Here is a 57,671-nt window from a genome sequence, read left to right on the forward strand (position 1 = left end):
AGGCGTGCGGCGTGCGGGCAGGCGCGCGGCGTGCGGGCGTGCGGGCGTGCGGGCGTGCGGGCGTGCGGGCGTGCGGGCGTGCGGGCGTGCGGGCGACCAGCTTGCCGGAGGGTGCCTACGCCCCGGTGATCGCCTCGCCGATCGATTAGCACCCGCCCGAACTCTGCCGTTTTACGTCGAGCACGGCGGCTGGTCGCGCCAAGCGGTCGCGTTGCCACGGTCAGCCACCACCGCAGTTCATGATGAATGCCGACGCACTACACGCCTGCGAACGGCCACGCCGGTGGCGGTCGGCACCCACCGGCACGTGCCCGGCGATCACCCGACCGCAGCGAGCCGGGCGCTCGTCAGTCGTAAAGCCCTTCGGCGCGCCATGATTCACCGCTGTAGACGAGGAGCAACACCCGGACGTCGCCCGCGTCGCCGCCCAACTGGACTTGGGCGCGCGCCGCGGCGGCGGAGTCCGGGACCCACCAGTGTTCGTCCACCGGCCATGGCCCGGCCCAGCCCGCCAGCGGCCAGCTGCGGCTGCCCCAGTGCAGCCGGGCCGGGTCGGCGGTGAACAGGCCGCGCTCGGTGACTCGCACCGGAGTTCCGTCGGCCGCTTCCACGCGCACCACTGGGCGGTTCATCAGCAGCACAGCGGGGGCAGGTTCCGGTAGCCGACCGGGCCAGGGCAATTCGGGGTCGGCGGCGGGGACCCGCTCGTCGCCGAGCACGACCATGGTGACGCGTTCGGCGGGACCGCGGCCGCCGCTGAGCACGCCCATCTGGACCGCCTCCCCGCCGAGCAATCCTTGGACCCGAACCAGCGCGCGCCGGGCTCGCTCGTCCTCCTCGCCGACGCCGCCCCACAGACCGAGTTGCAACGCGCCCGCCCGCACGACCTCCACTGGCTCCAGCCGCAACAGCGTGACCGGGGCGGTTGGTCGGTCGCGGCGGGTCAGCCAGCCGTCGAGTTGCCAGCGCACCCGATCGGCGGTGTCCTCGGGGGTGAGCGGCTCGGCGCACCGCCAGATCCGCGAGAGTTGTTCGCCCGCTTCGGTTTCGGCGAACACGGCGAGCCTGGTGCAGGCCAGCGCGGCGTCGGCGAGCTTGGCGTGCAGGCGGGTGGCGAGCATGCGTCCCGCGAAGGCGGCCGCGTCGACCCGGTCGATCGGCGGATCGCAGCGCTGTTCCACGGCGAGATCGGGCGGCGGCCTGCGCGCGGCGGGCGGGCGTTCCGGAACGGCGCGCGCGCTGCGGTGCGCGAGCACGGCGTCCGCGCCGAAGCGGGAGGCGACCTCGGCGGGACCGAGCGCCGCGAAATCTCCGATCCGGCGTAAACCCAAGCGGTGCAACAGATCCACCAGCTCGGCACGCTCCGGCGCGGCCAGGCTCGGCTCCAGCGCGAGCTCGGACACCGCGAGCGGCGCGAGGAATCCCGCACCCTCGCCCCGCGGCACGATCGCACCGCGCCGCGCCGCGATCACCGCCGTGGACAACTCGTCGGCGATGCCGATCTGCGCCTCCACCCCGACCGCCGCCACCGCGTCGACCAGTCGTTCGGCGGCCGCTTCCTCGGAGCCGAAGAACCGGGCGGCCCCGCGCGCACCCAGCACGAGCAACCCGGCCCGCAACACCTCCACACCAGGGACCGTGGCGTCGACGGCCGCGACCACCGGCTCGAACAATCGCGCGTCGCGATCCGGATCCGCCTGCGCAAGAAACAGTTCCGGGCACCGCGCCTGCGCCTCCCTGCGCCGAAGCCCGCGCCGCACCCCCTCCGCCCGCGCCACGGCCGAGCACGCCACCACCCGGTTGGCGGACAACACCGCCACCGGCCGCGTCGGCGGCAGCTCGGCCACGGCCGCCGCCGCGACCGCGGGCCAGTCCTGGCACCACACCGCGAGCACCCGCGCCCGACTCGGCCGAATCACGGTGCCGCCCCGCCACTCACGACGCCGCACCCCGCGCCATACACGCCGTGCCACACAACCGACTTCGCCGAATCACGGTGCCGCACGGCCATCGAACCAGCCCGAGGCATTCCAGTCGACGCGCACCGGCGGCTACCGCGCCGCACCGACGTGCACCGCACCGCACCGCAGCAAGCGACGACTGCGGAACCTCGACGCCACGCCACCATACGGAAGGCCGTGGCAAACGGGGCGCCCTCGTGGCCGCCCGCGCCACGCCGCATCGCACGGCACTTCGACCAACGTTCGCGGGCGCGGACCAGCCGAATACCGGACAGGCTCGACGCGGGATCGGACATTGCGCCCCACACCCGACTCCGCCGAATCACGGTGCCGCACGGCGTTTCCCGAAGCGAGGCTCGCCCACTCACGACGCCGCACCCCGCGCGATCGGCAATTCGGTAGGGGCAGGCGAGGTTTCCTGGGCGAACCACTCGACGCGCCCACCGCTGGGCCGCAGCTCGACACGTCCGCGCCGCGGCATGCCCGCACGGTGCCGGGCCTCGACTTCGAGGCTGAGCGAGCGGAGGCGGCCGTGGCCGGTGCCGAGACCGACGTATCCGGCGATGCGGGCGTCCAGGCGCAAGGTGGGGTTGGGCCAGTCGCCGTCGGTGACCACCAGGGTGGCGCCCTTGTTGCGGGCGCGGGCGGCGAGCACGCGGGTGCGGGCAGGCGGCACGGCGACGCCGTCGAGGCCGAGGACGACCAGGTCGAGACCGTCCAGCAGCACCGCGGCCACCTCGATCGGATCGGGTCCCGGATCGGCGATCACGGCCAGCCGCGCGAGTTCAGCGCCCATCTCCGCGGCGGCGAGCAGACCGAACCTCGGCACCCCGACGACCGCGGCGTGCCCGCCGTGCTCGGTCACCGCGGCGAGCAGACCGGCGAGCAGCGAGCGCGCACCGGAGTAGGCGACCACGGAACCCTTGCCCAAACCACCCTCCGGCAACAATTCCGCAAGGGCATCGGGCACCGGGAGCGGTTCGTGGCGCATGTCCTCGGCGAGCGGCGCCCGCGCGGCTGCCGACTCCCCGCGTCCAGGGATGGCGGCCATCCGACGGCGCAGTTCGGCCAGCTTCTGTTGTCTCTCCGTCTCCCCCACCCGCACGTCCGAACCCATCACAACCACCTACTTCCCACGATGGACTCCGAGGCGAAGCGAGCGGACCGACCCCACCTCCACACGGAGGAACGGAAGCCAGCACCGATCCAGCTATCGATCCCTTATCGAATATACGTTCGATACGCCTCCAGTAGAAACCCACCCCCGGAATCCCGTCAAGAGCACTCGCGGGCCACCACTTGTCGGCGCAAGAATCGCGGCGACGCAGGGATATTCGGATACCCTGCACACCATGATCGATCGCCCACGTCCCATCGTCGGCCCCGACTATTTGGTCGCAGGCCGCTACCGCCTCCAGTCCAAGCTGGGCGGCGGTGGTATGGGCGCGGTGTGGCTGGCCCACGACCGACTGCTCGACCGGGACGTCGCCATCAAGCAGGTCCTCTCCACCGCCGGGCTGCCCGAGGCCGAGGCCACCGAGGTGCGCAACCGGATCATGCACGAGGGCCGGGTCGCGGCGAAGCTCTCGCACGAGCACGCCATCGCCGTCTACGACGTGGTGCTGGAGGCGGGCGAGCCCTGGCTGGTGATGGAGCATCTACCCTCGCGCAACGTGGCGCGCGCGCTGGCGCTTGTCGAGACGCTGCCGGTGATCGAGGTCGCGCAGATCGGCGCCCAGGTCGCCGACGCGCTGGCCGCCGCGCACGCCGCGGGCATCATCCACCGCGACATCAAGCCGGGCAACATCCTCGTCGCCGATCGCGGCCCCGGCGTCGGCATGGCCAAGCTCAGCGACTTCGGCATCTCCCGCGGCGCGGGCGAGACCGACGAACCGGACGGGATCATCACCGGCACCCCCGCCTACCTCCCGCCGGAGGTGGCGCGCGGCATGCAGCCGACCGAGGCCAGCGACGTGTTCTCGCTCGGCGCCACGCTGTACACCGCGATCGAGGGGCAGCCGCCGTTCGGCCTGCACGAGGACAGCGACGTCCTGGTGGAGCGCGCCGCGATGGCCCAGATCATTCCGCCCTCGCGCAGCGGCATCCTCACCAACGCCCTGCTGCACATGATGGAGCCCGCCCCGCAGCGCAGGCCGACGATGGCCGAGGCGCGGGACGAAATCCTCACCGCCGCTTTCGGTCCCGGCACCGGCCCCTACATTCTCGGCGCCCCCGTGCGTACCGAGGACGGCACCATTCCGGCTTGGGCGGCCCGCAACTCGGCCTCCGGCCTGCGCAGCCCGCACTCGGCCCCGCTTCCGCGCCCGCACCGCAGCGCGCCCAGCGGGGGCGTTGCCGCGACGGCCATGCCGCAACGTGCGGCCAAGCCCCAGCCGAACAACGCCCCGTTGGCCATCGCCATCGGCCTGTTCATCGGCCTGCTCATCATCATCGGCATCATCGTCATCGCGATGTAAGGCGTACCTCTGCCCTTCGCTCCGACCACAGGCAGCGGATGGATGGACCGACTGCGTCCGGCGCGTCGATCCGGGCCTCGCGGCTTCACACGCCTCGCAGGGTAAGCAGCCGGTGTGCAGGGGGCGGAGGGTCTGTGCGGACTAATCGATGCGGCGGCGGTGGGCCCAGCGGGTGAGGGCGTTGCGGTTGGACTGCTGGGTCTTGCGCAGCACGTTGGAGGCGTGCGTCTCCACGGTCTTCACCGAGATGAAGAGGTTCTCGGCGATCTCGCGATAGGTGTAGCCGCGGGCGAGCAGGCGCAGCACTTCGAGTTCGCGGGGAGTCAGCGAGTCCAGTTCCGGGTCGAGCGGGGGTTCGGGAACCGGGGAACGGCCGGTGAACGAGTCGAGCACGAATCCGGCGAGCCGCGGGCTGAAGACGGCGTCACCGCCCGCGACCCTGCGGATGCCGTCGGCGAGCTCGGCGCCGGAGATGGTCTTGGTGACGTAGCCGCGCGCGCCCGCCCGGATCACCGCGATCACGTCCTCGGCGGCGTCGGACACGCTCAGCGCCAAGCACACCGGGCCGTCCTCGATACCGGACAGCACCGCGACGCCGCCGCCGTCGGGCATGTGCACGTCGAGCAGCACCACGTCCGGACGGGTGGACTTGATCCCCGCGATGGCCTCGGCAACGCCGCCCGCCTCGCCGACCACCTCCATATCGGCCTCCCGGCTCAGCTCCGCGCGCACACCCGAACGGAACACGGCGTGATCGTCGACGAGAAAGACCCGCACGCTCACCTGCTTCTCCTCACCTTTCGGTGGAACGACCCACCCTGACTGCGCCGACCGCCCGCGGGCCGTCCGCATCTCATCGGTACCACAAGCGGACCGGCGGCGACGTGTCCGCCGCGGAACTCCGTCCCCGACAGGGCTCACCGGCATCTAGCCGAGTGGATGGTGTGTCGATGCCGCCACGACTTGTCCGCTCGGCATCGTCGGTGTTCCCTGCATGCTCGCCGAGGCGCATCCGGTCGGCGCGGCGCTGGAAGTCGCGGCACGGCCGCATACCGGACTGCACCTGCGCGACCGCCACCGCGCGGCACGCACCGGTGCGGTGGTTACCGATTCCGCCGTCACGGCGGGTCGACTCGGCCGCCCGCCGAGCCCCAGCGCGTGTCACGGTTCCGCACTCCTCCGTCGGTTCGGCGAGATGCGCAGCGCGCTTGGGTGACCGCACCGGCAAACCTCGGACAGCACGAGGCATTCGCACCGCAAGAGCGCGCGAACCATTCCGCACCGCGTCTACTTCCCCGATCGCACCGATTGCCGGATGCGCTCGGTCGGCGGGTCACCGGCCGTACCTGCGTCGGAATCGGGGCTCTCGGGCGCACCGGAATCGCTGCGCGGCATGAAGATCCGCACCTCGGTACCGCGCCCCGGCGTGGACAGGATCTCCACTTGGCCGCCGCGGCGTTCGATCCGGCCGCGGATGGATTTGGCGAGACCCTGCCGGTCCTGCGGCACCGAGGCGATGTCGAATCCCGCGCCGCGGTCGCGCACGAAGACGCTCACCTGGTGCGGTTCCACCTCGGCGAACAGGTCGATGGTCGGTACGCCCGCGTGCTTGGCGGCGTTCACCATCGCCTCCCTGCTCGCCCCGAGCAGCGCGGTGAAATGTTCCTTGGGCAGACCGTTTCCCGAGTCGTCGAGATCCATCGAGACGTCGCCGACCGTCACGGGGGTCACCTTGACGCCGTGCTGGTCCTCCACCTCGCCCGCGATGGTGCGCAGCGCCGCGGCCAGGCTCGACTGCGCGGGACCGGAGTCCTCGAACAGCCACTTGCGCAGCTCCCGCTCCTGGCTGCGCGCCAGCCGCGCCACCTCCTGCGGGTCGTCCGCTTGGCGCTGGATGAGGGCCAGCGTCTGTAGGACGGAATCGTGCAGGTGCGAGGCGATCTCCTCGCGTTCCTCGTTGCGGATGCGGGCCGCGCGCTCGGTGTTCAGCGCGCGCATCATGCGCAACCACAGCGGGACGGTGAGCAGACCGGCGCCGACCAGGGTGACCGCGACCGCGATCAGCGCGGAACCGAGCGCGCTCAGATCGATCCTGGCCAGCACCACGACACCGAGACCAAGCACCACCATGGTGGCGCCCGCGACGACGCGCGCCCAGGTGACGACCGAGGGGTGCGCGGGCAGGCCGAGCAGCGAGCGCGGACCGTCGGTGTCGTACTCGCGCCAGACCAGCGCGGCGCCGACCGCGACGACGACGATCGGCACGATCACCTTCGCCGCGACGGTGCCGTTCATCAGCCAGGAGACCGCCACCGAGAGACCGAGCCCGAGCAGCGCGAGACCGATCGCCTGGCGCCGCTCGGTGCCGCTCGGCTTGGCCGAGTCGCCGCCGCTCGGAGTGAAGATCCACAGCAGGCCGTAGGCGATGATGCCCGCCCCCGCCAACGCGGAGAGCAGCACGAACGCCATCCGCACCTTGAACACGTCGAGGCCGAGGTGATCGGCGAGACCGCCCGCCACACCGCCGACGATCCGTCCCCCCGACCGGCGCACCAGCCGCAGCTGCGGATGCCTGCCGAGATCGAGCACCGGGACGGGACGCGCCCCGAAGCCGCGGGAGGCGTCGAACCCGGGCGCGGCCCCGAAGCCCGGTGCGGAGGCGCCGCGGGCAGCGTCGAACGCGGGACCGGTGGGGTGCATGCCTTCGATACTGGCACGCTCCCCCGACACCGGCCATCAGGAATCACCCTGATCTTGCCCTCATCCCCTGGGCCACCAGTTCCGGACCGACCATCCCGTTGATCTGCGCAAACACAGTCCCACCGATTCGCCCGCCCGCCGACCGATCCCGATTCGCGCGATCGCACCGCAACGAACCGGCCTTACCGGAGCACGATCCGGCAGGGCAATGCTGTCCGGTCCGGACAAAGAACCCCGCTGAGCTGCGCAGACGCACACGTCCGCCACGCCGTTCCGACAGTTCGGAAGCGGTAGGCGGTACCGGCCACCGCGCCGGACCGGAAAACCCGCCCCAACGCCGCGACCAGGGCTTTCCCGCCCACCACCAGCTCGCGGCGCTCGGCCAGGACATCCGCCGCCCCATACCTTTCCGTTGGGTCGCCAAAGACCCGGTCTCCACCGGAATCACCCGGTTCGATCCCCCGCATCGCCGCGGGAAAGCAATCTCTTGGGGAGGAACACATGAGGTACATATCGGTACTCGCGTCGCTGTTCTCGGCCGCCGTCCTGGTGGTCTGCATGGTCCTTACGGGGAGCCCGTTCGCCGGGGCGGCAGCGATGGCGCCGCACGAGAAGACGGTCGAGGGGCCGAACGGATTCCGGTTCACCGTCGGACACTCCGGTCAGGCCTTTCATCCGGTCGCTCCGCTGAACGGCATGCCGACCAATCGGGAGGTGTTCCTCGACGACACGTTCTACGGCCGGGTCGAAGCAGGCGGGACCGGCACCTTGAAGGCCGGTTACCTGGTCGCCTGCGCGGTCGACCTGACCGTCGGCATCGATCTCGGCGCCGCGATCGGCTTCGACGCGGGTTTCCGGGTCGGCGGCTCCAGCAGCGGTGATTCGGCCTCGTCGGGCGTGGACGCGGGCCTCGGCCCAGATCTGAGCATCGGCGCGAGCATCGATCTGTCGATCACGCCGGGGAAGGTCCAGCCCTTCGAAGTCGGTACCAAGGAGCTGCCGACCGGCAGCACCGGCTACTTCGTCAGCCGCGATTTCCACGTGTCGGTACAGGATTGCGGCGGTCCGCTGACCATCCGCTCGTACACGATCGTCGAGGCGCAATCGCCGGAGGTCAGCGGGCGCGAAGCGGTCTACGGGGACCCGATCTTCCTGTGAGAGCGAGGTGGAAGGCGGTGCGCGACGCGGCGCACCGCCACTGCCGTCGGCAAGATGAATCGCGGCCCGGCCGGGTAGATTGTTCCTATGTTTGTGCCGCCCAGACATTTCCGTGGGCACGCGTGACAGGGGACGTACCACGGGGGGAAATTAGTTCGCCACGAGCGGTTTTCGCCGAACGATTCGCCGACCTGTATGCCGCCGCGGGAAATCCGACACTACGCAGGGTCGCCGCCCAAGCGGAGAACCGCATGCGGGCCACCGGGGCGGCGAGCCCCGCGTCCGCCCAGCGGATCAGCGACTGGAAGGCGGGCCGAAATGTACCCGCCCGCTTCGAATCCCTGCTGCCGGTGGTGCTGACACTCATCGATCTCGCCAAGAAGCGCGGCACCACACTGCCCGCGAAGCTCGCGGACCCGCAGGAATGGAAGCGGCTGTGGACGGCGTCGAACTCATGGACGCCCGACGACGCCGACGACATCGCGTGCCCGTACCTCGGCCTACAGTCCTATCGAAACACCGACAGCGACATCTTCTTCGGACGCAAGCGGGCCACCGAGGAGCTCACCGAGCTGGTGAGACACACCGTGCGCGACGGTGGCGGGATCGTCACGCTCATCGGTGCGTCGGGAGCCGGTAAGTCTTCGTTGCTCGCGGCGGGGCTGACATCCGAACTCGCACACGGTAACTGGCACATCGTCACAGTGACGCCCGGCGCGAATCCCATGGCCGCCCTGATGAAGGCCCTTGGCGCGCAGATCAAGAACGCAGAGACCGATCCGGCGCAGCCCGCCGACGCGCAGAACGAAGACTCTGCGGACACCAAATCGACTCAGCCCACTGGCGCTCAGAGCAAGGACTCCCCCGATACCGACTCGGCGAAGACCTCTGGCGCTCAGGGCAAGAGCTCCTCCGAGGCCGACTCGGCGAAGACCTCTGGCGCTCAGGGCAAGAGCTCCTCCGATACCGACTCGGCGAAGACCTCTGGCGCACGGACCAAGGACTCCGCGAGCACCGATTCCGCGAAGCCCGCTGGCCCGCAGGAAAAGAGCCCAGCGGGCACCGAGGCGCCGACGACTCCAGGACCGCACGGCACCGAGGCGCCCTCGACGACTTCGCTAACCGACGGGCCGCGCCTCCTGATCATCGACCAATTCGAAGAGCTGTTCACCGTCTGCGCCGACGAAAAGGAGCGCGACGAGTTCTTGGCGCTCCTCGATCAGCACGCCAGGCAGACCGACCACGTCGCCGTGCTCGCCCTGCGCGCCGACTTCTACGCCCGCTGCCTCGACTACCCGGTCTTGCAGGAGTCCCTGGAAAAGCGCAGCTACCTGCTGGGCCCGATGCGCGTCGACGAGCTGACCGAGGCCATCACCGGCCCCGCCGAACGCGCCGGACTGAAACTCGAAGCAGGACTCGACGAACTCGTCATCACCGAACTCTGCGGCCTCGGCGACCACCGGACCCGCCAGAGCTACGACCCCGGAGCCCTGCCGCTGCTCTCCCACGTTATGGCCGCCACCTGGCAGCACCGTGAGGGTCGCAAACTGACCATCGCGGGCTACCGCGCGGCGGGCGGCGTTGTCGGCTCCGTCGCCGCCACCGCGGAACAGGCGTGGAGCGAACTGTCCGATCCGCAGCAGTCGGCGGCGAAAGACGTGCTGCTCGGACTCGTCACCGTCGCGCGCGACTCCCGCGACACCCGGCGCATCGCGGCGCGCCCCGCACTCCAGCAGCGCAGCGCCGACCCGCTCTCCGCCGCGGCCGCGCTGGAATTGCTCGTGCGCACCCGACTGGTGACTTTGGATGCCGACTCGGTGTTCCTCACCCACGAGATCGTGCTGGACGCCTGGCCCAGGTTGCGCGCCTGGATCGATGAGAACCGGGTCGGCTATCTGGTGCGGCAGCGGGTGGAAGCGGATGCGGTCGAATGGGATTCGATGAACCGGGATCCCGCGCTGTTATATCGGGGTTCCCGGCTCGAGGCCGCACTAGAGCACGCGGCGGCGACGGACGGGGTCGTGCGCGATTTCCTGAACGCCTCGCGCGCATCGCGCGGCCGGTCCCGTCGCCGCACCACACTCACCAGAATCGGCTTGGCGCTGGCGGGAGTGGTGCTGTTGGTGTTCGGCCTGACCGCTTACACCCAAACGCAATTCGGGCAGCGGCAGCGCGAGGAGAAGAATTTCGCGGCGGTCATGAGGGAGGCGGAGCGGCTGCGCAGTGTCGACCCTTCCCTTTCTGCCCAGCTCTACCTCGTCGCAGAGCGCATGCGGCCCGGCGACGAGACGGTGCGGACCCACCTGCTCGACACGCAGGATCAGTCGCTGGCGACCACCGTCCCGGCACACGGCAACGGCTACGTCGAGGCGTCTCAACAGCCAGGGGGTGCTCTGCTGGCATCCGCCGACGACGAGGGCATCGCGTACCTGTGGGACAACAGCGATGCTGGTAATCCCAGCAAGCTGGTGCAGCTCCCCGGCGGGGTCTCGAAGGCTGTCTTCAGCGCGAATCGCCGCGTCATGGCCACCAGCGGCAGCGGGGGTGCACGGTTGTGGGACATCGCCGAGCCCGACGCTCCGCGAGTGCTGGCCGAATTGCCGAGGGCCGGTACTGGAACGCACGTAGCCATGAGCTTCAGCGCGGACGGCACTATTCTCGCCACGTTGAACGCCGACACCGTCACGTTGTGGAATGTCGTCGATCCCGGCCGACCTCGAGCCGGCGCGAAGCTACCCGCTGGGCAAGACGTCAACGCCGAAGTGCGGTTCAGCCCCACCGACCCGGTGCTGGCCGTGCCGACGAACAATCAGGTGTTGAGCACACAGTCCCCGGCGCGGATTCAGCTGTGGAAAGTCGACGGTCCCGAGCGCGTCGCCCCCTTGGGACCGCCGATCGAGGCCACGACGGCGGTCCTGACCGATATGGATTTCAGCCCAGACGGCCGAATTCTGGCCGTTGGCGGCGGTGACGGGTCACTACGGAACGACGGGCAGGCGAACCGGGGGACGCTACAGCTGTGGCGAATCGATCGAGACAGCCCGCCCACGCCGCTCGGCGCACCGGTTGCGGTCAGCGAATCCGCCTTGTGGTCAGTGACTTTCAGTCCCGACGGCCTGATGCTCGCGGTCGCCACCTCCGAGGACGCCGCGCTGTGGAACATGGCGGATCCGGCCCGGCCCAAGCTCATCGACGAGCCGCTGACCAAGAGCCCTACGACCTGCAGGTTCTCGAAAGGCATCGCGATGCCTTGCCGGAGCGGCCCGACCAGCCTCGCCTTCGGTCCGGACGGACGAACCCTCACGGCGGGCGGGTGGGACGGCAACCTACGAGTCTGGAGTCTTCCGCCCGCCCTGGTGTCCGGCCCGTCGGAGAAGGCGTCGTTCCCCCGATTCGACGCGGCAGGACGCCGCGCGGTCGTGGCCTCGGGAGGGGACACCATCGAGATCTGGGACACCCGAGATCAACTGCGGTGGCGGCTGCTCGGCCGCTTCACTCATCGCGCCGGTGACTATCTGTACGAAGTGAGCCCGGATGGAGCGACCCTGGTGACCGCTTCGTACGAGCATCAGTTCACTGTGTACGACATAACCGATCCAGCGAACGTGCGTCTTCGAGGCGACTGGGCGAGCCTGAACGGCGCCGAGCACTTGGCCATCCGGCCGGACTGGCGGATCGCGGTGACGTCGCACGATGACTCGCTGCGGGTGTGGAGCCTCGAGGATCTCGGACATCCCGCGCCACTCGGCGACAAAATACCCCTGACAGATCCCATGGACACCGAATTCAGCAGCGATGGCGAAATCCTCGCGGTCCGCACATTCCTGTCGGATGGCGACATCGTCCGGCAACCCCTCACGTTGTGGAACTTCGCAGACCCCCTTCGTCCTGCCCCTCTCGGTGATCAACTGCCCGAGATAGCCGGCAGCATCAACACTGTCGAGTTCGCCCCCGATGGGCGCACCATGATCTTGGTCAACAACCCGATGATGCAGGTGTGGGACGTCGGTGACCGCGCCCGAATCCGACCGATCAGCGCGCCGATCGTCGCCGACAGCCTCTCCGTGGGCCGGATCTCCTTCTCGCCGGATTCCCGCCGGGCCGTCATTACCGGCGAGGATCGGCGGATCACGTTGTGGAACATGACGGATCGAGCGGTTCCACAACAGATCGGCGACCCACTGACACCGCCGCGCGAAAACGACGACTGGACCGCTCAGTTCCTCCCGTACGGCAACCACCTCGTCATCTCTGGCGGATCACCGCGAGTCTGGGACCTCGATGTCTCCCCCGCCATCGATCGAATCTGCGACACCACGGGAAACCTACTGACCGAGGACGTTTGGCAACGCCACCTCCCCCAACTCCCCTACCAACCCCCCTGCTCCTGAAACATACTCTCTTACAGGGACTTTCCAAGCATTCCTTCAGCACCCCTGACCATCCTGAATGCGACCACGGGGGCAGTCCGTGGTGCCTCCGGGTAGGGAGCCCGGGCGTGAACCGAGGGGGATACCCGAATGAATGGGAAGTCTGGGCTGGCCGCTGTCGCGATCGCTATGGGTTGTCTCGCGGGGTTCGCACCGCAGGCGGCGGCGGTCGATCTCGCACCGCACGAGAAGACGTACTCCGCCCCCGGCGGGCTGGAGTTCACGGTGGGCCACAGCGAACACGCGGCACGGCCGGTGGGGTCGCTGAACGGGATGCCGACCAATCGGGATGTGTTCCTGGACAACACCTTCTACGGGCAAGTCTCGGACGGCACAGGCCGTATGAAGACCGGGTACTTCGTGGCCTGCGCCGTCGACCTGAAGGCGAAACTCGACCTCGGCGCGGAGGTCGGCATCGACGCGGACGCGAGCGCGCACCTGGGTCTGTCGCCGGAGTCGCTGCTGCCCGGCGTGGACGTGAGCGTCGGGCCGTACCTGAGCGCGGGGATCGGCGTCGATCTTTCGATCACTCCCGGCAAGGTGGTCGACGTACCGGTCGGCGAGAAGGAGCTGCTGCCTGGCAGCACGGGGTACGTGTTCAGCCGGGACCGGCGCGTCCACGTCGAGGACTGCGCCGGCCCGCTGACGGTGCAGGCGTACGCGATCATCACCGCGGAGACGCCGGAGGTGACCGCGGAAGGCGCGGTATTCGGGGATCCGTTCACCATGTAACCGCAGGAAACACCGACCACAGGAGCACCATCCGACCGCCCGGTCCACCAGGATCAGGATGGTTTTTCAGGGTTCACCCCGATGCGCCGCGCCGCTGGTCAGCCGCACCATGGGAAGCATGACGAGAACAACCTTCGGCGATCAGCTGCAGCAGATGTGGCAGACGCGGCCCGTCCGGTTGCCGCGCCAGGGCCCGGTCGCGGGCGTCGCGGCCGGGTTCGGGCAGCGCTACAACGTCGACCCGGTGCTGGTGCGGGTCGCGTTCGTGGTGTCCACCCTGTTCGGCGGCGCGGGCATCGTGCTGTACCTGCTCGCCTGGCTGCTGCTGAACGAGTCCGGGGACCAGTCCTCGGCCGCCGAATCGCTGTTCGGCAAGGGGCACAGCTCCCAGTCGCACACGAAGACCGTGGTGCTGGTCGTTGCCCTGGCCATCGCGGTCACCACGGTCGGTCCGATCGGCGTCGGACTGGCCGGTTCCGGGATGATCAGCCTGGCACTGATGCTTGCGGGCTGGTGGATGCTGTTCATGCGCTGCCCGCAGCCGCCGCCGGGCACCAGCATGGTCGACGGTGGTTTCGCCGACGGCCTCTTCGCGACCGGCTATCCCGGGGCGGCCTTCCCCACCGGTCCGCTGCGTGCGCCCGGTTACCCGATTCCGGACGTCGGGCCGGTGTACAGCCCGTACACCAAGCTGCCGGACGCGTACGTTCCCGACACCCCGCGCGAACCGACGGCGGCAACTGTGCCGGACAAGGACATCGACCAGCCCACCGAGGTGATCGACGCGAAAACCGAAGTGCTCGAAGCGCGGACCTCGTCACCGCAGCCGGGCACCGAGGACGAGACACCGATCTCGCTCGAGAAAGCCGCCGCCGACCCGAACACCGTCGCCGAGCCGAAGTCCCTCGCCGAGCCGAAGCTCCTCACCGAGCCGAAGACCCCTGGCGAACCGAAGACCCTCGCCGAGCCAAAGACCCCCGGCGAACCGAAGACCCCCGGCGAACCAGCAACCCCGGGCGAACCGAAGCTCCCCGCCGGCTCGAAGACATCCGCCGATCTACCGACCCGCACACCGTCCCACCCAACCCCCGCCGCCTTCCCGGGCGTCACCCCGCCCTCCTGGGACCCGCTCGGCGTGGCGCCTCTGGCCTGGGACCTCCCCGAACCGACACCCGCCCGCGCTGTTGTCGCCCCGCCGCCGAAGCGTCCCCGATCCCGGCTCACCCCGGTCGTGCTCGGCCTGTCCATCCTGGCGGCAGCGGGCGCTGGCGCGATCGCCGCCGCGGGCGCCGAGTGGATGACGCCCGGCCGGATCGCCGCCGTCGCCCTCGCGGTGATCGGCCTCGGCTTGGTGCTCGGCGCGTTCCTGCGACGCGGCTACGGCCTGCTGGTGGTCACCGCTCCGCTCGCCGGTTTCGTCCTGCTCGCCTCGATGATCGGCCCGATCGAATTCGACAGGGGCGCCATGGGCGACCACGTCTGGACTCCGGCGACAATGGCCGACCTGCAACCGGACTACCGGATCTCGATGGGTGCCGGCACCCTCGACCTGCGGTCGCTGAACCTGACCGAGAACCGAGCCGTGAACGTCGACGTGCAGATGGGCGAGGTCCGCATCCTGGTTCCCGAGGGCATGACCCTCCGCACCGACTGCACCGTCAACATGGGCGACAACCGGTGCCCGGAGGGCGTCACCGGACCGAACACCCCGGGCGCCCCGGTGCTCGACCTGAACGTGGACATCCAGATGGGCAGCGTGGAGGTGCAACGTGGCTGAGCAGACCCAACCCAACGGCACGACCGAGGGACGCGGACCGTCGGCCTCCCTGCTGATCGTCGGCCTGCTCGCCCTGGCGGTGAGCGTCTGGGGCTTCATCGGCCCCGCCGCGACGGCCAGCGGCGCGATCTCCTTCGGGTGGATCGTCGTCATCGCCGCCATCGTCGTCGGCGTCCTGCTCGTGATCTCCCCACGCAAGCGCCGCTAGCGCGATGGCCCGACAGGAGAGCCCCATGGCGCGAGACCAATTCGAGAACGACGCGACCGATCCGGCGCCGCCGAATCAGGGCACGCCCGTCGCGCGGGTGGTGCCGATCTCCCCGGCCAGAAGTTACATCGGGGGTGGCTCGCTACTCGGCCACGTCGTCCTCGGCCACGGCTGGAGCCGCGCCGACACGGACTGAACCCCTGAAACGTCGACGGGCCCCGCACATCGTGTGCGGGGCCCGTCGACGTTTCGGGATCACTCCCATTCGATGGTGCCCGGCGGCTTGCTGGTGACGTCGAGGACGACGCGGTTGACCTCGGCGACCTCGTTGGTGATGCGGGTCGAGATGCGCTCCAGCACCTCGTAGGGCAGGCGGGTCCAGTCGGCCGTCATGGCGTCCTCGCTGGAGACCGGGCGCAGCACGATCGGGTGACCGTAGGTGCGGCCGTCGCCCTGCACGCCGACGCTGCGGACATCCGCGAGCAGCACCACCGGGCACTGCCAGATCTGGCGGTCCAGCCCGGCGGCGGTGAGCTCCTCGCGGGCGATGGCGTCGGCCTGCCGCAGGGTGTCGAGGCGATCGCCGGTGACCTCGCCGACGATGCGAATGGCGAGACCCGGACCCGGGAACGGTTGGCGGGCAACGATTTCCTCGGGCAGCCCGAGCTCGCGACCGACCGCGCGGACCTCGTCCTTGAACAGCAGCCGCAGCGGCTCGACCAGCTCGAACTCGAGGTCTTCCGGCAGGCCGCCGACGTTGTGGTGCGACTTGATGTTCGCCGTGCCGCTGCCGCCGCCCGACTCCACCACGTCGGGGTACAGGGTGCCCTGCACCAGGAACTCGACCTTGGGCGTCTGGCCGTCCTCCGCGCCGTGCTCGGCGACGACCTCGCTCACCGCGTCCTCGAAGGAGCGGATGAACTCGCGGCCGATGATCTTGCGCTTCTCCTCGGGGTCGGTGACGCCCTTCAGCTCGCCGAGGAACTTGTCCACCGCGTCGACGGTCACCAGCTTGGCGCCGGTCGCGGCGACGAAATCCTGCTGCACCTGCTCACGTTCGCCGGAGCGCAGCAGACCGTGATCGACGAACACACAGGTCAGCCGGTCGCCGATGGCGCGCTGCACGAGCGCGGCCGCGACCGCGCTGTCCACGCCGCCGGACAGACCGCAGATCGCGTGCCCGTCGCCGACCTGCTCGCGGACCTGCGCGATCAGCGCGTCGGCGATGTTGGCGGGCGTCCAAGCGGCCGGAATGCCCGCGAGTTCGTGCAGGAAGCGGCTGAGCACCTGCTGACCGTGCGGCGAGTGCAGCACCTCGGGGTGGTACTGCACGCCGGCAAGGCGGCGGACCCGGTCCTCGAACGCGGCGACCGGAGCGCCCGCGGTGGTGCCGGTGACCTCGAAGCCCTCCGGCGCGTCGGTGACCGCGTCACCGTGGCTCATCCACACCGGCTGGATGGTGGGCAGACCGCCGTGCAGCAGACCGCCGTCGATGTTCAGCTCGGTGCGGCCGTACTCTCGGGTGCCGGTGTGCGCGACCGTGCCGCCCAGCGCCTGGGCCATCGCCTGAAAGCCGTAGCAGATGCCGAAGACCGGCAGCTCCAGATCGAACAGCCGGGGATCCAGCTGCGGAGCGCCCTCGGCGTACACACTCGCCGGTCCGCCTGACAGAATCACCGCGAGCGGGTTCTTGTCCGCGATCTCCTCGACGGTGGTGGTATGCGGAATCACCTCGGAGTACACACTCGCCTCGCGCACCCGCCGGGCGATCAGCTGAGCGTATTGGGCGCCGAAGTCGACAACGAGGACCGGTCTCTGGGATTCTGCCACGGCCACAGTCTAGTGAGCCGGGTGCGCGCCCGAACCAACGGGCACGCCCCTGTGCAGGCACGTTATGTCCGCGGACACCGGGCGGTCTCGTCGTCCTCCAGCTGTCTCCGAGCGGGCGGCCCGAATCCCGCGTCGACCCCGCCGCGGCTCGTTATCCTCTTGCGGTGCCCTTCGCCCGTGCGATAGACGCCGACATCCACTACGAGGACAGCGGCGGGGACGGTCCGGTGGTGTTGCTAGCGCACGAATTCCTCATGGACCGAACCATGTTCGCTTCCCAGGTGGCCGCGCTCGCGCCGGAATTCCGGATCGTGTCCTGGGATGCCCGCGGTCACGGACGCACGAAAGATCAGGGCCTACCCTTCACGTACTGGACCGCGGCGCGCGACGCGCTGACCGTGCTCGACCAGATCGGCGCCGAACGGGCGGTGGTCGGCGGCACCGCGCAGGGCGGCTTCACCGCGCTGCGCGCCGCGCTGATCGCGCCCGAGCGGATCGCGGGACTCATCCTCATCAGCACCGAGGCGCACGGACCGACACCCGAGCAGTCCACGGCCACCCAGCGTTTCCTCGACGAGTGGTACGACGACGACAGCAGGGAGCACGCGGTCGATCGGCTCGCCACCTGGCTGATCGGCGACGACGACTGGTACCGGGCGATCTGGACCAAACGCTGGCTCGGCCGGGACCGGCACGACATCGAGGTCGCCGCGGGCTGCCTGCTCGCCAGGGAATCGGTCCTCGACCGCCTGCCCGAAATCACTTGTCCCGCATTGGTCATCCACGCCACCGACAGCGGCATCACACACGACCGCGCCAAACAGTTGGCCGAGGGTCTGGCGGCGGCGACCTTCGTGGAGATCGCGGGCGCCCGGCTCGCGGTCACGATGACGCACCCGGAACCGGTGAACCACACGATCCGCCAGTTCCTCCGCGATCAGGTCATGCCGACGGGCGTGTATTGACGCCGACATACAAAGGAAGAGCCCGCGCCCCTCGGTGCGGGCGCGGGCTCGAGGAACGAAACGTCAAGCGCGAACGCTGAGTCCGACCTTCTGGAACTCCTTGAGGTCGGAGTACCCGGCCTTCGCCATCGAGCGGCGCAGACCGCCGACCAGGTTCAGCGAGCCGAACGGGTCGTCGGACGGTCCGAACAGCACACGCTCCAGGCTCGGGCGCACCTGCTCGGTGGACTCGCCGCCCAGGTCCCACGGATCGTCCACGTGCAGCAGCGAACCGCGCGGCACCGACGGGTGCGCGGCGGCCGACGGCCAGTACCAGCCGCGACCGGGCGCCTCCGCGGCCAGCGCCAGCGGCACCCCGAGCATGGCGGCGTCGGCGCCGCAGGCGATCGCCTTGGCCAGCTGACCGGAGGTCGCGATGTCGCCGTCGGCGATGACGTGCACGTAGCGGCCGCCGGTCTCGTCCAGGTAGTCGCGGCGCGCGGCCGCGGCGTCGGCGATGGCGGTGGCCATCGGCACCCCGATGCCGAGCACCTCGCCGGTGGTGGTCGCGCCCGGGTAGGAGCCGTAGCCGACGATCACGCCCGCGGCGCCGGTGCGCATCAGGTGCAGGGCGGTGCGGTGGTCGCTGACACCGCCGGCGACCACGGGCACGTCCAGCTCGGCGATGAAGGTCTTCATGTTCAGCGGCTCGCCGTCACCGACGTGCTCGGCGGAAATGATGGTGCCGTGCACGACGAGCAGGTCGATGCCCGCCTGCAACAGGGCGGGCGTCAGCGTGCGTGCGTTCTGCGGGCTGACCCGCACGGCGACGGTCACGCCCGCCGCGCGCACCTCGGCCACCGCGGCCGCCAGCAGATCCGGCTGCATCGGCGCGGCGTGCAACTCCTGCAACATGGCGACAGCGCGCTCGTAGCCGCCCTTGCCGACCAGCTCCAGCAGCTGATCGATCTTCGCCTCGACATCGGCGTGCCTGGCCCACAGGCCCTCGCCGTTGATCACGCCGAGCCCGCCGAGACGGCCGAGCTCGATGGCGAACTTCGGCGACACCAGGGCGTCGGTCGGATGCGCGAGGAACGGAATCTCGAACCGGTAGGCGTCGAGCTGCCAAGCCAGCGACACCTGCTTCGACGAGCGGGTACGCCGCGAGGGAACGATGTCGACATCGTCCAGTTCGTAGGTACGCCGGGCCGTCCGGCCCATGCCGATCTCGACCATGTCGCGCACTTGTCTGTCCTTTCGGGGTTGTTGGCGCGCTGGCGCGCGCGTGTTCGCGGCCGTGTCTTCGGCGCGCTGGCGCGCGCGTGTTCGCGGCCTTTATGTCTCGCTTCCGAGCGGTCGAGACTCGCGACTTCGTCGCATGCGCTTCGACCGCTCGGAAGCGAGACGGCCGCGAACGGGCTCGTAAGACTCGCCCTCGGGGTGGTCGGGAGGGGTGCGCCCGGTCCAGGCGCTTCGACTCGCGAACAGGTTAATCATGCACGGTTCACCGGGGCCGGATGCAATCGCGTCCGGCGCTGCGCACGAAATCGGAGTCGGCACCGCGCTCGGCTGTCGGACCACCTGCGCCGCGCTCAGCTATCGGACCCCTGTGCCGCAGGAGGTTCTCCGGCCACGAGTCACCAGTGGCGGCCGGACCAACGCTTTGGATCCGGCCGCGCCCGGCTGCGTCAGCTGCGACCGGTGTAGTTCGGCGCCTCGACCGTCATCGTGATGTCGTGCGGATGGCTTTCCTTCAGGCCTGCCGCGGTGATCTGCACGAACTGCGCTTCCTGCAACTCGGCGATGGACTGCGCGCCGGTGTAGCCCATGCCCGCCCGCAGGCCGCCGACGAGCTGGTGGATCACCTGGTTGACCGGACCGCGGAAGGGCACGCGGCCCTCGATGCCCTCGGGCACCAGCTTGTCCTCGGCGAGCACGTCGTCCTGGAAGTAGCGGTCCTTGGAGAAGGACTTGGCCTGGCCGCGGCCCTGCATGGCGCCCAGCGAGCCCATGCCGCGGTAGCTCTTGAACTGCTTGCCGCCCACCAGGATCAGCTCACCGGGCGACTCGGCGGTGCCCGCGAGCAGCGAGCCGAGCATCACGGTGGACGCGCCCGCGGCGATGGCCTTGGCGATGTCGCCGGAGAACTGGATGCCACCGTCGGCGATGACCGGAACGCCGTGCGGCTTGCACGCGGCGACGGCCTCGAGGATCGCGGTGATCTGCGGCGCGCCGACACCGGCGACCACGCGGGTGGTGCAGATCGAGCCGGGCCCGACGCCCACCTTGACCGCGTCCGCGCCCGCCTCGACCAGCGCGGCCGCGCCTGCACGGGTGGCGACGTTGCCGCCCACCACCTGGATGCGGTCGCCGACCTCGGCCTTGACCTTGGCGACCATCTGCAGCACCTGCACCTGGTGGCCGTGCGCGGTGTCGACGACGAGCACGTCGACACCGGCGTCGGCCAGGGTCATGGCGCGCGACCAGGCGTCTTCGCCGACACCCACCGCGGCGCCGACGAGCAGGCGGCCGTCGCGGTCCTTGGTGGCGTTCGGGTACTGGTCGGTCTTGACGAAGTCCTTGACGGTGATCAGACCGCGCAGGCGGCCGTTGCCGTCCACGATCGGCAGCTTCTCCACCTTGTGGCGGCGCAGAAGGCCGAGCGCGGCCTCCGCGGTGACGCCCTCCTGGGCGGTGATCAGCGGGGCCTTGGTCATCACATCGGCGACGCGACGGTTCTGGTCGACCTCGAAACGCATGTCACGGTTGGTGATGATGCCGACGAGCGCGCCGGTCTCGTCCACCACAGGAAGACCGGAGATGCGGAAACGGGCGCACATCGCGTCGACCTCGGCCAGCGTGTCGGTCGGGCGACAGGTCACCGGATCGGTCACCATGCCCGCCTCGGAACGCTTGACCGTCTCCACTTGCGCGGCCTGATCGGCGGCCGAGAGATTGCGGTGCAGCACGCCCATGCCACCCGCGCGCGCCATCGCGATGGCCATCCGCGCCTCGGTGACGGTGTCCATGGCCGAGCTCACGAGCGGGGTGCGCAGCCGGATCTCCCTGGTGAGCTGACTCGAGGTCTCCACCGAGCTGGGGATCAGATCCGATGCGGCGGGCAGCAGCAGCACGTCGTCGAACGTGAGGCCGAGCATGGCGATCTTGTTCGGGTCGTCGCCACCCGTAGGGGGGCGGACCGCGAGCCGTTCGCCCGGTACGGGATTACTCATTCGGATCGACCCCTCCTGGACGTCGAAAGCGAGAGACGCCGGGTGGACCGGCGTCGCGCACAACTGATGGGATGGACGGTGGCGGCGAGGTCAGCGTGTCGAGAACTGCCCGGCGCCTGACACCCATGGTATCTGTCCCGCAAACTCGTCGATGAACTGCCCGATGGCGACGCCGAAGCAAGTGCGTCCACCGACCGCACGGCCGCGGGTACGCCGCGACGGCGAAACTGGCACCCTACATAGCTGGCGCAGACCACCCTGTTCTGCGTACCGTGGGTGTGTGCGTGACCATCTACCACCTGGCTTGCCGCCGGATCCGTTCGCCGGAGACCCCTCCGACCCGTCCGCCGCGCTCGACGCCATCGAGCCCGGCGAACCGCTGGATCCCCACGAGCGCCTTGCGGTCGAGGAGGATCTCGCCGACCTCGCGGTCTACGAAGCGCTACTGGCGCACCGCGGAATCCGCGGGCTGGTCGTCAGCTGCGAGGACTGCCGACAGGACCATTACCACGACTGGGACATGTTGCGCGCCAACCTGCTTCAGTTGCTGGTCGACGGCACGGTGCGGCCGCACGAGCCGGCCTACGATCCGACGCCGGAGGCGTACGTCACCTGGGATTACTGCCGGGGCTACGCGGACGCGTCGATGAACGAAGCCTTCCACGGCGACGGGTTCGACGGCTTCGACAGCTGATCCCGCGGTTCCCACACCCGAAAACGACGAAAGCCGACCCGCCGGTCGGCAATCGGTCGACGCGCGAATACTCGCGTGATACCAAACGCGACACGCCCGAACGTGTGCGGGATTCTTCCGGGGTGTCGTTCGACACCTAGATCACGGTGGGATGTCTACCAGCGATGCGGTCGGCCGCCGCTCGATGGTGAACTCGCTTACGCCCGAACTCAGTTGGTCGGGATCGAGCCGCCGGGCAGGCTCGGAACGATGACCGTGCCCGGCCCGTCCTCCACCACCGGCGACCGCGTCGCGGGCTGAGTCGGCGGTTCCGCGGAATCGGCGCTCGGCACGACCACCGTCGTCGGCAGCTGCGTCGTTGGCGGCGACTGCGTCGGCGGCTCCTCGACGGGCGCCGTGTTGTTCGGCACGGTGGTGACCGGCGGCTGCGTCGTCGGCCTTGTGGGTTGCGTCGGCGGCAGGCTCGGCTCCACGGCCACGGTGGTCGGCGGCGTCGTCGCCGACACCGGCGGCACCATCTGGTTCGTGTTGGTGGTCTCCTGCGCAGGCTGCGTCGTCGTCGGAGGAGTGGTACCGGTGGTGCCGCTCGGCCGTGGCTGAGTCGACGTGACCGCCTCCTCGAGCGCGGCCGCCGCCTCCGGAGAGATGCCGCGGAGCTGCGTCAGCAGCCGTTGCCACTCGGACTGCAGATCCTGCTTCTTGCCGGAGTCGCTGACCTGGTCGACGTTCACCGACGCCCGCTCAAGCAGTGCTTTCGCCTGCGCCGGGTTGTTCTGGGCCAGTGCGCGTTCGGCCTGGTCCAGCTCGTTGCCCGCGCGCTGCACCACGGTGGTCTGCGCCTGCTCGCTGAACACGACCTCCTTGACCCGCCAGAGCGGATCGCCGGGCTCGGCGCTGTAGGAGAACGCCGTCACACCGCCGAAGACGAGTGCCAATGCGGCCGCGGTACCCGCGATCGGACCGACAAGCCGAAGACGGCCTCGGTTGACTGCGCCGACTCGAACCTTGCGCGCGCCGATCTCCTGGTTGACCGCGGCTACGACCGCGTCCAGATCCGGATCTCCCGGTAGCGGCGGCGTAATCAGTTCCGCGCGCCAATCCGCGAGTAGGGCGGCGAGCTGAAACTCCTCCGCACTGTCGGTCTGTACCGGTCCATCGCTGGCGATGGCGTCGATCAGAGCATCGTCGCGGCGTACCGCTGCGATGTCCACCGGTCCGGTGTCACCAGTCCCCCCGGCGTAGGGACCGCTGTTTCGCGATCCACGTCGCGCCTTCCAGTCACCCCGACCGCGCTCGCCATCCCTAGCCATACATTTCACCTGCCCTCGCCACTTGTGACTTCAGTTTCGCGAGTGCCCTGTGTTGGGCCACCCGTATCGCGCCCGCCGTACTGCCCACGGCGACCGCGGTTTCTTCCGCTGACAAACCCATGACCAATCGCAGGATCAGGATCTCTCGATGCTTTTCGGGAAGCGTCGCAAGCAAACGGTTCATCTGCCTGCTGGTTTCCGATTCGAGAGCGCGCTGCTCCGGTCCTTGGTCGGTGGATATGACATCTGGTACTTCGGCCATCGCCTCCGCCTTGTTACGGGCGGCGTTGCGGTGTGCGTCGGCGACCTTGTGCGAAGCGATTCCGTATACGAAGGCCATGAAGGGCCTGCCCTGGTCTTGATACCTGGGCAAGGCTGTCATCACGGCCAGACATACCTCCTGCGCAACGTCGTCCGCGGAGAGCTGTCCACGCTCCGCCGCGCCGATACGCGCGCGGCAGTACCGGACAACCAGCGGGCGGATCAGCTCTAGTACCTGAGCTAAAGCGGATCTGTCGCCCTGCGCTGCGGCAGCGACGGCGAGGTCCAACTCTTCGCCCGTGTGCGTCATCGTCAGAGATATTCCTGGCGTTACAAGTGGCACTGGCCCGATGACCTGTGCTTCCGCCGAAGCGGCGGAACGGATCTAACAATAGCGATAGACAGCGCGGAACCGAGCAACATGGTCACTTGTCTCGCTGACGCGGCGTCGGCGGCTACGGCGTGCCCGGTGGCCGAAAACGCCCGCCACGACGGGCTATTCCGGCCGCGCACCGTTCGGCCTCGCCCGCGGCGTCCGGATCGGACAGCCCGGAACGCAGCATCGCGCACGCCCAGCGCAGCGGGAGCAGATCGTGCTCGCGACACTCGGCCGCGACCGTGTCGGCAAGCGCGCGGGAGTGTTCCAAGTCACCCGAAGCGGCCGTCGCGGCGGCGACGAGGAGGAGGGACTTGACGCGGTGCCGCACCGAGGGCGCGACCTCGGCGAGTGCCAAGGCTTCCCGCGCGTGCGGCAGCGCCTCGCCTGCCGCACCGGACGCCAACGCCGTCTCGGCGCTGACCCAGTGCCAGCGGATCCAGGCCCGCCATCGCAACCCGTCCGGATCGAGGGCGGCGCGGCTCCGGTCGAGCAGTCGCCGCGCCAGCGCGAGGCGGCCCGCCCCGAGCGCGTCGGCGGCCAAACCGGTGAGCGCATCGCAGACCGCGTCCGTTCGGTCCGGCGCGGAACCGGTCGGCGGGATGGGTTGGCGTGCGCCGCCGGGCAACGCCAGCGCGGCGGCTCTGCCGTCCGGGCCCGAAGCCGCGACATGCCAGCCGAGTTGGCGCAGCAGCGAGCCCTCGGTGCTCGCGGCGAGCGAGAGCAAGACCGGATCGGTCGTCCGCCGCCGCACCGCGGCCAATTCCGCGCGGGCCGCGGCGTAGCGGCCCTGCCCGCCGAGAAGCACCGCCCGGTGCCACGAACTCAGGGCGTCCGGCGCATCCGGCAACTCGGCAGCGGCGAGGCCCGGACGAGCACCGAAGGCTCCCATAGCGAGGACTTCATATCGGACATCCACCGTCGGAACTGGCGCGAACACGGGCGAACTCTATACCGAGCGCGAGCGACGACGGCGCGTAGTAAAAGCGCGTCCGCGCCCCTGGCAACTTGTCAGCATTTCTGGTACGACGCCCATGTTTCCATCAGGTAAATCTCGTGTCGGCATTGCGAGATCATCCGCGCCACAAATTCACGCGCGTTTCGCGCAATTAACCTCTGCGCCCCGTTTCCGCCATCTAGAAGACCCTCGCGGACGGCCCGCGCGGTGGCCACCGTCACGGCGGTTATCTGTCCCTCACAGGACCAGTAACCTGTGAGCTCTCCCAAAAAAGTCGGTCTACCTGCGGAAACAGGCACATACCTCGGACAGCGCCAGTCCAGCCACGTACTGGCCAACCGAACAGTATCACCGGAACCCACGTTAAAAGTAAACAGCGGGTAGGTTAAATCTCGCCATTGGAGATTTGGAAAACCGGTGCGTCGAACTATTGACGGAATTTCGCGGCTGCCCCTAACGTAACTCATCGCCACGGACGGCGCCGCGCGAAATTGCAGCGACCGGAAGGGCGACCGCGGGACGCCGCCGATCGCATGCGTCCCGCAACTGTTGCAGACAAACTGCTCGACAACGCCGACGAGCTCGCATTACGAGGAGTTCACCATGCCCATGCCGACCCACCTCCCCGGACCGAACGCCGACGTCTGGGACTGGCAGATGCGAGGTTCCTGCCGAGGCGTGGACTCCGCCGTGTTCTTCCATCCCGACGGCGAGCGCGGGCGCGCACGCACCGCGCGCGAGATGCGGGCCAAGGAGATCTGCCGCGCCTGCCCGGTGCTCATGCAGTGCCGCAGCCACGCGCTGAAAGTCAGCGAGCCCTACGGCATCTGGGGCGGCATGTCGGAGACCGAGCGCGAGATGCACGCGCGGCGCAACCGCCGCCGCATGGCCGTCTGAGCAGCGACCACCCGGCGCCCGGGTGCCGAAAACGCGAATCCGCGACCCATCCGCATCGCGCGGCGCGCCGAATGCCTAGCAAATAACCGGCCACTGAAACACCAGATGCACGATCACCGGCCGAACCGTGTCGGCACACCGCTGTCGCAGTTCGGAACCGACGCTGACGCGCGGCATCAGGCGGTCACCACCGCTGTATCCCGCGGTCGCGGCGAGCAGAAGCCGCACGGTTGTCGGCCCGGTGGCGAGCGGTAGCTGTTGGCGTGTCACATCTGAATTCGCCCGGCGTTTGGGAGTTCACCGCAAAGTAGCTGAGCTGCTTGCGGTTTGCTGGCACCCCACTGGAAGGAGGCGATAGCGGCACGCTACGGTAGTGACCGATGACACAGAATGGAGCGTTGTGACAACGCGGCCGCCAGCCGCAGAGGGCGACTCGTTCCGAAGAGAAGCCTTCCCACCGAGTGTGGATTCTGCGGTGTCGGCACGCGCAGCCGAAAGCATCGAACTAGCCGCTCTCCTGCACCGTTGCGGCCAGTCCGATCAGGAAGCTTTCGCCGAACTGTACGACCGGACGTGCGCGCGCGTGTTCGGTCTGGTGCTCCGGGTGCTGCACGATCCGGGGTACGCGGAGGAGACCACGCAAGAGGTGTATCTCCAGCTCTGGCGTACCGCAGCCAGCTTCGACCCCGCGAAGGGGTCGGCGGTGACGTGGTTGATGACGCTCGCCCATCGGCGCGCGGTCGACCGGGTCCGCGCCGAGCAAGCCCATACCCAACGGGAAGTCGCCTACGGGATAAGGGTTCTCGGCAACGAGTTCGACGAGGTGACCGAAGAGGTCGAGCGCAGGCTCGAACAACAGGCGGTCCTCGAAGGACTCACCGGCCTCACGGAAACCCAGCGAGAAGCCATCTCGCTGGCCTACTACGGCGGCCGGACCTATGCGGAGGTGGCAACCTACCTCGGCGTAGGGTTACCGACCGTTAAGTCCCGGATTCGGGATGGATTGACACGACTGAAGAAAAGTTTGGGGGTGACGTGAGATGAACGAAGCCCAGATCGATCTCGCGCACACCGTCGCGCTCGGATCGATCGACGACGAAGACCATCACGCGGTTCAGGAATTGCTCGACGGCGAGGACCCGGTGCTACGCGCCGAGTTCCTCGTAGAGGTGCAACAGGCCAAGGACGCTTTGACCGCGCTCGCGGCGGTGACGGCCACCGCGCCGCCCGCCGCGCTCCGGGCTCGGTTGCTCGCGGCCATCGCCGCCGAGCAACCCCCGGTCGCCTCCTGAGCGACGATTACCCGCCGCGGCTCGCCGCGTCCGGCGCGCGTCGACGCGCGGCCCGGTTTCCGCTTCGGCGACCTCGCGCGCTCCCGCGCCGCGCTCCTCACCTCGAGGCAGCGGCGCCGTTGAGCCCTCGCCGATCTCCGCCGACCTGATCACTCGCCAAAGCCCTCGAATACCCAAAGGCCCCCGAATGCGGATGCACCCGGGGGCCTTTCGCACGCTCGTCGCGTCAGTGGGCGTGACCGTGGTGACCGTGGTCGTGCGCCTCCTCGGCGGGCTTGTCGACCACGGCGCTCTCGGTGGTGAGCACCATGCGCGCGACCGACGCCGCGTTGACGACCGCGGAACGGGTCACCTTCACCGGGTCGACGACACCGTCGGTGAGCAGATCACCGTAGGTGAGGGTGGCGGCGTTGAAGCCCTCCTTGCCCTCGGCGACCTTGCTGACCACCACGGCGCCGTCAAGGCCCGCGTTGGTGGCGATCCAGTACAGCGGCGCCTGCAGCGCCTTGCGCACCACCTCGACACCGATGGCCTCGTCGCCGGACAGCGAGTCGCGCAGCTCGACGAGCTTGGCGCCCGCCTGAACCAGCGCGGTGCCGCCGCCGGGCACGATGCCCTCCTCGACCGCGGCCTTGGCCGCGCTCACCGCGTCCTCGACGCGGTACTTGCGCTCCTTGAGCGCGGTCTCGGTGGCCGCGCCGACCTTGATCACCGCGACGCCGCCCGCCAGCTTGGCAAGGCGCTCCTCGAGCTTCTCGCGGTCCCAGTCGGAGTCGGTGGCCTCGATCTCGCGGCGCAGCTGCGCGCTGCGGGCCGCGATGTCCTCCGCGGTGCCCGCGCCGTCGATGATCGTGGTGTCGTCCTTGGTGACGACCACGCGCCGGGCCTTGCCGAGCAGCTCGAGGCCCGCCTCGCGCAGGGTGACGCCCAGGTCCGGGTTGATGACGGTGCCCGCGGTGACCACGGCCAGGTCGTCCAGGAACGCCTTGCGACGGTCACCGAAGAACGGCGCCTTCACCGCGACGGCCTTGAGGGTCTTGCGGATGGAGTTGACCACCAGGGTGGACAGCGCCTCGCCCTCGACGTCCTCGGCGATGATCAGCACGGCCTTGCCGCTCTCCGCGATCTTCTCCAGCAGCGGAAGGAAGTCCGGCAGCGAGCTGATCTTCTCGCGGTGCAGCAGCACCAGCGCGTCCTCGAGGACGGCCTGCTGGATGTCGGTGTCGGTGACGAAGTAGGGCGAGAGGTAGCCCTTGTCGAACTGCACGCCCTCGGTGACGACGAGCTCGGTCTCCATCGTCGAGGACTCCTCGACGGTGACCACGCCGTCCTTGCCGACGGTGGTGAGCGCCTTGCCGACCATCTCGCCGAGCTGCTCGTCGCGCGAGGACACGGTGGCGACCTGCGCGATGGCCTTCTCGCCGGAGACCGGGGTCGCCGCGGCGAGCAGCGCCTCGGAGACGGCGTCGGCGGCCTTGGCGATGCCCGCGCCGACGGCGATCGGGTTGGCGCCCGCCGCGACGTTCTTCAGGCCGCCGCGCACCAGCGCCTGGGCCAGCACGGTGGCGGTGGTCGTGCCGTCGCCCGCCACGTCGTTGGTCTTGGTCGCGACGCTCTTGACCAGCTGCGCGCCCAGGTTCTCGAACGGATCCTCGAGGTCGATGTCGCGCGCGATGGTGACGCCGTCGTTGGTGACGGTCGGGCCACCGAAGGCCTTCGCGAGCACCACGTGGCGACCGCGCGGACCGAGGGTGACCTTCACCGCGTCGGCGAGCTTGTCGACGCCGCGTTCCAGAGCCCGGCGAGCCTTCTCGTCGAACTCGATCTGCTTTGCCATAAGTCCTTTTCCTTGGATGCCTGGGCGACGGGCTCGGTCCGGTGGGCCGTGCGGATGCCGCCCGGTGGGCTGAAACGACGTTGCCCCGGCCCCGCTGGGAGGGGTACCGGGGCAACGTCGTTACGACTCGATCCCGGGCGTGGCCGGGAAGCGCGGTCCGGTCCGGACCACGCCGAGCGCGGTCACTTGCTGACGACAGCCAGCACGTCGCGCGCGGACAGGATCAGGTACTCCTCGCCCTGGTACTTGATCTCCGTGCCGCCGTACTTGCTGTAGATGACGACGTCGCCCTCCTGGACATCCAGCGGGATGCGCTTCTCGCCCTCGTCGTCCCAGCGGCCGGGGCCGACGGCGACGACGGTGCCTTCCTGCGGCTTCTCCTTCGCCGTGTCCGGGATGACCAGGCCGGAGGCCGTCGTCGTCTCGGCCTCGTTGGCCTGGACGAGGATCTTGTCCTCGAGCGGCTTGATGTTCACGCTCGCCACGTTGAGCCCTCCACTTTCAGGGGATTTACGGTCGTCCGGAACTGTTGTCCCGGACCATCGGTTCGGTCACGGTGCTGACCCTGCGCATAGCCCCGTCGTCGCGGGTGCCGGGACCCCTGCTCAGTAGTCACAACTGCTGACATCCGGCGAACGCGTAGCGTGGACGGTTGCCCGGCCGATCGTGTTCACCAGTGCCACTAGCACTCTATACATGAGAGTGCCAGCGCTCAAGGGCGGGCGGTGCCAATCCGCGTCGATGTCCTCCGACACGCCCGGCCGTTCCGGCTTCCGCCGACCAAGGTTCGCCGCCCCAGGGCCTCGGGGCTTTCCATTGGTTCGCGAAATCTGTAACGTTCGGATAACGGATTGTGACAGTATTAGCGACGGTCGTTCCTCGGTCCGCCATGTTCATCACGAACCGGCGTCCGCGGGAGGCATCGAGCGTCACGAAAGAACCAGCACATCGTCACAGGTAGTACTGCGTCACAGGTAGCACAGCTGCACCGGTTGCACATCGTCACAGATTCCGTTGCGCCACAAAGCTTCACCCAGAGGGCAAGTCCACACGTGATCCAAGGCCGGTTCCCGCGACCCACCCGGACGGCGGTCCGGCCGGATCCCGAGTCCGGATCGCTCGCCGACAAGGCGACGGTGCGGAAGTCCATTCGAGATGGTCGGCGACACGATGACCATCCGCTCGAAGGGAGGTGAACATGCGAACGTCCCTCGGCATCTCCGCCGGGAACGAGGTCGTGTGCTCGGCGCTGGTCGCCACGGCGTCGAACGGCGCCCAAAGTTTCGACTACCGAGTCGTTTCCGCCGACGCGGCCCATTCCGATCTCGGTGATCTCGTCGCGTCCTCGATCGACCTGATGACCACCCAGTTGCCGACTCAGCAAGTGCCGCACGACATCGCGTGGCCCACGCAGCCGGTCGGCGTCCGCCTCGCCGGCGCGACGGGTATGGAAGCGGCGGCGGGCAAACCGCCGACCAGCGTCGCCGTCGCCTACCGCGGCAAGGAACAAGAGCAGGTAATCCGTTCGGCCACCGGCAAACAGCGCGAGCTGAAGCTGGTGCCGGAAGGCACCGCCGCGCTGACCTTCCTGCGCCACACCGGTCTGGTGGACCGCTACGAGACGGTGGCCATCGTCGACCTCGGCGCGACCGGTCTGAGCGTCACCGTCGCCGACCAGGCCGACGGCAACATCCTTCGCTCCGAACGCATTCACGCGATCAGCGGCAACGCGATCGACGACCTGATCTACCACCACCTGCTCGACGTGCACTACGCCCGGCGCGGCACCAGGCCGAACCGCGGCATGCTGACCAACCGCGGACGCGCCGCGAAGGAACATCTTTCGGTGGCGCCCGCCGTCACCATCGACCACGTCGCCGGCCGCCCGCTCAAGCTCACAAGGGCCGATTTCGAGGAGCTGATCGGAGATCTGCTGCGCGACATCGCCCTGTTCACCGCGGCGGTGTTCGCGCGAGCGCCGAAGGAACCGCAGGCGGTGGCGGTGATCGGCGGCGGCGCCAACATTCCCGCGGTCCTGCAGACCCTCGAACGCGAGCTGGATGTGCCGGTGCTCACCGTCGACGATCCGGAGGCGGTGATCGCCAAGGGCGCCGCGCTGGTGGCCGATGCCGCACAGCCTTCCGGCTTCCCGGTGGCCGCGCTCGGCGGCGACGCGCCAGCGGGCACCTTCACCAAGGTCGTCGGCACGCTCGCCGGAGCCATCGTGGTGGTCGGCCTCGTAATCGGCTACGGCTTCAAGACCTTCGCGCCGACCTCGGACGAGGAGGTCTCGCCCGCGGGCACGACGAGCAGCGCCCTGGTGCCCACCGCGCCCGTCACGGTGGCGCCGCAGACCGGCGTCGGAACCGACACCTCCGGCGGTCGCGAGACGGTCAACCGGACGACCGGCGTGACGCCGTCGGTCACCGAGGACGCCGGTCCGTCGTCGACCCGCCCCGGTGCCGTGTCCACGCCGTCGCCGACGCCAACGCCGACGGCGGCGCCGATCCCGTCGGTCCAGCCGACGCTGCGCCCCGACCCGAACCTGCCGCCCATCCCGTTCCCGGAACTGCTGGGCCCGCTGCTGAATCCGCCCGGCGGTTCCTCTGCGCCCTCGCAGCAGAACCGCGAGGAATACGGGCCGTCGACCAGCCCGCCGCCGCCCGCTGGTGCCCCGCCGCAGTCACCCGCGCAGACCCGAATCCCCTTCCCACCGCCTCCGGCGAGCGCCCCGCCCCAGACGCCCGCCCAGACCCGTATCCCGTATCCGATGCCCCGCTCCAATTCCGGCTCCGCGCGGCAGGGCACGGTGCACGCACTACCGCTCCTCGAGCTCAAGTTCGCTCCGCACGACTGATCCGGGTAGGACATCAGAATGAATCGCTCCGGCAAGGACTGGGGCCGAGCGATTCACATCGGCCATAGGACCGACTCGCGCTGACAGGCAGCTGATTCCGAGCCGAGCGACTCACTGCCGACGGACCGAACCCACCGAACGAATTGTCCTGGCGCGAATGGATGTCCAGGGCAAACGATTCGAACCGGTCCGCGGGTACACCGCTCGGCAGGCGCGCACAGCTGGTCAGCGCGGCTCGCTTCCGACCGAATGGACGCCCAGACAAGCGATTCGAGCGAACGCGCAGGCACAGCGCTCGCAGCGGCTCGGTCGGAAGGCGACGGCGCACTCGGCGCGGGTGCTCGGGCGGGCGCCGACCTCGGCGCGGGCGTGGATGACGCGACCGAGGCGGGCGCGACCGCCCTCAGGCGATCTGGCTTACCGAGACCGGCAGGCCCGGGTCGGTGGCGACCGTGAGCGGCGAGGGTTTCGCCCCACCCGCGATGACGTGCGCGCCGAGTGCGGCGATCATCACACCGTTGTCGGTGCACAGCCGCGGTTTCGGCACCCGCAGCGTCAGACCCGCCGCGGCGCAGCGCTCTTCGGCCAGCGAGCGGATTCGCGAGTTGGCGGTGGCGCCGCCGCCGAGCACCAGGGTGCCGACACCGACGTCCTCGGCCGCGCGAATGGCCTTCATGGTCAGCACGTCGGCGACCGCCTCCTGGAAGGACGCGGCGACATCGGGAATCGGCAAGTCCTCGGTCGCGACGCCGGCGCGCTGCGCGGACTCCACGTGGCGGGCGACAGCGGTCTTGAGGCCGGAGAAGGAGAAGTCGTAGCGCGGGTCGCGCGGCCCGGTCATGCCGCGCGGGAACGCGATCGCCTTCGGGTCGCCGCTCGCCGCGGCCGCGTCCAACGCGGGCCCACCGGGGAAGCCGAGACCGAGCAGGCGGGCCACCTTGTCGAAGGCCTCTCCCGCCGCGTCGTCGACCGTGCTGCCGAGTTCGACGATCGGCTCGGCCAGGTCGGTGACGTGCAGCAGGTGGGTGTGTCCGCCGGACACCAGCAGCGCGACGCAAGGCGGCATCGGCCCGTGCTCCAGTGTGTCCACCGCGACATGACCGCCGAGGTGATTCAGCGCGTAGAACGGCACATCCCAGGCCGCCGCATAGGCTTTCGCGGCCGCGACACCGACCAGCAGCGCGCCGGCCAGCCCGGGTCCGATGGTGACCGCGATCGCGTCGGGCTTGGCGATACCCGCCGCGGAAAGCGCCCGGCGCATGGCGGGCACGATCGCCTCGAGGTGCGCGCGGGAGGCGATCTCCGGCACCACGCCGCCGAAACGCGCGTGCTGGTCGACGCTGGAGGCGACCTCGTCGGCGAGCAGCTCACAGCTGCCGTCGGGGTGGCGGCGGACGATGCCGACTCCCGTTTCGTCGCAGGAGGACTCGATGCCCATGACGATCACGACAACACCTCGTCGGGAAGCGGGAGCGCGGTCAGTTCCGGCCTGCGCATGGTGTAGGCGTCGGCGCCGCTGGGGTGGTAGTAGTTCTTGCGCAGGCCGATGATGTGGAAGCCGTGCTTGGCGTAGAGCGCGATGGCCGGCGCGTTGTCGGTGCGCACCTCGAGGAAGACCGGTCCGCCGCGCTTGCCCGCCTCCGCGAGCAGCGCCTCCAGCAGCAGCGTGCCGATGCCGGCCCGGTGATAGTTCGGGTCGACGCCGATGGTGTGCACTTCGGCCTCGGGGTGTTCGGCATCACCGAGCAGCGCCACGCCCGCGTAGCCGACCATCCGGCCGTCCTCGGCGCGGGCGGTGATGTAGCGGTTGTGCGACCCGGCCAGTTCCGAGCGGAAGGCGACCGCGTGCCACGGATCGTCCTCCGGGAACAGCAGCTGCTCGAGTTCGACACAGCGCTCGATGTCGTCCGCGTTCATCGGCTCGATGTGGAAGGTGTGGGCGCGTACGTCGTCGTCCACCATCACGCTCCCGTCCGATCGAGGGTGCGGTACGCGTTCTCGACCGCGTCCGGCCTGCGCAGGTAGAGCGGCACCAGCGGCACCGGCACGGCGCGCGCGAGCAGTTCGGCGGCGGCGACGCGCACCAGGCCCGCGGGTGAGGGCGTCTCCACCGGAAGCACCGGCAGGTCGAACAGATCGACGTGCGAGGCGGAGCCCGCGATCGCCGCTGCACAGCCGTGGTCGAGCGCGACGGGCTTGACCACATCCGGTCCCGCGACCCGGACGCCGGCGCGGTAGCGGGCCCAGTACACCTCGCGCCTGCGCGCGTCGGTCACCACGAGCAGCTCGCCGTCGGCAGCGAAGTCGCCCTGGGCGAACGCGTCCGAGGCGATCGCGTCCAGACTGCACACGCCGTACACCGGGATGCCGAGCGCGTCACCGAAGGCGGCCGCGGTCGCCATGCCGACCCGTAAGCCGGTGAACGGTCCGGGTCCGATACCGGCGACGACCGCGGCGATATCGGTCCTGGAACGGCCTGCCTCGGAGAGGCATTCGAGGATCTGCGGGGTCAGCACCTCGGCGTGGGCGCGGGCATCGACCCGGACCCGCGAGGCGACGGTGCGCAGCTCGGCCGCGGTGACCGCATCGGACGCGGCCTGCTCCAGTTCCACCAATCCCGCTGTAACGGCGGGTGTCGCGGTGTCGACAGCTAGTACAAGCATGATTGGCCCAACGATACCGGGTGGTACCTCGCCGCGGCGCGGAGCTACCGAGTAGCTAAATCCGCAGGCCGATCCGGCGGCCGCACCACTGTGACCTGCGTCTACTCGACCCACTCCCAGACCGCGGTTCGCACATCGGATTCCGGTTCTCTGGTCAGCAGGACGCGCAGATGCCGCTCGGCGAGGTGCTCGACGACCCCGAGTCCCCACTCCACGACGACCACCGCCTCGTGCAGGTCGGTGTCGAGGTCCAGCGCGTCGAGTTCGTCGAGATCGCCGCCGAGTCGATAGGCGTCCACGTGCACCATCGGCACCGGCGCCGCGCCTTCGCGCCTGCCCGCCCGGTGCTGCCTTGCGATGATGAACGTGGGCGAGCTCACTCGGCCCTGCACGCCGAGGCCCTCGGCGATGCCGCGCGTCAAAGCGGTCTTGCCCGCGCCGAGCGGACCGTCGAGCACCACGAGATCGCCCGCGCCGAGTTCGGCGGCCAGCTCGCGGCCGAGCGCCTCGGTGTCTTCCACGGTCGGCAGCGTTCGCCGTTGCTGCGTCACCGCCGACCTCCTTCGCACCCTGCCGCTGATCGGGGTCGAGCGTACCGGCGCGGTCGAGGTCGGCCGCGAGCAGCTTCGCGATCGGCGCCCACTACGCTGGGGCCACGTCGGCGTCATTGGCGCGAAAGAACTCCGGCGCGACCGCCGCTCCCCGACGACGCCGCGTCCGCCGCCTGGGCGCGGGCAGCTTCACCCCGCCGACGCCTCGTCGCCCTCCTCCGCACGGAAGAACCCGGCGCGCACCAGCAGCCGGTGCAGCGCGTCGTTGACGATGTCGGGGAATTGCAGGTGCGGCATGTGGGCGGCCTCGGTGAGGCGGATCAGTTCGCTGTTCGGCAGTTCGCGGGCGAGTGCGCGCGAGTTGCGGAACGGGATCACCAGGTCGTGCACGCCGCCGAGCACGAGAACGGGAAGTCCGGCAAGCGTGGGCAGGGCGGCCGACTCGTCGTGCAGTTCAATCGCTTTCAGGAATTTGACGATCGTCTCGACGGGGGTGTCGTCGATCATCAGCGTGGTGAATCTGGACAGCGTCGGGCTGACCGGCCCGTAGAACGAACTCACATGCAGGATCGGCGTGATCAGATGCCGCACCGTCGACCTACCGGCCTGCACCAGCGCGGGCGCGGTGTGCACGGCGAGCCGGAAGCCATCGATCGCCGGATTGCGCAGCAGCTGGGTGATGCCCGCCGCGGTGACCTCGGCCGCGGCCGTGGAGAGCAGTGCGATCGCGATCACCCGGCGCGCGAACAGCTCGGGGAACTGGGCCGCCGCCGCGAGCACGGCCATGCCGCCGAGCGAATGCCCGACGAGCGCGACCGGTCCGGTGGGAGCGGTCGCCTCGATGACCGCGGCGACGTCGCGACCGAGCTGAGCCACGGTGCAACTCGCGGTGGTCGGCGTGCCGGAGCGTCCGTGCCCACGCAGGTCGAAGAACACGAGCCGAACCGCTGCGCCCCAGCGCTTTTCCAGGTCACGACGCTGGAAGTGGAAGGACTCCATGCTGTTGCAGAAGCCGTGCACGAAGACGACGGTCAGTGGCGCGTCGACCGGACCGCACTCGCGGGTGGCGAGCCGGACGCCGTCTTCGGTGACGACCGCGCCCGCACGGTCCTCGGCCATGAGCGCGAAGTTCTCGTCGCGGTATTCGTCGCGGCGCGCGGGCCAGAGCACCCTGGCGCCCGCCCTGCGCAGCGCGTGCGCACCGGCGAGCGCGCCGACCATGCTCGCTGTCGCCATTCCGCCGCGCCAGATGTTCGTGTGATTGTTGTTGCCCCGCAGTATTTTCGGTTGTCGCGCTCGCATCGAGAACCCCTCATCTGTCGGCGGAACGCACGCCGACGAGTCCAGCACACGACATCAGCGCGGGCAAGCTCCGACGTGTCGCCGCGCGACCCGTCCGCGCGGCGAGCAGACGACTTCGTAGTGGATCGTGCCGAGCGCGTCGGCCCAATCCTGGGCGATGGGCTGGTCCGGGCCCGCGCCGAACATGATCGCGGTGTCGCCCTCCGACACGCCCGCGGCGTTGTCGCCCAGGTCGACGACGAACTGATCCATGCACACGCGCCCGACGTTGGGGCGGCGCGCGCCGCCGAGCCACACGTCGAAGCGGCCGCTCAGCGGACGGAACACGCCGTCGGCGTATCCGGCGGGGATGAGGGCGACGGTGGTGTCGTGCGGCGCGATCCACTGGTGTCCGTACGAGACGCCCTCGCCCGCGGCCACCCGTTTCACCAGGGCGACCGGAGCCTGGAACGTCATCGCGGGGCGCAGGCCGAAATCGCCCATCTCCGGAACCGGACTCAGGCCGTACACCGCGATGCCGGGGCGCACCATGTCGAAGGCCAGGTCGGGGCGGGTGACCGCGGCGGCGGAGTTGGCCAAGTGCGCGACCTCGGGCGGCAGGCCGTGTCGCTCGGCAGCGGCGATGGCCTCGATGAACCGGTCGCGCTGCACGTCGAGGAACGGGTGGTCGGGCTCGTCGGCGTGCGCCAGGTGCGAGAAGATCGCGCGGAAGCGCACAACACCCTCCGCGACCAGGTCCCGCAGGGCAGCGAGCACCTTCGGGTATTCGTCCGGGGCGATGCCGTTGCGGTTCAACCCGGTGTCGACCTTGAGGGTTACCGTCGCGGTCTGGCCGACCCGCCGCGCCGCCGCCTCTACCGAATGCAGATTCGCGAGCGAGGAGACGCCGATCTCGATGTCGGCGGCGATCGCCGCCGCGTAGTCGGAGCCGGCGTTGTGGAGCCAGCACAGAATCGGCGCGTCGATCCCGGCCGCACGCAACTCCAGCGCCTCCGGGATCGTGGTCGTCCCGAGTTCCCGAGCCCCCGCCGCCAACGCGGCCCGCGCGACCTCCACCGCGCCGTGGTTGTAGCCGTCGGCCTTCACCACCACCATCACCGCCGCGCTCCCCGCATACTCCCGCAGGACCCGCACATTGTGGGCAATGGCATCGAGGTCGACGACTGTCTCCACTTGCGCACTCACAAGAGCCGATCCTGCCATTCCGAGGACGGGCGCTGTCAGGGAGTACCGATTCCGCAGGTCATCGGGGTATACCGCCGGGCGACCGGCGAGAACCGGACGTGGGTTCGGCGAGCGTCGGGGCGGGGTGGATGTGGTTCTGGAAGTGAAACGATGACGTCCATCGGGGTGTGGTTGGCCCTTGTCAACCCGGCTAACACGCCCAGCCACTCCCCGGCAATCGCCGATCGGTTCCGAGTTCCTGTGAACCGGAGAATTCGGCCCCGCCCGCCCAGGTACTCCTCGAAGAGTGCTGGGCACGATGGGTGCCGTACCCGGGTCGCCTCCCGCAGTCAGGTGGTTCGACGCGAGGGCCGGTTCACGGGCTGGGAGTTGCGTCCAGGCACGTCCAACACGCAGCCTGCGTCACCACCCAAGGCACACCAGCTAACCGAGCTCACTCGCCAGCGAAGCGGCGCTGCCGAAAACCCGCGGCAGCGGCGGGGCGGCGCTGCCCGACCGGGAACGGCGGCAGGTGCCGCCAGAAACAACTCAGGCGCTCAACGAACGCAGGGTGCGAATGGCGGCGCGAAGGTGGGCGAGGAGCGGGCTCGCCGAGGTCGGGGCGGCGGTGGGATGGTTCTCGTGAGCGGCCAGGTTGGCGGCCAAAGCGTGGGCGCGAGCGGCGGCAGCGGCGGACCAGGCGGGGTCGCGACCCGCGGCGAGCAGCGCGCCGATGACGCCGGAGAGGACGTCGCCCGCGCCCGCGGTGGCGGCCCAGGAACCACCCGCCTCGTTGACGAGCACCGGGCTGCCCGGCGCGGCAACCAGGGTGGCTCGGCCCTTGAGGAGCACGGTCACCTGCCATTTCTCGGCGAGATCGCGCACCGCGCCGACCCGATCCGCGCCCACCTCCTGCCCGGTCAGCCGGGCGAATTCCCCGGCGTGCGGCGTCAGCACCGTCGGGGCGGTCCTGCCGCGCACGAGGTCTGGTGCGGCGGCGAGCAGGGTCAGTCCGTCGGCGTCCACCACCGTCGGCAGGTCGGTGGCGAGGATCTGCTCGAGCCGTGCGCGGGCGTCCGCATCCGTGCCCGCGCCCGGTCCGAACACCCAGGACTGCACCCGGCCGGTCTCGGAAACATTCTGCGCCGCAATAACTTCCGGGAAATGTGCGAGCACTTGCGACGCGCCGGTACCCGCGTAGCGCACCATGCCCGAGGTGGCCGCCACCGCACCGCCCGTGCACAACACGGCCGCACCGGGATAGGTCGCGCTGCCCGCACAGATACCGGTGACGCCCTGGGTGTACTTGTCGTCGGTCGCACCCGGCACCGGCCACCGCGCACCGATCTCGGCAGGCTCGAGCGCGGCGAGTTCAGGTTCGGGGAGCTCTAAACCGATGGGCACCAACTCGATTCGCCCGCACCACGCCGCGGCCAACGCGTGCACCGGCTTGTACGCACCGAACGCGACCGTCACCGCCGCCCGCACCGCGGGGCCCGACACCGCCCCGGTATCCGGATCGACGCCGCTCGGCAGGTCCGCCGCCACGATCGGCACACGCACCCCCGCAACGAGTTCCGCGGCACGCGGCCGCAGCGGACCGCGTCCGGAGATACCGACGATGCCGTCGATCACCAGATCGGGCGCGCCGACCTCCTCACGAACCCGCCCACCCGACGCACGAAGCGCGGCAAGACCTTTCGCGTGCGCCCGCGCCGGATCGAGCAGCACCGCCGTCACTTCGACGCCTCGTCGGCGCAATTTCGCGCCCGCCCACAGGGCATCGCCGCCGTTGTCGCCGGAACCGACCAGCAGCGTCACCGCCCGGCCCGCGATGCCGCCGGTTCGCGCGCGCAGCTCGCCCGCGACGATCGTCGCGAGGCCGTGCGCCGCCCGCTGCATGGGCATCCCCTCGGGCACCCTGGTGAACAGTTCGGCCTCGGCCGCGCGCACTTCGTCGGCGGTGAAATAGCCGCGTTGAACGGACATCGGCGCCTCCACTGGTCGCTTCGGGCTGGCCACCCGTCCGGACACTACCTGCTCGCGCGCCGAAATCGGCCATGCCACAACCGCGGTTCCGCGCTCTCCACGGCCCGGCTTCCCGCACCGCTCCGGTCGTGCGCACGGCTTCCCGCTGTGCCACTAAGCTCGAACATCATGCCGATGGTTAGCCGCGCCAAGTCCGTTCCGATCGTCACAGCGTTCGCCGTGGCGGCGACGCTGTCACTGGTCGGCTGCGGCTCCGACGAGCCCGAACCCGAGCGGAACGCCACCGCCACGTCGACGTCCGCGACACCGACCGGCGAGCGCAAGGCCGCCAGTATCACCGTCGACGTGGACGACATGAAGTTCTCGCCCGAGAACGTCACGGTCGGCGTCGGCGACACCGTCCGGTGGAAGTTCTCCGACAAGGCGCCGCACTCGGTGCAGGGTATCGGCGACAAGGCCATGGGCATCAACAGCCCGATCTTCGACAACGGCGAGTGGAGCTACACCTTCACCCAGCCGGGCACCTACCGGTATCTGTGCACCCTGCACCCGGAGATGCGCGGCACGGTCACCGTCCAGTAGGTCCGGTCACACCGGCGGTTCTCCCGCACACCGCGCCGGAGGTGTTCAACAGATCTACTCGACCGTCACCGATTTCGCCAGGTTCCGCGGCTTGTCGACGTCGTAACCGCGCGCCTGCGCGACCTCGGCGGCGAAGATCTGCAACGGAACCGTCGACAGCAACGGCTGGAAAAGCGTTGGGGCCGAGGGGATCTCGATGAGATCGTCAGCGAAGGGGCGCACCGTGTCGTCGCCTTCCTCCGCGATCACGATGGTCCGCGCGCCGCGCGCCTGGATCTCGCGAATGTTGCTGAGCAGCTTGGAGTGCAGCACCGCACGGCCCTTCGGCGAGGGCATCACCACGATCACCGGCAGTCCGTCCTCGATCAGCGCGATCGGGCCGTGCTTGAGCTCGCCCGCGGCGAAGCCCTCTGCGTGCATGTACGCGAGTTCCTTGAGCTTGAGCGCGCCCTCCAGCGCCACCGGGTAGCCCACGTGGCGGCCGAGGAACAGCACGGTCGGCACATGCGCCAGCTCACGGGCGATCGCCCGCACCTGCGGCGCGGTGTCCAGCACCCGCTCGACCAGCTTCGGCATGGCCTCCAGCTCGCGGAACTCGCGCGCCACCTCGTCGGGGTACTTGGTGCCGCGGGCCTGCGCCAGCGCCAGACCCACCAGGTAGTTCGCTGCCACCTGGGCAAGGAACGCCTTGGTGGAGGCGACGCCGATCTCCGGGCCGGTTCGGGTGTAGAGCACCGCGTCGGACTCGCGCGGGATCTGCGCGCCGTTGGTGTTGCAGATCGCGAGCACGCGCGCCTTCTGCTCCTTGGCGTGCCGCACCGCCTCCAGCGTGTCGGCGGTCTCACCGGACTGCGAGATCGCCACGACCAGCGTCGACCGGTCAAGGACCGGGTCGCGGTAACGGAACTCGCTGGCCAGCTCGACCTCGACGGGCAGGCGCGTCCAGTGCTCGATCGCGTACTTGGCCAGCAGACCCGCGTGATAGGAGCTGCCGCACGCCACCACGAAGACCTTGTCGAACTCGCGCAGCTCCTGATCGGCGAGACGCTGCTCGTCGAGCACGATCCGGCCGCCGGACTCGTCGGTGGTGAAGTGCCCGATCAAGGTGTCGGCGACCGCGGTCGGCTGCTCCTCGATCTCCTTGAGCATGAAGTAATCATGGCCGCCCTTCTCGGCGGCCGCCAGATCCCAGTCGATGGTGAACGGACGGGTGCGCACGCCGTCCTCGGCGCCGGAGAAGTCGGTGACCTTGTAGCTGTCCGAGGTGATCACCACGGCCTGGTCCTGACCGAGCTCGACCGCCTCGCGGGTGTGCTCGATGAACGCGGTGACGTCCGAGGCGATGAACATCTCGCCCTTGCCGACGCCGACGACCAACGGGGTGCTTCGACGCGCCGCGACGATCACGTCCGGATGGTCGGCGTGGGTGAAGACCAGTGTGAACGCGCCCTCCAAGCGGCGCAGCACGGCCAGCGCGCTGGCCGGGAAGTCACCGGCGGTCGGCCCTTCGGCGTAGGCGCGGGCCACCAGGTGCACCGCGACCTCGGTGTCGGTGTCGCTGAGCAGTTCGACGCCCGCGTCCTCGAGCTCGCGCCGCAACGGGGCGAAGTTCTCGATGATGCCGTTGTGCACCACGGCGACCTTGCCGGAGATGTCGCGGTGCGGGTGCGCGTTGCGGTCGGTCGGCGCGCCGTGCGTCGCCCACCGGGTGTGCCCCATGCCGGTGGTGCCCGCGAAAGCGGTCACGCCGGTTTCGGCCAGCTCGGCCTCCAGATTGGCCAGCCTGCCCGCTTTGCGCTCGACCGCGAGAGCGCCCGCTCCGTCCAAGATTGCGACGCCCGCGGAGTCGTACCCGCGATATTCCATGCGGCGCAATGCGTCAACGACGACGCCGAGCGCGTCCCGGTACCCGACGTAGCCAACGATTCCGCACATGGCTCACCAGAGTACTTATCGGATAACGTTCACGTCGTGTCGGCGTCTGTGAAATCGCTACTGAGCACCCTGACCAGCCGCGGCCCGCACCGGGTGTTGCGGGGGAACCTGGCCATCGCGGGCCAGCCGGGGGTGGTCTATACGCCCGAGAACGGCCGCAACCTGCCCGCCGTCGCCTTCGGACACGGCTGGCTCACCGGCGTCGCCAACTACCGTGAACTGCTCCAACACCTCGCGTCCTGGGGTTTCGTCGTCGCCGCCCCCGACACCGAGCGCGGACCGATTCCGTCACATCTCGGCCTGGCGACCGACTTGCTCACCACACTCCAAATCTGCACCGGCGTGCGCCTCGGCGACGGCGAGATCAGCGTGCACCCCGACAAGCTCGCCCTGGTCGGGCACGGCATGGGTGCGGGCGCCGCCGTCATCGCCGCCGCGCAACGCAAGGTCGCCGCGCTCGCCGCCCTCTACCCCGCGCCGACCGCCCCCTCCGCGGAGACCCTCGCACCCGACCTCGAGATGCCCGCGCTCATCGTCGCCGGTGCCACCGATGTCTCCTCCGTCAGCTCCAACGCCCTCCCCCTCGCCGCGGCCTGGGGCGGCGAAGCGCTCCTGCGCACCGTCGACGGCGCCTCCCACAACGGCATCATCGAGGGCCGCCGCGCCCTCGCCGCCCTCGGCGCGGGCAAGCACGAAGCCAAGACATCCCGCACCACCCGCGCCCTCCTCGTCGGCTACCTCAACTACCACGTCCTCGGCGACAAGACCTACAAGCCCTTTGCCGACCCGGAAGCCGCCATCCCCCACACCCAACCCATCGACCCGCACGCGCCGCAGGAAGAGGAAAAGCCGAAGCTCTCCGTCGGCACCCTCGCCCAACTCCTGCGGAAGTAGGCGTCACCCGCAGATCGGCGCGTCCACCCACCAGTGGTCGATGAGCTGCTGTTCGTTGTGGCCCTGCCGATCGATACCGATCAGGTATCGGGAGAGCCGTGGGTCGTCCGGGAAGGTCGTGAACACGTCGCCCTCGGTGATCGGCGACATTGCCCCCGGCGGCGGTAGGAAAATCAAAGGATCCGCCGCGCACCCCGCATGCGGCTTCCGTGACCATTGGGCAGCCGCGGGTCCCTCACCTTCGGCCGCGAACGAATCGAGCTTCTCGCGCACCGCGGCAGCCGACTTGTAGTCGTAGAGAGTGAAGTTCGCGGCGTCGGCATCTCCGCCGAGGCACCGGAACCCCCTGTGGTCGAGACCATCCGAGAACGTGCACCAAACGCCTCGCCAACCTGTCGCGGTGGTGCCTTTGCCGCCGGGGAGCAATTTCGGAAAATCGGCGGCGATCTTTCCTTCTTTCTCGGGCCAGGCGACGGTCGTTAGGCCCGCCCAGGATCGAGGCGACGAGTCGCTGGCCTTCGCGGCGAACGAGACGACACCAACAACGCCGACCAACAAGACGGTGAGCCCGACGCCGAGCGCCGCGATCAGTTTTCCGGATGGCCGACCAGCCCCGGTTGGACGGCTCCCGACGTTCGGACCGTACGGCGCCGGGATGTGCGGAGACGCGGGCCGGAACGGAGGCGCCGGGTAAGACGGGTTCACCGGTGCCATCCCGCCATTGCCCGCTACGAATCCGTGTGGGATCGGCTGCAGTGGAGCCTGATTCGGCGGTTGCCACCCTCCCCCGACAGGCGCGCCGACCTGCTGCGGACCGGTGGCAGGCCGCCCCGCCTGCAATGCATGCGCGACGGCTGCCGCGAACTCGCCGCAGCTGGCGTATCGGGCTTCGGGCCGTTTCGCGAGCGCCCTCGCCAGCACCGTGTCGAGCGCTGGCGGCAGCCCGTGTCGCCGCGCGCTGATGGGCGGCGGCGGATCCGACAGATGGGACCGAATCACCGAGACGGGATTGGTCGAGTCGTAGGGCACCGTTCCCGTCAACAGCGCGAATAGGGTGCAGGCCAGGGAGTATTGGTCGCACCGGTGATCAAGTGGAGCTCCGGTCAGCTGCTCCGGCGAGGCGAATGCGAGTGTCGCGGTGAAGGTCCCCGTCTGAGTCAACCCGTGCTGCTCATCGCGCAACCGCGCGATACCGAAGTCCGCCAGAAACACCCGTGGCGGTTGTCCCGGCTCGGCATCGCCGAGCAGGATGTTCGCGGGTTTGATGTCCCGGTGCAGCACTCCCTGTCGATGCGCATAGTCCAGTGCCGCAGCAGCTTCGGTGATGACACGAACCGCCAGCACCGGTTCGATCGCACCCAGCGTCGCCACGTCGGTTCCGGCGATGTACTGCATCGAGATCCACAGGCTGCGATCCTCGACGCCGCGGTCGTATACGGCGACGATGTTCGGATGCTCGAGCCGTGCGATCAGATCTGCTTCGCGCTCGAACCGTGCCCGAATCTCGTTGTCGCCGAACATTTCCGCGTTCAGCAGTTTCAGCGCGGTCTTCCTCGGCAAACGCGGATGCTTGGCGAGATACATGGTACCCATCCCGCCCTTGCCGAGCACCCGTTCGATCTCCTACCCGGCGAACACGTCACCGGCCCGTAGGTCGGTCACGTGCCGCCCCCTTCGTTGTTCTACTCACACCGCCGCGTCATGCTATCGAAACCACACGGCTCCGAACGGTCTCCGCCGGGCGAACTCACCACACGCGGAAGCCGGTCCGCCTCAGTCCCATTCGCTCAGATCAACCAACTCTTACGTCGGTAGTACTCCGACTCGGGGTCATCGTCTTCATCGATCGGCGTGACAACATTCTTCGACTTGCGCGCCGCGATCGACCGAGCGATCGCCTCCCGCTGCTCCCGCGCCTCGGCCTCCTGACGCTCCCTTTCCATGCGCTCCTCAGCTTCGGCACGCTCCCGCTCCTCGGCTTCAGCGCGAGCCTGCTCGGCCTCGTCCGCAGCGGCCTCCGCTTCGCGAACCTTCTCTTCCCAGAACGGAATCAACTCACGTGCCGAACGCTCCGCCAACTCACGCCCCTTATCCGCCGTTCGACGATGCACTGCGTCGAGTTCATCGAGCAACATCGCGGAACGACGGCGGGTCTCCGCGGCCAGTTGTTCGATCTCAAAGGAGTAATTGGCCACTACATCTCTCCTGCCCGGTCATTCCGATTCACAGCGGGCCCGCCTCAGCCAGTTGGGCACCGGTGTCGAACGGCTCTTCCTGTTCCTCTGAATCCTCTTCCACGACGGGCGTCGGTATCGGCTCCGGCTGGTATTCGCCATCTTCCTCGCGCTTGGCCGCAGGTGGCATCGGCGGTGTCGTACCGGGGTTTCCGGTGCCCCCCTCCGGCGTCTGACCGCCGTCGGATGGCTTGTCCTCCGGGGCCGGAGGTTCGTCTTCGTCCGGCTTCTGCTCGCTGTCCGAGATGACCGGGATGCCGTTCTCGTCTAGCTTCATGCTGTACTCGTGCGACGTACCGTCTGGGTCTGTGGCGATCAGCTTCAGCTGGCCGTCCGGTCCCATCTCGAACTTCAAATGTTTGTCCCCGAGGTCGAACTCGGCCTTCGCCTTGTCATCCTTGTTCTCCTCGTCCTTGGCGTCCTCTTCCGCCTGCTTGGTCACTTCCTCCAGCTGCTCCAAAGCAGTGTCGACCCCGTCCTGAACAATGCCGCTCAATGCGCTCAGTCCGGTACCGAGCCCCTGTGCAAGAGTGGTGGCCAGCGGCGACAGACTCTGCGCCAGAGTCGCGAGACCTTCCAACGGGTTGGTCGTGTTCGAGGGTTTCGTCGTGTCGTCGGTTTTCGTGTCGTCACCAGGTCCGGGGGTGCCGGGTGTCGAGGGGCCCGGTGTCGAGGGCCCGGGAGGCCCAGGAGGCCCCGGAGTCGACGGCGTCTCCACTTTCTTCTCAACCGCGGGCGCGGGGTACGGATCGTCATCGATCTGTTTCAGTGCGGACTCGAGCGACGTGTACTGCGTCTCGAACGCCTGGTGCGTGATGTCGCACTGCTCGATGAACTTCTGCAGCGCTTCGTCGTATTCAACCTTGAAGATGTCGTTGAGCCAGTCGCGACAACGGGTCTGGATCTTGTGATTGTAGGCGGAATCTTCTCCCAATTGCCACGGCCAGGTGAGATCCCCCTGAAGGGCGGAAATCAAAGGCACGGCGGATAAACCCGCCTGAATAGCGTTGAGGGGGCTATTCGTCGGAGACAGATCGGGGAAGATTTTGGTCAGCTTTCCGATGAGCGTGCTGCCGCCGAAGATCGGATTCGTCAATGCGCCACTCTGCGCCCCGGAAATGATGTTATCGATATCCTCGGGCGTCTTGCCCTGGACCTTGACGTCCTTTTCGCCCTTCAGCAGCTTCAGGGTAAATTCCGCCTTGGCCAGTACGGCATCTCGAAATGGACCGATGGTCGCCCGCATGGCGTCCATAGCGGCCCGGACCTTACGCCGGTCCTCCGCCGCGAGTGTGACCTGCTGGCTGAGCATCGCGATGCCCGCGTCGGCTGCTGCGCCTTGCCAAAGCGACGGCAGCTTTTTGGCGAGCTGATCCTGGATGTCCCACTGCGCATCGGCATTGGTCAGCATCTTGTTGATGCCATCGGCGGCAGCTTCCAGCTTCGCGAGATTCATACCGCGCTGCTCGTCGTACCTCATCTCGAGGAACGAATGGGTCTTGCCGTCGTCACCGCCGAAGGCGCGACGGTACCTGGGCGCCAATTGGATCCAGTATTGAAGGCCCGGTGCACCCGCGTCGAGGATCTCGTCGACGGAACTGCCTTTGTACTGCTGAGCGAAGCCGTCTTGTACGCCCATCAGGCGCTACCCCTTCCGATGTCCGAATGCCTCATTTGTTCAGCGACGGATCATCGGCCGCCTTGTTCGTCTTACGTGCGTTGTTCTCGTCGACGTTCGCCAGCTCGATGGAGACCTTGCCTATCGCGCTGGCGGTGTCCTCCGTTGCCGTCGTCCAGATGGCCAGCCAGTTGCTCACCCGCTCCATGGCTTCGTGAACGCGCTTGCCCTGCTCGACATATTTGCGGCCTGCTTCACTCTCGGCGCCGTTCCGGCCGGTACCGAACATGTTGTCGGTGACATTGCCGATGTAGTTCCTGATGGTGGTCGCCGAACGACTCAGATCGTTCGCGGCCGTCGCCAGACCGGCTTGGTCTACGACGACGCTGCCGGAGATCGTTTGACCCATGACCCCTCCATGTTCGAGTCGTACGACGTTGGCATCGAGCGCCAGCGCGGCGCGCTGCCCTACTACATTCGACGCACCGTGTCAGGATTCGGTTCCCCCGAGATCAGCACAGGCGAAGCTCAACGCCGTGTGAAGAAATCTACTGGGCGGCGCGGCCGGGCTCAATTGGACCGTGGCGCGTGGACGCAGGTTCCGATGATCCGCACGGGGGTGTGCGGATCATCGCAGCCTGCGGCCTGGTTCACCCCTCGGAGGGGTCGGCGTTCGGCGGCCGTATGGGGGTGAGTGTAGTTGGGCGGCGGTCGCTTTCGGGAGTTCGTGGCGGGTGGCTCTTGGCAGCGCACCCGCCGCGAACGGCGACTACTCGCCGATCTTGCCCTGGTCGGTGCGGACCCACTCGGAGGAGCCGTCGGGGTGGCGGTGGAACTCCCAGGCGGCGTAGTCGCCGTCTTTTTCGACGACGGTGACGTGGTCGGCGAGGCCGTCGTGGTCGTAGTCGGTCCAGACCTGCATGGCGTCGTCGCCCTGGGTGGTGATGGAGTCCAGGATGCCGTCGGCGTTGATGTCCTGGGTGGGATGGTTCAGTTCGACAGCCCCGAGGCCGTCCAACGGGGTGGACGCGTCGATGTCGGGTAGATCCATGCCCGGGAACTCGCCGGACGTGATCATGGCTCCTCCTCGGACGGGACTCGTGCGATGGTGCGGAACTCCGGCAGGCGCGCGGAATCACCCCATCCTGTCATCCACGAGTCCCTGGCGCAGCCCCCGACCCGGTCGCGGTGGTCACTTTTTCGGAATCACCAGCCACAGAACGAGGTACAGGATGAACTGCGGGCCGGGCAGCAGGCAGGACAGGACGAACAGCAACCGGACGATGCCGGCGTTCCAGCCGAAGTACTGTGCGATGCCGCCGCAGACTCCGGCGATCCACTTGTCGTGGGAGGTGCGGGTGAGGCGGCGGGCGGGTGCGGTCATCGGATTTCCCTCTCTGGTGTCGATCGCTGTGCTATCCACTCTCCGCGTGCGGGCGCTCGCGCACATCGGTCCGTCGACCCATCGGCACCCTGATTTCCGCGCGCCGCGACTCAGGGTGAAACCCCGAGCATGGGCGCGGATCCGGTTCGCCAGGCCGCCGACGGCGTCCATTCGAGTGCGACCCCGTGCGGCGGGCCGACGCGAACACGGCAGACTTCTCCCTGTGAGCACCACTTTGCATGCGCGCGGACTCTCCGCCGAACACGGCGAACGCACCCTGTTCGACGGTCTGGATCTGACGCTCGCTCCGGGTGACGTGATCGGCTTGGTCGGCGTCAACGGCGCGGGCAAGTCGACGTTGCTGCGCATGCTCGCCGACCGGACGGCGCCCACCGGCTCGATCACGCTCAGCCCGCCGGACGCGACGGTCGGCTACCTCGCGCAGGAGCCGGAGCGGATTCCCGGCGAAACGGTCTTGGAGTTCCTCGGCCGCCGCACGGGGGTCGCGGCGGCGCAGCATGCGATGGACTCCGCGGCGGAACGGCTTGCCGAGGGCGGTACGGACGACTACACGCCCGCGCTGGAACGCTGGCTCGCGCTCGGCGGGGCCGACCTGGATCAGCGGGCCGAGGAGGTCGCCGCCGAACTCGGCCTCACCGAGAGCCTCGCGAGCGGTTTGGACACGCCGATGACTGGCCTCTCCGGCGGACAGGCTGCGCGTGCCGGTCTGGCATCGGTCCTGTTGTCCCGCTTCGACATTCTGCTGCTCGACGAGCCGACCAACGATCTGGACCTGGACGGGCTCGCTCGGCTCGAGCAGTTCGTCACGGGCGTGCGGGTACCGCTCATGGTGATCAGCCACGATCGAGAGTTCTTGGCGCGCACCGTGAACCGGATCGTCGAGCTGGATCTGGCGCAGCAACAGGTTGGCGTCTACGACGGCAGCTACGAGTCGTACCTCGCCGAACGGGAGATCGCGCGGCAGCACGCGAGGGATGCGTACGACGAGTACGCCGACACGAAAGCCGGCCTGGAGGCGCGGGCGCAGATGCAACGCAACTGGCTCGAGCACGGGGTGCGCAACGCTCGCCGGAAGGCCCGCGACCCGAAGAAGCTGGATTCCGACAAGGCGGGTCGCAAGATGCGCGCGGAGTCGACCGAGAAGCAGGCGGCCAAAGCCCGCCAGACGCAGCGCCGTATCGAGCGGCTGGAAGTCGTCGAGGAGCCGCGCAAGGAGTGGGAGCTGCGGATGTCCATCGCCGCGGCGCCGCGCAGCGGGTCGGTGGTCGCGACGGTATCCGACGCGACGGTCACCCGCGGTGATTTCACCCTCGGTCCGGTGACGACCCAGGTCGACTGGGCCGATCGGATCGTGCTGACCGGTGCGAACGGTTCCGGCAAGTCGACGCTGCTCGCGCTGCTGCTCGGCAAGATCCCGCCCGACTCGGGGACCGCGGCGCTCGGTTCCGGAGTCGAGATCGGGGAAGTCGATCAGGCGCGCGGACTCTTCCGCGGGACCGCCTCCCTCGCGGACACCTTCGGCGCGCAGATGCCGGACTGGCCGGACGCCGAGGTGCGCACGCTGCTGGCGAAGTTCGGGCTGCGCGGGCCGCACGTGCTGCGCGCCTGCGACACGCTCTCGCCCGGCGAGCGCACGCGTGCGGCGCTGGCTCTTCTGCAAGCACGCGGCGTGAATCTGCTGGTGCTGGACGAGCCGACGAACCACCTCGACCTGGCCGCGATCGAACAGCTGGAGCAGGCCGTCGAATCCTTCACGGGCACAATGCTGCTGGTTACGCACGATCGGCGGATGCTGGATTCGGTTCGTGCGACGCGACGTTGGCATATGGACAACGGCAAGCTCATCGAGGACTGACCGCCCTACCCGGAGTTGGGCAACCATTGTTCACCGCCCTCGCATCGCGCATCGGATGGGCTCGATGAAGTTCTCGGGTCGCTGGTACACGTCGGTGGCGGTCGCGTAGTAGACGGTCCAACCGTCCGCGGAGAGCCAGTTGTGCCGCGGGTCGTCGCGCACTGCCGCGGCTTCGCCGGAATGCCATGTGGCGCTGTCGTACTCCAGGCCGATACGCCACTCGGGCCAGCCGAGGTCGAGTCGCCGTAGCCCGTTCCTCGTCGACACTTCGACCTGCGGCTCAGGGCGTGGAAGGCCTGCGTCGATACAGCGCAGCCGCGTCCGCGACTCCATCGGCGACTCCGCACGACCGTCCGCGAGTTCGATCAATTCCACCGCCTGCGCGTAGCCGCGACGACCTCGGTGGCGTTCACTCTCCGCGAGCAGGGCTGTACGGGAGAACCCGAGGCGTAGCGCCGAGTCCAACGTCGCCACTGCGTCGAGTCGGTCGGTGGTACGCGCGATATCGACGGCGGTTCGGATCGCGTTCGTCGCCACGATGCCGTTGATCAGTTCCAAGTCCCCCGGCTCCGTCCGATCGCTGTGCACCACCAACCGGGAGGTTCGCGATCGCTGAACACCGAGCACATGTGTTGCCCTGCTCCCGGACACCGCGAATCCATGCAGCTCCGCGGCGGTCTCGTACGCGGCGGCCAGCGACTGCGCTCCAATCGATAGTCGCGCGGCCTCCACTCGCAGTTGCGGGGTCGGCATTGTCGCGGATTCGCGGTAGACGCCGTGGAACACGCGCACCCAGTCGCCGCGGTCGACGCGAGTGCGCATCTCGGCGCGGGTGTACTCGCACAAGGCCTGCCAGGCGGTGAAGGCGCCGAATTGCTTGTCTCGAACTTCCGTCAGTCCCGGTCGCATGAGACCACTTTGAGCTGATCGCGTCGCGGGCTGGATTTGGTGACCTGCGGAAATGGTTGGGCGGTGGATAACTCTGGGCCTGTGGACAACTCGCCGGTAGATGCTCGAATGGCAGTCGTACCCAGGGACGAGGGACGCGAAATCGACGGGAGAGAGATGGCGGTTACGAAGGCGATTTCAACGACCATTTGACTACCGTCGAAACCATTTCACTATCGACGGTAGTCAAATGGCGGTAGGGGCCTTGACAGCAGTCAGGCCAGCAGAGCAGCAACCCGACAAACGCGACATCACCCCTCCCGCAACCTCCCCAAACGCAACCACAGCCGGTCGACCACGCCGGAAGCCGAACCCACCCACCCAACAGCGGGAGGTAAGCCGGGTACCACACCCAACGCGCCCAGCACCGCTCACGGGCAAACCATGGCAGGCAAACGAACCCGAACTAGCGAACCCGGGATCACGTCACCCAACGCAACCACGAAACCCAGCCCCCGCCACCGTCTTACCCGCCCTGGGGAGACCAACTCTCGGCACACCAGCCAGCCGTTGCTGCTGCTAAGCCATAAACCCCGCGAAGCCGAGCGGATTCACCAGCCTGCAGCCCTCACTGCCACGCAACCCCTGAAATACCAAGCGCTGCAAGCCATTCAGTCGAGCCCACTAAACCGACGCAACCCGCTTCGCCAAATCATCCGCAAGCTGCTTCGCCTGCACCGGATCCGTCGCTTCCACCATCACCCGAACAAGCTGCTCGGTACCACTGGGACGCAACAGCACCCGCCCGGAATCCCCCAGCACACGCTCGGCTTCCGACACCGCGTCGCGCACTTCCGGCGCGGCGGCGACCGCGGCCTTGTCGTTCACCGGCACATTCACCAGCACCTGCGGCACCGTCTCCAGGACGCCGGCGAGGTCGGCGAGGGTGCGGCCGGTCTGGGCCATTCTCGCCATCAGGCGAAGGCCGGTGAGGATGCCGTCGCCGGTGGTGCCGTACTTCGGGAAGACCACGTGACCGGACTGCTCGCCGCCGAGGCTGTAGCCGCCGCGGCGCAGTTCTTCCAGCACGTAGCGGTCGCCGACGGCGGTGGTGCGCAAGCTGATTCCGGCGTCGCGCATGGCGATGTGCAGGCCGAGGTTGCTCATGACGGTAGCGACCAGCGTGTCCTTCGCCAGCTCGCCCGCGTCCTTCATGGCGAGGGCGAGAATCGCCAGAATGGCATCGCCGTCGACGATGTTGCCGTCGGCGTCCACGGCGAGGCAGCGGTCGGCGTCGCCGTCGTGGGCCAGCCCGAGGTCGGCGCCGTGCTCACGCACCGCGCGCTGCACTTGCTCGAGGTGGGTCGACCCGCAGCCGTCGTTGATGTTGAGGCCGTCGGGTTCGGCGTTGATGGCGATCACCGTCGCGCCCGCCTCGCGGTACGCGGCCGGACCGACCTCGGCGGCTGCTCCGTGCGCGCAGTCGACGACCACGGTGAGCCCGCTCAGGTCCTGCCCGGTGCCTTCGACCAGATGCTCGACGTACCGCTCGTGGGTGCCTTCCACGCTGTACTGATCCGGGATGACCAGGCCGTGGTCGCGCGCGCCGGAGGCGTTCAGCACTCGACCGATGCCCGCGCCGGTCGGACGCTGCGGAGCGTCTTCGGCAAGCAGTGCTTCGATCCGGTCCTCGACGGCGTCGTCGAGCTTGTGACCGCCCGCGGCGAAGATCTTGATGCCGTTGTCCGGCATGGGGTTGTGCGAGGCGGAGATCATCACGCCGAGGCACGCGTCGTAGAGGCCGGTGAGGTAGGCGACGGCGGGCGTCGGCAGCACACCCACCGAGAGCACGTTCACGCCCGCGGCGGTCAGCCCCGCGGTCACGGCGGCTTCCAGCATCTCGCCGGAGGCCCTCGGGTCGCGGCCGACGACCGCGAGCGCACGCTTCTTGCCGCGGCCGAGCACCTGCGCCGCCGCTCCGGAAACACGCAGTGCCAGTTCCGGACTCAGCGATCCGTTGGCAAGCCCGCGGACACCGTCGGTGCCGAACAAACGTCCCATACCTCGCCCCTCATCGGTGGTTTCGCGACATGCGCGTTGGCCCGCAGGCGTCGGCCTGAGCAACCGCAGGGCCCGCGAACGCCGCGACTCAATACAGCGAGAGCAGGCGACCAGCGGTGCTGGAAGCCTGCTCTCGTACAGCTGCCGCGCCGACCATACCGCCCCCGGCACCTCCAGGGTGCCGGATGGCGGTGATCGACGAAGCCAAAATCAGCGCTTCGAGTACTGAGGCGCCTTACGCGCCTTCTTCAGACCGTACTTCTTGCGCTCGGTGGCACGCGGGTCACGGGTCAGGAAGCCCGCCCGCTTCAGGGCGGGACGGTCCTCGGGGGTGACCTCGATCAGCGCGCGGGCGATGGCCAGACGCAGGGCGCCTGCCTGGCCCGACGGGCCGCCGCCGACCAGGCGGGCGTGCACGTCGAAGGATTCGGTGCGCTCGACGGTCACCAGCGGCGACTTGACCAGCTGCTGGTGCACCTTGTTCGGGAAGTAGTCCTCGATGGTGCGGCCGTTGAGCACGAAGTTGCCGGAGCCGGGGAGCAGCCGGACGCGGACGACGGCTTCCTTGCGGCGGCCGACGGTCTGCACCGGGCGATCGATGACGACCGGGGCGTAGGCGGCGGGCTCGGCGTCGTAGCCGTAGTCCTCCTCCACGACCTCGACGGCGGCCTCTTCGGCGAAGTCCTCGTTGAATTCCTCGGGAGCGGTCACTGGGCCACCTGCTTGATCTCGAACGGAACGGGCTGCTGAGCGGCGTGCGGATGGTTCGGGCCCGCGTAGACCTTGAGCTTGCCCGCGATGGCGTTACCCAGCTTGTTCTTCGGGATCATGCCCTTGACGGCCTTCTCCACGAGACGGTCGGGACGGGTCTCCAACACCTGACCGACAGTGCGCGACTTGAGGCCGCCCGGGTGCCCGGAGTGGTGGTGGATCAGCTTGTCGGTGCGCTTGTTGCCGGAGATGGCAACCTTGTCCGCGTTGATGATGATGACGAAATCGCCACCATCGAAGTTCGGCGCGTAGGTCGGCTTGTTCTTGCCACGCAGCAGATTCGCTGCCTGGACGGCAAGACGGCCGAGCACTACGTCAGTGGCGTCGATGACGTACCACTTACGGGTCACGTCACCCGCCTTGGGGCTGTACGTAGGCACAGTGCTTCCCTGTCTGTCGTCGGTGTTGCCAGCCAAAAGCGTGCGGTCGAGGTGAATCCCGGCGGCCGGTTGAGACCCGGGCCTCGGTGTGCGAACTGGTGATCCACGAGGAATCTCCCGATCGCCCACACGCCAACGCAGAACGATACCAGGAAGGTATCGAGGGCCCGAATTCGGTCAGATCTCGACCGGGGCCCCCGGGTCGATCGCGCCCGGCGGGCCGGGCACCACGTACCGGAGCGTGTCCATGCTCGGCGGCGCGCACTCCGAGTCCACCGCGGCGGGCTCCCGGACGGCGGCGATTCCCTGCCTGCGCTCGCCCGGCGTGACGTGCGGCGTCAGACCGCAGGCCACGGGAGCTACCTCGCCGACCACCGAACGGATCGGTTCGGCGGCGCCGGTGAGCTCGATCCGGTCACCCTCGGCGGGCATCGCCACCACGGCAAGCGCCACCGCGCCCGCGATGGTGTGCGCGCCGAACAGGTTGCCCTTCATCTTGCCCCAGATCTTGCCCTTGCGGCCCTTGCCGTCCTCCTCGGACTCGGACGGTGCCTGCCAAGAACCCTGCTGGTTCGGCGGCGGATAGGGCGACCGAGGACCGGGCGGCGGCGAGCCGGGAGCCTGGTGACCGAGCGCGGGGTTCCGCTGATCGTCGCCGTGCTGGCCCGGCGGCCTGGTGAACCGGCTGCCCAGCTCCGCCAGGTTCGGCGGGAGACCGCGCGCCAGATCCTCGCGGGTGACGCGGGTGGTCGGCTCCTCGCTGGGCGCGGGTTCGGCGTTCGGCGGCACGGTCGGGTAACCGGGGCCGTAGGTGACCACGGGCGATCCCGACGGAGCCTGCGGACCGAGATCGGGCCGCTGCACCGTTTCCGGCGGTCGTTGCGCCGTTTCCGGCGGACGATGAGCCGATTCGACCGGCCGCTGCCCCGCCTCCGCCTGCCACTGCGCAGGATGCTGAGCTTGCGGCGGATACTCGCTCCGCGGCTCCGCGTGCCGACCGCCCTGCTCCGGTTCCCCGGCCGCACTGTCCGTGACCAGCAGGTGAGTGGCCCCGAGCACCAGGGCGTGCATCGGATGATCGGCGACCTGCAACCGGTGCCCCAGGTGATTCTGGAACGCGAACCGCAGCGCCTCGTTGAAGCAGACATTGCCGCTCAGCAGCACCGTCGAGGTGTCCGCGCCGATCGAGCGGGCCGCGGCCATGACCTCGATCACCACATTGTCGGCCGAGCGCGCGTCGCGCATGGCGTCGCTGGTAACCGGCACGTCGACCGATTCGGTGGGCTGCTCGTCGTCACCGTGCACCGCGACGACAAGCATCGTGCGGCCGTCGGAGTAGACGCCGGTCGCGCCGACGCCGCGCGGATTGCGCTCGTCGGGCGCGCGCACCAAACCGAGCGCGCGCACGTACCCCGAGAGCGCGACGCTCTCAGGCAGCGGTTCGACCACCACATCGAGCGTCTCGACGAGCTCGGCGTATGTATCGACCTTCTCGTCCGGCCAGCCGTCCGGGAAGGGCAACGCCACCACGTCCGGCTTGCCACGCAGGTACTTGCCGATGGCGGCGAGCGGGTTGTACATCCTGGCGCGGAAGACCATCTCCGCGGGCCAAGTCGCCCCGGCCACCACGATCTGCGGGTGACCGAGGATGTCGCGCACGTCGGCGATGGCCATCCCGAGGTCGGGACGTTGCCGGTCGACGCCCGCGGTGTGCAGCCGTCCGGACGAATCGGCCAGCAGATACGCCGGCGGCGTGTACGTACCCTCCACCTGCACCGGCCGGATCGGAGTTCGCCCGCCGCCCGCTGCCACGGACACCACATCCCAACCGAGATGCACTGCCCCTACTCGCACCGTCACAGTCATAAGTGTGCCTGCTGCGCGAGCGAGATGCGCGCGATCCCAGCCGACCCCAGGTCGTGGCGGTTCGAGTAGGCGGTCACGCCGCGGACTTCTTCAGTCGTAGCCGCTGCCAGGTGATGATCGCGAGAACCGCCGTGATCACCAGCAACAAAGCGACATCGAGGAACCAGATGCCTGCCGAGTGTTTCCACAGATTGTCTTGCTGAGCGTTGGCGAAGATATCGAGGATGTTGACGGTCGACGCGCCGGCGGCATAACCCCAGCGCGACGGGAACAACCACGAGATCTGCTCCAGCACCACACGGTCGGTGACCGGGATGAGTCCGCCTGCCATCACGAGCTGCACCATGATCATCACGACCAGCATCGGCATGACCTGCTCGTTCGACTTCGCCAGGCTGGAGATCAGCAAGCCGAAGACCACGCAGCACACCGCGGTCAACGCGATATCGATGTACAGCTCGGCGCTGCCCGAAGAGAAGACCGAACCCTGGCCCGGCGGGTTCTTGCCCGCCAGTGTGATCCCGACGAGCACCGCCGCCTGCAAGAACGCGGTCACGCTGAACACCGCGATCTTGGCCATCAAATACGCCGAGGGCAGCAACCCCACCGCCCGCTCACGGTAGAAAATGGTCCGCTCGCCCACCAGATCACGCACGGTCAGCGTGGCGCCCATGAAGCACGCGCCGAGAATCAGCACGACCAACAGCTGCTGGGTCTCGCCGCCACCGACGGGCACGATGTCGCCGTTCGGCAGGGTGGTGTATCCGCCCTTCGCGAAGCCGTTCTTGCCTGGCACCACCAGCGACAGCACACCAAGGATGACCGGCAGCAACAACAGGAAGATCAGGTAGCCGCGGTCGGCGAAGATCAACCGAATCTGTCTGCGCACCAGCGTCGAGAACTGTTTGAACCCGCTCGACTGCGGCGGGCTGCCCGCGGGTCCGTAGCGCGGCGGCGGTGGCGGTGGCGCAACGAACGCCTGTCTGGATCGGTAGGCGGCGAACGCCTGGTCCGGATTGGCCGCCACATTGGCGAAGATCTCGGCCCAGTCGCTGGTGCCCAAGGCCCCGCCCACCCCGGCCGGATGTCCGCAGAACGCGGTCTTGCCGCCCGGAGCAAGCAGCAGCACTTGGTCGCACATGTCGAGGCAGGCCACCGAGTGGGTGACGACGATGACCACGCGACCGGCGTCGGCCAGCTCGCGCAGCATCACCATGACCTGCCGATCCAGCGCCGGGTCCAGACCAGAGGTCGGCTCGTCCAAGATCAGCAGCGAAGGACCGGTGAGCAGCTCGAGCGCCACCGAGGCGCGCTTGCGCTGACCGCCGGAGAGTCGGTCGACCCTGGTGTCGGCGTGCTCGGTGAGCGAAAGTTCCTTCAGCACACCGTCGATCACCTTCTGGCGGTCGGCCTTGGTGGTGTCGGGCGGCAGTCGCAGCTCGGCGGCGTAGCCGAGCGCCTGGCGCACCGTGAGCTGACGGTGCAGCACGTCGTCCTGCGGGACCATGCCGATACGGGAACGCAGCGCCTCGTACTCGGCGTGCAGGTTGCGTCCTTCGAAAGTCACCACGCCGCCGGACG

General features: G+C 69.0%; 48 protein-coding genes (1 of these 48 running past the window's edge). 16 read left to right on the forward strand and 32 right to left on the reverse strand.

Annotation, left to right across the window (positions count from 1 at the left end; translation table 11 throughout):
• Positions 1–347: 347 nt before the first annotated feature.
• On the reverse strand, positions 348–1,919 hold the full coding sequence (locus NAM01S_RS13910) for a DNA polymerase Y family protein (protein WP_157107735.1): 1,572 nt from the start codon (positions 1,917–1,919) through the stop codon (positions 348–350).
• 406 nt (positions 1,920–2,325) lie between these two features.
• Positions 2,326–3,078, reverse strand: coding sequence for a DnaE2-dependent mutagenesis accessory factor ImuA' (gene imuA' / locus NAM01S_RS13915; protein WP_067784871.1), 753 nt, complete (start codon positions 3,076–3,078; stop codon positions 2,326–2,328).
• A gap of 235 nt (positions 3,079–3,313) precedes the next feature.
• Between imuA' and NAM01S_RS13920 the strand changes: the two genes are divergently transcribed.
• A complete protein-coding gene (locus tag NAM01S_RS13920; RefSeq protein ID WP_067784875.1) occupies positions 3,314–4,438 on the forward strand; it encodes a serine/threonine-protein kinase in 1,125 nt (374 codons plus the stop codon).
• 141 nt (positions 4,439–4,579) lie between these two features.
• On the opposite strand, the gene NAM01S_RS13925 is transcribed toward NAM01S_RS13920, so the two are convergent.
• Positions 4,580–5,215 carry a response regulator gene (locus NAM01S_RS13925; protein ID WP_067785130.1) on the reverse strand — a complete coding sequence of 212 codons (636 nt, stop codon included), beginning with the start codon at positions 5,213–5,215 and terminating at the stop codon, positions 4,580–4,582.
• A 510-nt stretch (positions 5,216–5,725) separates the two neighbouring features.
• A complete protein-coding gene (locus tag NAM01S_RS13935) occupies positions 5,726–7,138 on the reverse strand; it encodes an ATP-binding protein (RefSeq protein ID WP_084482925.1) in 1,413 nt (470 codons plus the stop codon).
• A 501-nt stretch (positions 7,139–7,639) separates the two neighbouring features.
• Between NAM01S_RS13935 and NAM01S_RS13945 the strand changes: the two genes are divergently transcribed.
• The 6 genes from NAM01S_RS13945 to NAM01S_RS35020 all read left to right on the forward strand — a co-directional run bounded on the left by NAM01S_RS13945 (position 7,640) and on the right by NAM01S_RS35020 (position 15,639).
• Positions 7,640–8,296 carry an MspA family porin gene (locus NAM01S_RS13945; protein WP_084482926.1) on the forward strand — a complete coding sequence of 219 codons (657 nt, stop codon included), beginning with the start codon at positions 7,640–7,642 and terminating at the stop codon, positions 8,294–8,296.
• Positions 8,297–8,418: 122 nt separating this feature from the next.
• Positions 8,419–12,687, forward strand: a complete 4,269-nt coding sequence (locus NAM01S_RS13950; protein WP_157107737.1) for an nSTAND1 domain-containing NTPase — start codon at positions 8,419–8,421, stop codon at positions 12,685–12,687.
• A gap of 129 nt (positions 12,688–12,816) precedes the next feature.
• A complete protein-coding gene (locus NAM01S_RS13955) occupies positions 12,817–13,458 on the forward strand; it encodes an MspA family porin (protein WP_084482927.1) in 642 nt (213 codons plus the stop codon).
• 118 nt (positions 13,459–13,576) lie between these two features.
• Positions 13,577–15,235: a PspC domain-containing protein gene (locus NAM01S_RS13960; RefSeq protein WP_084482939.1), complete on the forward strand. Its 1,659-nt coding sequence runs from the start codon at positions 13,577–13,579 to the stop codon at positions 15,233–15,235.
• The gene (locus tag NAM01S_RS13965) at positions 15,228–15,443 is read left to right on the forward strand and encodes a hypothetical protein (RefSeq protein ID WP_067784895.1); all 216 of its coding nucleotides are present in this window, start codon (positions 15,228–15,230) and stop codon (positions 15,441–15,443) included. Before NAM01S_RS13960 ends, NAM01S_RS13965 begins: the two co-directional genes overlap by 8 nt.
• Before the next feature lie 25 nt (positions 15,444–15,468).
• Complete coding sequence (locus NAM01S_RS35020) at positions 15,469–15,639, forward strand: hypothetical protein (RefSeq protein WP_157107738.1); 171 nt, start codon at positions 15,469–15,471, stop codon at positions 15,637–15,639.
• 59 nt (positions 15,640–15,698) lie between these two features.
• Here NAM01S_RS35020 and guaA read toward each other — a convergent pair whose 3' ends face one another.
• A complete protein-coding gene (guaA, locus tag NAM01S_RS13970; RefSeq protein ID WP_067784898.1) occupies positions 15,699–17,279 on the reverse strand; it encodes a glutamine-hydrolyzing GMP synthase in 1,581 nt (526 codons plus the stop codon).
• Between the two features lie 158 nt (positions 17,280–17,437).
• On the opposite strand from guaA, the gene NAM01S_RS13975 reads away from it, so the two are divergent.
• Positions 17,438–18,238 carry an alpha/beta fold hydrolase gene (locus NAM01S_RS13975; protein WP_067784900.1) on the forward strand — a complete coding sequence of 267 codons (801 nt, stop codon included), beginning with the start codon at positions 17,438–17,440 and terminating at the stop codon, positions 18,236–18,238.
• Between the two features lie 63 nt (positions 18,239–18,301).
• On the opposite strand, the gene NAM01S_RS13980 is transcribed toward NAM01S_RS13975, so the two are convergent.
• Both NAM01S_RS13980 and guaB read right to left on the reverse strand, forming a co-directional pair.
• The gene (locus tag NAM01S_RS13980) at positions 18,302–19,462 is read right to left on the reverse strand and encodes a GuaB3 family IMP dehydrogenase-related protein (RefSeq protein WP_067784903.1); all 1,161 of its coding nucleotides are present in this window, start codon (positions 19,460–19,462) and stop codon (positions 18,302–18,304) included.
• 443 nt (positions 19,463–19,905) lie between these two features.
• Entirely contained in the window at positions 19,906–21,450 is a 1,545-nt protein-coding gene (gene guaB, locus NAM01S_RS13985) for an IMP dehydrogenase (protein ID WP_179830981.1), read from the reverse strand.
• A 280-nt stretch (positions 21,451–21,730) separates the two neighbouring features.
• Between guaB and NAM01S_RS13990 the strand changes: the two genes are divergently transcribed.
• A complete protein-coding gene (locus NAM01S_RS13990) occupies positions 21,731–22,144 on the forward strand; it encodes a DUF5319 domain-containing protein (RefSeq protein WP_011207424.1) in 414 nt (137 codons plus the stop codon).
• Positions 22,145–22,353: 209 nt separating this feature from the next.
• Here NAM01S_RS13990 and NAM01S_RS13995 read toward each other — a convergent pair whose 3' ends face one another.
• The 3 genes from NAM01S_RS13995 to NAM01S_RS14005 all read right to left on the reverse strand — a co-directional run bounded on the left by NAM01S_RS13995 (position 22,354) and on the right by NAM01S_RS14005 (position 24,983).
• The gene (locus NAM01S_RS13995) at positions 22,354–23,355 is read right to left on the reverse strand and encodes an anti-sigma-D factor RsdA (protein ID WP_253798683.1); all 1,002 of its coding nucleotides are present in this window, start codon (positions 23,353–23,355) and stop codon (positions 22,354–22,356) included.
• 91 nt (positions 23,356–23,446) lie between these two features.
• On the reverse strand, positions 23,447–24,025 hold the full coding sequence (locus tag NAM01S_RS14000) for a sigma-70 family RNA polymerase sigma factor (protein WP_067784912.1): 579 nt from the start codon (positions 24,023–24,025) through the stop codon (positions 23,447–23,449).
• Between the two features lie 145 nt (positions 24,026–24,170).
• The gene (locus NAM01S_RS14005) at positions 24,171–24,983 is read right to left on the reverse strand and encodes a hypothetical protein (RefSeq protein WP_067784915.1); all 813 of its coding nucleotides are present in this window, start codon (positions 24,981–24,983) and stop codon (positions 24,171–24,173) included.
• 669 nt (positions 24,984–25,652) lie between these two features.
• On the opposite strand from NAM01S_RS14005, the gene NAM01S_RS14010 reads away from it, so the two are divergent.
• From NAM01S_RS14010 to NAM01S_RS14020, 3 genes are all read left to right on the forward strand, one after another.
• Positions 25,653–25,946 carry a WhiB family transcriptional regulator gene (locus NAM01S_RS14010; protein ID WP_067784918.1) on the forward strand — a complete coding sequence of 98 codons (294 nt, stop codon included), beginning with the start codon at positions 25,653–25,655 and terminating at the stop codon, positions 25,944–25,946.
• Between the two features lie 463 nt (positions 25,947–26,409).
• Positions 26,410–26,985 carry a sigma-70 family RNA polymerase sigma factor gene (locus NAM01S_RS14015; RefSeq protein WP_067784921.1) on the forward strand — a complete coding sequence of 192 codons (576 nt, stop codon included), beginning with the start codon at positions 26,410–26,412 and terminating at the stop codon, positions 26,983–26,985.
• A gap of 1 nt (position 26,986) precedes the next feature.
• On the forward strand, positions 26,987–27,238 hold the full coding sequence (locus NAM01S_RS14020; protein WP_067784923.1) for an RskA family anti-sigma factor: 252 nt from the start codon (positions 26,987–26,989) through the stop codon (positions 27,236–27,238).
• Between the two features lie 226 nt (positions 27,239–27,464).
• Here NAM01S_RS14020 and groL read toward each other — a convergent pair whose 3' ends face one another.
• Both groL and groES read right to left on the reverse strand, forming a co-directional pair.
• Positions 27,465–29,075, reverse strand: a complete 1,611-nt coding sequence (groL, locus tag NAM01S_RS14025; protein WP_067784925.1) for a chaperonin GroEL — start codon at positions 29,073–29,075, stop codon at positions 27,465–27,467.
• 182 nt (positions 29,076–29,257) lie between these two features.
• On the reverse strand, positions 29,258–29,560 hold the full coding sequence (gene groES, locus NAM01S_RS14030; RefSeq protein ID WP_067784927.1) for a co-chaperone GroES: 303 nt from the start codon (positions 29,558–29,560) through the stop codon (positions 29,258–29,260).
• A gap of 713 nt (positions 29,561–30,273) precedes the next feature.
• Between groES and NAM01S_RS14035 the strand changes: the two genes are divergently transcribed.
• A complete protein-coding gene (locus NAM01S_RS14035; protein WP_067785139.1) occupies positions 30,274–31,932 on the forward strand; it encodes a DUF7159 family protein in 1,659 nt (552 codons plus the stop codon).
• Positions 31,933–32,335: 403 nt separating this feature from the next.
• Here the strand turns inward: NAM01S_RS14035 and tsaD are convergent, their stop codons facing one another.
• The 7 genes from tsaD to NAM01S_RS14070 form a co-directional block, all read right to left on the reverse strand.
• Positions 32,336–33,379 carry a tRNA (adenosine(37)-N6)-threonylcarbamoyltransferase complex transferase subunit TsaD gene (tsaD, locus tag NAM01S_RS14040; protein ID WP_067784929.1) on the reverse strand — a complete coding sequence of 348 codons (1,044 nt, stop codon included), beginning with the start codon at positions 33,377–33,379 and terminating at the stop codon, positions 32,336–32,338.
• Positions 33,376–33,894: a ribosomal protein S18-alanine N-acetyltransferase gene (gene rimI, locus NAM01S_RS14045; protein WP_067784931.1), complete on the reverse strand. Its 519-nt coding sequence runs from the start codon at positions 33,892–33,894 to the stop codon at positions 33,376–33,378. Before rimI ends, tsaD begins: the two co-directional genes overlap by 4 nt.
• A complete protein-coding gene (gene tsaB / locus NAM01S_RS14050) occupies positions 33,894–34,595 on the reverse strand; it encodes a tRNA (adenosine(37)-N6)-threonylcarbamoyltransferase complex dimerization subunit type 1 TsaB (RefSeq protein WP_067784933.1) in 702 nt (233 codons plus the stop codon). The genes rimI and tsaB overlap by 1 nt, the downstream gene beginning before the upstream one ends.
• A gap of 101 nt (positions 34,596–34,696) precedes the next feature.
• On the reverse strand, positions 34,697–35,146 hold the full coding sequence (tsaE, locus tag NAM01S_RS14055) for a tRNA (adenosine(37)-N6)-threonylcarbamoyltransferase complex ATPase subunit type 1 TsaE (RefSeq protein WP_067784936.1): 450 nt from the start codon (positions 35,144–35,146) through the stop codon (positions 34,697–34,699).
• Positions 35,147–35,335: 189 nt separating this feature from the next.
• Positions 35,336–36,382 carry an alpha/beta fold hydrolase gene (locus tag NAM01S_RS14060; protein ID WP_253798681.1) on the reverse strand — a complete coding sequence of 349 codons (1,047 nt, stop codon included), beginning with the start codon at positions 36,380–36,382 and terminating at the stop codon, positions 35,336–35,338.
• A 120-nt stretch (positions 36,383–36,502) separates the two neighbouring features.
• Positions 36,503–37,651 carry an alanine racemase gene (alr, locus tag NAM01S_RS14065; protein ID WP_067784945.1) on the reverse strand — a complete coding sequence of 383 codons (1,149 nt, stop codon included), beginning with the start codon at positions 37,649–37,651 and terminating at the stop codon, positions 36,503–36,505.
• A gap of 510 nt (positions 37,652–38,161) precedes the next feature.
• Positions 38,162–39,601 carry an NAD(P)H-hydrate dehydratase gene (locus NAM01S_RS14070; RefSeq protein ID WP_067785142.1) on the reverse strand — a complete coding sequence of 480 codons (1,440 nt, stop codon included), beginning with the start codon at positions 39,599–39,601 and terminating at the stop codon, positions 38,162–38,164.
• A 168-nt stretch (positions 39,602–39,769) separates the two neighbouring features.
• On the opposite strand from NAM01S_RS14070, the gene NAM01S_RS14075 reads away from it, so the two are divergent.
• On the forward strand, positions 39,770–40,183 hold the full coding sequence (locus NAM01S_RS14075) for a cupredoxin domain-containing protein (RefSeq protein ID WP_067784948.1): 414 nt from the start codon (positions 39,770–39,772) through the stop codon (positions 40,181–40,183).
• A 54-nt stretch (positions 40,184–40,237) separates the two neighbouring features.
• On the opposite strand, the gene glmS is transcribed toward NAM01S_RS14075, so the two are convergent.
• Positions 40,238–42,118 carry a glutamine--fructose-6-phosphate transaminase (isomerizing) gene (gene glmS, locus NAM01S_RS14080; protein WP_067784951.1) on the reverse strand — a complete coding sequence of 627 codons (1,881 nt, stop codon included), beginning with the start codon at positions 42,116–42,118 and terminating at the stop codon, positions 40,238–40,240.
• Between the two features lie 36 nt (positions 42,119–42,154).
• Between glmS and NAM01S_RS14085 the strand changes: the two genes are divergently transcribed.
• On the forward strand, positions 42,155–43,012 hold the full coding sequence (locus NAM01S_RS14085) for an alpha/beta hydrolase (RefSeq protein WP_067784954.1): 858 nt from the start codon (positions 42,155–42,157) through the stop codon (positions 43,010–43,012).
• Positions 43,013–43,015: 3 nt separating this feature from the next.
• Here NAM01S_RS14085 and NAM01S_RS14090 read toward each other — a convergent pair whose 3' ends face one another.
• The 6 genes from NAM01S_RS14090 to NAM01S_RS14115 form a co-directional block, all read right to left on the reverse strand.
• Complete coding sequence (locus tag NAM01S_RS14090; protein WP_067784955.1) at positions 43,016–44,623, reverse strand: serine/threonine-protein kinase; 1,608 nt, start codon at positions 44,621–44,623, stop codon at positions 43,016–43,018.
• 176 nt (positions 44,624–44,799) lie between these two features.
• Positions 44,800–45,207, reverse strand: coding sequence for a hypothetical protein (locus NAM01S_RS14095; RefSeq protein WP_067784957.1), 408 nt, complete (start codon positions 45,205–45,207; stop codon positions 44,800–44,802).
• 28 nt (positions 45,208–45,235) lie between these two features.
• On the reverse strand, positions 45,236–46,885 hold the full coding sequence (locus NAM01S_RS14100) for a hypothetical protein (protein WP_067784960.1): 1,650 nt from the start codon (positions 46,883–46,885) through the stop codon (positions 45,236–45,238).
• Positions 46,886–46,916: 31 nt separating this feature from the next.
• Positions 46,917–47,273 (reverse strand): hypothetical protein, encoded by a 357-nt coding sequence (locus NAM01S_RS14105; protein ID WP_067784964.1) that lies wholly within the window; start codon positions 47,271–47,273, stop codon positions 46,917–46,919.
• Between the two features lie 360 nt (positions 47,274–47,633).
• The gene (locus NAM01S_RS14110) at positions 47,634–47,942 is read right to left on the reverse strand and encodes a DUF6802 family protein (protein WP_067784966.1); all 309 of its coding nucleotides are present in this window, start codon (positions 47,940–47,942) and stop codon (positions 47,634–47,636) included.
• 114 nt (positions 47,943–48,056) lie between these two features.
• Entirely contained in the window at positions 48,057–48,248 is a 192-nt protein-coding gene (locus tag NAM01S_RS14115; RefSeq protein ID WP_067784968.1) for a PspC domain-containing protein, read from the reverse strand.
• A 223-nt stretch (positions 48,249–48,471) separates the two neighbouring features.
• On the opposite strand from NAM01S_RS14115, the gene NAM01S_RS14120 reads away from it, so the two are divergent.
• Positions 48,472–50,124 carry an ABC-F family ATP-binding cassette domain-containing protein gene (locus NAM01S_RS14120; protein ID WP_067784970.1) on the forward strand — a complete coding sequence of 551 codons (1,653 nt, stop codon included), beginning with the start codon at positions 48,472–48,474 and terminating at the stop codon, positions 50,122–50,124.
• 30 nt (positions 50,125–50,154) lie between these two features.
• Here NAM01S_RS14120 and NAM01S_RS14125 read toward each other — a convergent pair whose 3' ends face one another.
• From NAM01S_RS14125 to NAM01S_RS14150, 6 genes are all read right to left on the reverse strand, one after another.
• Complete coding sequence (locus NAM01S_RS14125) at positions 50,155–51,033, reverse strand: type IV toxin-antitoxin system AbiEi family antitoxin (RefSeq protein ID WP_084482929.1); 879 nt, start codon at positions 51,031–51,033, stop codon at positions 50,155–50,157.
• Between the two features lie 663 nt (positions 51,034–51,696).
• Positions 51,697–53,073 carry a phosphoglucosamine mutase gene (gene glmM / locus NAM01S_RS14130; protein ID WP_067784973.1) on the reverse strand — a complete coding sequence of 459 codons (1,377 nt, stop codon included), beginning with the start codon at positions 53,071–53,073 and terminating at the stop codon, positions 51,697–51,699.
• Positions 53,074–53,283: 210 nt separating this feature from the next.
• Complete coding sequence (rpsI, locus tag NAM01S_RS14135) at positions 53,284–53,784, reverse strand: 30S ribosomal protein S9 (RefSeq protein ID WP_084482930.1); 501 nt, start codon at positions 53,782–53,784, stop codon at positions 53,284–53,286.
• Positions 53,781–54,224, reverse strand: a complete 444-nt coding sequence (gene rplM, locus NAM01S_RS14140; RefSeq protein ID WP_067784976.1) for a 50S ribosomal protein L13 — start codon at positions 54,222–54,224, stop codon at positions 53,781–53,783. Before rplM ends, rpsI begins: the two co-directional genes overlap by 4 nt.
• A 177-nt stretch (positions 54,225–54,401) precedes the next feature.
• The gene (locus NAM01S_RS14145) at positions 54,402–56,090 is read right to left on the reverse strand and encodes a hypothetical protein (RefSeq protein ID WP_067784978.1); all 1,689 of its coding nucleotides are present in this window, start codon (positions 56,088–56,090) and stop codon (positions 54,402–54,404) included.
• A gap of 73 nt (positions 56,091–56,163) precedes the next feature.
• Positions 56,164–57,671, reverse strand: partial view of an FHA domain-containing protein gene (locus NAM01S_RS14150; protein WP_084482931.1) — the 3' portion only. The gene runs 1,057 nt beyond the window's last position; 1,508 of the gene's 2,565 nt are visible here — the last part of the coding sequence; the start codon falls outside the window, past its right edge; the stop codon is at positions 56,164–56,166.

It is taken from the genome of Nocardia amikacinitolerans NBRC 108937, assembly GCF_001612615.1.
GTDB classification, from domain to species: Bacteria; Actinomycetota; Actinomycetes; order Mycobacteriales; family Mycobacteriaceae; genus Nocardia; species Nocardia amikacinitolerans.

Bases quoted from the DNA above. Each gene is read 5' to 3' on its own strand.
- imuA' (WP_067784871.1), bottom strand. From the start codon at position 3,078: ATGGGTTCGGACGTGCGGGTGGGGGAGACGGAGAGACAACAGAAGCTG.
- NAM01S_RS13920 (WP_067784875.1), top strand. From the start codon at position 3,314: ATGATCGATCGCCCACGTCCCATCGTCGGCCCCGACTATTTGGTCGCA.
- NAM01S_RS13935 (WP_084482925.1), bottom strand. From the start codon at position 7,138: ATGCACCCCACCGGTCCCGCGTTCGACGCTGCCCGCGGCGCCTCCGCA.
- NAM01S_RS13945 (WP_084482926.1), top strand. From the start codon at position 7,640: ATGAGGTACATATCGGTACTCGCGTCGCTGTTCTCGGCCGCCGTCCTG.
- NAM01S_RS13955 (WP_084482927.1), top strand. From the start codon at position 12,817: ATGAATGGGAAGTCTGGGCTGGCCGCTGTCGCGATCGCTATGGGTTGT.
- NAM01S_RS13960 (WP_084482939.1), top strand. From the start codon at position 13,577: ATGACGAGAACAACCTTCGGCGATCAGCTGCAGCAGATGTGGCAGACG.
- NAM01S_RS35020 (WP_157107738.1), top strand. From the start codon at position 15,469: ATGGCGCGAGACCAATTCGAGAACGACGCGACCGATCCGGCGCCGCCG.
- guaB (WP_179830981.1), bottom strand. From the start codon at position 21,450: ATGAGTAATCCCGTACCGGGCGAACGGCTCGCGGTCCGCCCCCCTACG.
- NAM01S_RS14000 (WP_067784912.1), bottom strand. From the start codon at position 24,025: ATGACGCACACGGGCGAAGAGTTGGACCTCGCCGTCGCTGCCGCAGCG.
- NAM01S_RS14005 (WP_067784915.1), bottom strand. From the start codon at position 24,983: ATGGGAGCCTTCGGTGCTCGTCCGGGCCTCGCCGCTGCCGAGTTGCCG.
- NAM01S_RS14010 (WP_067784918.1), top strand. From the start codon at position 25,653: ATGCCCATGCCGACCCACCTCCCCGGACCGAACGCCGACGTCTGGGAC.
- NAM01S_RS14020 (WP_067784923.1), top strand. From the start codon at position 26,987: ATGAACGAAGCCCAGATCGATCTCGCGCACACCGTCGCGCTCGGATCG.
- groL (WP_067784925.1), bottom strand. From the start codon at position 29,075: ATGGCAAAGCAGATCGAGTTCGACGAGAAGGCTCGCCGGGCTCTGGAA.
- NAM01S_RS14035 (WP_067785139.1), top strand. From the start codon at position 30,274: ATGCGAACGTCCCTCGGCATCTCCGCCGGGAACGAGGTCGTGTGCTCG.
- rimI (WP_067784931.1), bottom strand. From the start codon at position 33,894: ATGGTGGACGACGACGTACGCGCCCACACCTTCCACATCGAGCCGATG.
- tsaB (WP_067784933.1), bottom strand. From the start codon at position 34,595: ATGCTTGTACTAGCTGTCGACACCGCGACACCCGCCGTTACAGCGGGA.
- NAM01S_RS14060 (WP_253798681.1), bottom strand. From the start codon at position 36,382: ATGGCGACAGCGAGCATGGTCGGCGCGCTCGCCGGTGCGCACGCGCTG.
- alr (WP_067784945.1), bottom strand. From the start codon at position 37,651: ATGGCAGGATCGGCTCTTGTGAGTGCGCAAGTGGAGACAGTCGTCGAC.
- NAM01S_RS14070 (WP_067785142.1), bottom strand. From the start codon at position 39,601: ATGTCCGTTCAACGCGGCTATTTCACCGCCGACGAAGTGCGCGCGGCC.
- NAM01S_RS14075 (WP_067784948.1), top strand. From the start codon at position 39,770: ATGCCGATGGTTAGCCGCGCCAAGTCCGTTCCGATCGTCACAGCGTTC.
- glmS (WP_067784951.1), bottom strand. From the start codon at position 42,118: ATGTGCGGAATCGTTGGCTACGTCGGGTACCGGGACGCGCTCGGCGTC.
- NAM01S_RS14100 (WP_067784960.1), bottom strand. From the start codon at position 46,885: ATGGGCGTACAAGACGGCTTCGCTCAGCAGTACAAAGGCAGTTCCGTC.
- NAM01S_RS14105 (WP_067784964.1), bottom strand. From the start codon at position 47,273: ATGGGTCAAACGATCTCCGGCAGCGTCGTCGTAGACCAAGCCGGTCTG.
- NAM01S_RS14110 (WP_067784966.1), bottom strand. From the start codon at position 47,942: ATGATCACGTCCGGCGAGTTCCCGGGCATGGATCTACCCGACATCGAC.
- NAM01S_RS14115 (WP_067784968.1), bottom strand. From the start codon at position 48,248: ATGACCGCACCCGCCCGCCGCCTCACCCGCACCTCCCACGACAAGTGG.
- NAM01S_RS14125 (WP_084482929.1), bottom strand. From the start codon at position 51,033: ATGCGACCGGGACTGACGGAAGTTCGAGACAAGCAATTCGGCGCCTTC.
- glmM (WP_067784973.1), bottom strand. From the start codon at position 53,073: ATGGGACGTTTGTTCGGCACCGACGGTGTCCGCGGGCTTGCCAACGGA.
- NAM01S_RS14145 (WP_067784978.1), bottom strand. From the start codon at position 56,090: ATGACTGTGACGGTGCGAGTAGGGGCAGTGCATCTCGGTTGGGATGTG.